Consider the following 55,544-nt stretch of genomic DNA (forward strand, 5'->3'; position numbering starts at 1 on the left):
CCGCTGTTTTCCCGCCTAGGCAACTATTCTTCCGAACTGCTCGACCAGGCCGCCTGGAGCCAGGGACGGCGACGCACCCTGTTCGAATACTGGGGCCATGAAGCCTCGCTGCTGCCGATGTCGCTGTATCCGCTGATGCGCTGGCGCATGCAGCGGGCCTCCCGTGGCGAGGGCATTTATCAACAAATGGCACGCTTCGGCCGTGAGCAGCAGGCGACCATTCGCCGGGTCCTGACGCTGGTCGAGGAGCGCGGCGCGCTGGGGGCGGGCAGTCTGTCGAGTCGTGAGGAAAAGGCCGGGCCCTGGTGGGACTGGAGCGCCGAGAAGCATGCGCTGGAGTGGTTGTTCGCCGCCGGTGAGGTGACGGTGGCCGGGCGCCGTGGCTTCGAACGGCTCTACGATCTGCCGGAGCGGGTGATTCCGTCGGCGGTGCTCGGGCAGCCGCTGCTGGATGAGGCCGAGGCCCAGCGCTGCCTGTTGCGCCAGGCAGCGGTGGCCCTCGGGGTGGCGACGGAGAAGGATCTGCGCGATTACTTTCGGTTGGACCCGGCCGACAGTCGTGCGCGTCTGGCGGAGTTGGTCGAGGCCGGTGAATTGCTGACAGGCGAGGTGCAGGGCTGGCGCCAGCCGGTGTATTGCCTGCCGGATATCAAGGTGCCGCGCAAGGTCTGGGCCAGTGCCTTGCTGTCGCCGTTCGATTCGTTGATCTGGGAGCGCAGTCGTACCGAGCGCTTGTTCGACTTCCGTTATCGCCTGGAAATCTATACGCCGCAGCACAAGCGGGTGTATGGCTACTACGTGCTGCCGTTCCTGCATGGTGAACGCATCGCCGCACGGGTCGACCTGCGCGCGGAGCGGGCGCTCGGGCGCCTGGCGGTGCATGCCGTGCATGAGGAAGAGCAGGGGCTGGATGAGGCGGGGATCGCCGCGCTGGCGGTCAGTTTGCGGCAGCTGGCCGATTGGCTGGGGTTGCCGGATATCCAGCTCAATTGCCAGCGGGTCAGTGCGCAACGGTTGCGTAAGATGCTGTAAGGCGCAGCGGTTACACGGTCTTCTGTGGCGAGCGGGCAAGCCCGCTCGCCACAAGGGATGTTGTTGGATCAGCGCCGCACCTGCTTCAACGTCTCGGCAATCAGGAACGCCAGCTCCAGCGACTGATCGGCATTCATCCGCGGGTCGCAATGGGTGTGATAGCGGTCCGACAGGCCATCTTCGGTGATCGGACGCGCGCCGCCGATGCACTCGGTGACGTTCTGCCCGGTCATCTCGATATGAATTCCGCCGGCATAACTGCCTTCGGCCTGGTGCACCTGGAAGAACTGCTTGACCTCGCTGAGGATCTGCGCGAAGTCGCGGGTCTTGTAGCCGCTGCTGGCCTTGATCGTATTGCCGTGCATCGGATCGGAGCTCCACAGCACCTTCTTGCCTTCGCTTTCCACCGCACGGATCAACTGTGGCAGGTGATCGCCGACCTTGTTCGCGCCCATGCGCACGATCAGGTTCAGGCGGCCGGGGTCGTTGTCCGGGTTGAGGATGTCGATCAGGCGGATCAGGTCGTCGGTGTTCATGCTCGGGCCGACCTTGACCCCGATCGGATTGTTCACCCCGCGCAGGAATTCGACATGGGCGCCGTCGAGCTGACGGGTACGGTCGCCGATCCACAGCATATGGGCCGAGCAGTCGTAGTAGTCGTTGGTCAGGCTGTCGCGACGCACGAAGGCTTCTTCGTAGTTCAGCAGCAGCGCCTCATGGGCGGTGAAGAAGCTGGTTTCGCGCAGTTGCGGCGAGCTGTCCATGCCGCAGGCGCGCATGAAGGCCAGGGTTTCATCGATGCGGTCGGCCAGTTGGCTGTACTTCTCGGCCAGGGCCGAGTTGGCGATAAAGTCCAGGTTCCATTTGTGCACCTGGTGCAGGTCGGCGAAACCGCCCTGGGCAAAGGCGCGCAGCAGGTTCAGGGTGGCGGTGGCCTGGTGATAGGACTGCAGCAGGCGGTCCGGGTCCGGCACGCGGCTTTTTTCATCGAAACCGATACCGTTGACGATATCGCCACGGTAGGCCGGCAGGGTCACGCCGTTGATGGTTTCGTCGTTGGCCGAGCGCGGCTTGGCGAACTGGCCGGCCATGCGCCCGACCTTGACCACCGGGCAACCGGCGGCGAAGGTCATGACAATGGCCATCTGCAGCAACACCTTGAAGGTATCGCGGATCTTGGCTGCCGAGAACTCGGCGAAACTTTCCGCGCAGTCGCCGCCCTGGAGCAGGAAGGCCCGGCCCTGGGTCACTTCGGCGAACTGCCGGCGCAGCTCGCGGGCTTCGCCGGCGAACACCAGTGGCGGGTAGCTGGCCAGGCTTTGCTCGACGCGCAGCAGGTGGGCGGCGTCCGGGTAGTGAGGTTGCTGCTGGATCGGCAGGGCGCGCCAGCTGTCAGGGCTCCAGGGTTGGCTCATCATGAACTCTAGTGTCGACGATCGGAGTCCCATGTTAGCAGCAATTAGTACGTGACCTGCTCCCGTGGCTTGGCCGACAATCGGCGCTTTCCCGCTCGTTGCCGAGCGGCTTGATTCATCGCGACGGCAGGGGCCGTCCGCGGCAAGGAGATGAAATGTCTGAGGAGCGCGTCGAGCGTCTGCTGGCTGAAGTGCACGACGACTTCGGCATGATTCGCGTGCTGGAAGTGGACGATTACCGCTTTCTCGAATTTGGCGATGCGATCGAGCAGAGCTGCGTGTTCACCGCCGATCCCAGTTGGCTGGAATATGACTATACCCGGGCCATGCTGATCGGTGCGCTGTGCCACGAACAGCCGGAGAGTGCGCTGTTCCTCGGCCTGGGGGCCGGGACGCTGACCCAGGCGTGCCTGAAGTTCCTGCCGCTGGAGGATGTCGAGGCCATCGAACTGCGCCCGGACGTGCCGCGCCTGGCCATCGAGTACCTGGGACTGGACGATGATCCGCGGCTTTATATCCGTGTCGGCGATGCCCTGGAGTTGCTGGAGACGGCGGAGCCTTCGGACCTGATCTTCGTCGACCTCTATACCGATGTCGGTCCGGGTGTGGGGCATCTGGCCTGGACCTTCCTGGAAAACTGCCAGAAGAAACTCAATCCCGGCGGCTGGCTGGTGATCAACCAGTGGGCCACCGATGACGGCAAGCCCCTTGGTGCGGCGCTGCTGCGCGGGCTGTACCACCGGCATTATTGGGAACTGCCGGTGAAGGAGGGCAACGTCATCCTCATCGTTCCTGCGGACCTGGACCAGGAGCTGGACGGACAGGCATTGCTCAATCGTGCCGATGAACTGGCACCGCGCCTGGGGTATTCGTTGCGGTCGCTGATCAAGGATATCCGTCCTGCCACCTGAATATGCCTGATTGATCGTTCCCACGCGCAGCACAGGAATGCAGCCGTGACGCCCCGCGTCACAGAAGCGGCCGCAGAGCGTCCAGTGAGGCATTCCCACGCTGGAGCGTGGGAACGATCAGGGACACGGCAGCAGCTCAGCGACCCTTGAATTCGCCGGGGCGTTTTTCCAGCATGGCGCGCACGCCTTCCGCGGCGTCCTCGCTGGTCAGCAGTTTCTTGACCAGCGCCGGCAGGCTCGCCGCCGCGGCCGTTTCCCCTTCGTAACGGGCCTGGCGCGCCGAGGTCAAGGTTGCCTGGACGCCGAGCGGCGCCTGTCGCGCGATGCGTTCGGCCAACTGCAGGGCACGTGGCAGCAGATCCTCGCTGGCCATGACTTCCTGCACCAGCCCCAGGCGCAATGCTTCGTGGGCATCGAACTCATCGCCGGTCAGCAGCCAGCGCATCGCATTGCCCCAGCCGGCCATCTGCTGGAAACGCAGGGTCGCCCCACCGAAGGGAAAAATCCCGCGTTGTACTTCCATCTGGGCAAAGCGGGTGTTGCTGGCGCACAGGTTGATATCCGCGGCGAGCATCAGCTCGATACCGATGGTCAGGCAATAACCCTGTGCCGCGACGATCACCGGCTTGCTGACCCTGGGGCCGGCAAATACGCCCCAGGGATCACAACCGCCGGTCGGTATCTTCCAGCCTTCGGCCATGGTCGCGCCGACTTTGGCCAGGTCGAGGCCGGCGGTAAAGTGTTCGCCATGGCCGAAGACCACGGCGACCCGCGACTGTTCGTCGCGCTCGAACTCGCCATAGGCCAGGCTCAGTGCCTCGAGCAGGTCGAGGTCGAAGGCGTTGCGCTTGGCCACCCGGTCCAGGCCGAGCAGCAGGACATGACCACGTTGTTCACGGCTGACACGACTGGCGGCGGGCTGATTCATGGGGCAGTTCCTGGAGTAGGAGAGCAAGGCTGCGGGGCGCTGACGCCGAGCCGATGGGTGAACCGTTTAAGCACCAAAGCACGCCCGTAGAAAATAGCGCTTTGGCCGTCGATCCGCAAAGCCTGAAACAGACGGGCGTCGACCGGCTTTTGCCGATAAATAAATCTCCCTTTTTTCGCCAATTCCGGTATAGTGCGCGCCGGCCTTTAACCGGGCCGCGTTTAGGTAATGCAATTCCCCGAAGCCAGCTTCGGCTGCTGTTCGCCCTGCGGACTATCCTTGACGATTCTTTCATTCAATCGTTTTCGCAAATCCCCGCCGACAAAGCTGCCAGGGTGACTCTCAGAGTCTTACACGGCATGTGCAGCTTTGGAGCATGGGTCTTTGCGGATGCACTTAGAGGCAGACCCATGACCCAGGAAATCGGCGGCTTCGCCGCTCTTGAACTTCATCCCAATATTGTCGCTGCAGTAGTCGCTACCGGCTATGAAGAGCCTTCGGCCATTCAGCAGCAGTCAATTCCGATCATCCTTGCCGGTCACGACATGATTGGTCAGGCACAAACCGGTACCGGTAAAACGGCCGCTTTCGCCCTGCCTATCCTTCACCGCATCGATCCGTCCAAGCGCGAGCCGCAAGCTCTGATCCTGGCCCCAACCCGTGAGTTGGCGCTGCAAGTTGCAACCGCTTTCGAAACCTACGCCAAGCAGATGCCGGGCGTGACTGTTGTGGCTGTCTACGGCGGCGCGCCGATGGGCCCACAATTGAAAGCAATCCGGAACGGCGCACAGATCGTTGTCGCTACCCCGGGCCGTCTGTGCGACCACCTGCGTCGCGACGAAAAAGTCCTGGCGACCGTGAACCACCTGGTTCTCGACGAAGCTGACGAAATGCTCAAGCTCGGCTTCATGGATGACCTGGAAGTCATCTTCAAGGCCATGCCGGAAAGCCGCCAGACCGTACTGTTCTCGGCCACTCTGCCACAATCGATCCGTGCCATCGCCGAGCGTCACCTGCGCGATCCGAAGCACGTGAAGATCCAGAGCAAGACCCAGACCGTTACCGCGATCGAACAGGCTCACCTGTTGGTTCACGCTGACCAGAAGACTTCTGCCGTTCTCAGCTTGCTGGAAGTGGAAGATTTCGACGCCCTGATCATGTTCGTGCGCACCAAGCAAGCGACCCTGGACCTGGCCAGCGCCCTGGAAGCCAAAGGCTACAAGGCCGCCGCGCTGAACGGCGACATTGCCCAGAACCAGCGTGAGCGTGTGATCGATTCCCTCAAGGATGGCCGTCTGGACATCGTTGTGGCAACCGACGTCGCAGCCCGTGGCCTGGACGTTCCGCGCATCACCCACGTATTCAACGTGGACATGCCGTACGATCCCGAGTCCTACGTTCACCGTATCGGCCGTACCGGTCGTGCCGGTCGCGAAGGTCGTGCACTGCTGCTGGTGACTCCACGCGAGCGCCGCATGCTGCAGGTGATCGAGCGTGTAACCGGTCAGAAAGTTGCCGAAGTCCGCCTGCCGGATGCCCAGGCCGTTCTCGATGCGCGCATCAAGAAGCTGACCAACAGCCTGTCGCCGCTGGTGGCCGATGCCGAATCGACCCACGGTGATCTGCTCGATCGCCTGACCGCCGATATCGGTTGCAGCCCGCGTGCCCTGGCCGCAGCCCTGCTGCGCAAGGCAACCAACGGTCAAGCGCTGAACCTGGCCGCTATCGAGAAAGAGCGTCCACTGGTGCCGAACAATGCACCACGTGGCGATCGTCCTGAGCGTAGCGATCGTGAGCGTCGTGCCCCGATCCCACTGGCTGAAGGCCGTGCTCGCTGCCGTACCGCGCTGGGCGCGCGTGACGGTATCGCCGCCAAGAACCTGCTGGGCGCCATCCTCAACGAAGGTGGTCTGGCACGTGAAGCCATCGGTCGCATCCAGGTGCGTGACAGCTTCAGCCTGGTGGAACTGCCGGAAGATGGTCTGGAGCGTCTGCTGACCAAACTGAAGGACACCCGCGTTGCCGGCAAGCAGCTCAAGCTGCGCCGCTATCGCGAGGATTGATCGACAGGCTTCGATAGAGGCCGCGTTGATTGATCGATAAAAAAATCCCCGACTGGTTCGGGGATTTTTTTTGCCTGCTCTTTTTTGGGGGGCATGCGCCGCGCCTCCAGGCTGGAGCGCAAGCCCTTGTAGGAGCCGGCTTGCCGGCGATGGCGCCCCTGAGATTCCGATCGTTCCCACGCTCCGCGTGGTAATGCCTCCATGGACGCTCTGCGTCCGCTTCTGTGACGCAGAGCGTCACGGGCTGCATTCCCACGCTGGAGCGTGGGAACGATCAAAGTCTTGCATCCTCGCGGACGCCATCGCCGGCAAGCCGGCGCCTGCAGGGATCGTGTAGTTATCCGAAGGTATAGATATCCATGCCCAGCGCGCCCATGGTGAAGCCCTTGTGGGCGATGGCGACCCGGTCGCCGGCACCGCGGGCGAAGTACAGCGGCAGCAGGTGTTCGTCGCTGGGATGGCTGCGCACGGCGTAAGGCGCCTGTTTACGGTAGTCGTGCAGGGCGGCTTCGTCATCGGCGGCGAGTTTGTCCACCATCCAGTCACGAAACGCCTTGGCCCAGGGCTCGATGGTTTCCGGGCCGGCATGCCAATCCAGTTCGCCGAGGTTGTGGGTGATGCTGCCGGAGCCGATCAGCAGGATACCCTGGTCCCGCAGGCTGCGCAGGGCCTTTCCGACCCGGGTCTGCAACGCCGGGCCCTGGCGGCTGGGCAGCGAGACCTGGACCACCGGGATATCGGCGTCGGGATACATCAGCGACAGCGGCACCCAGACGCCGTGGTCGAAGGGGCGGTTGTTGTCCAGGCGCGCTGGCAGCCCGCTGACGGTCAGCAGTTCGGCGACATCGGCGGCCAGTTCGGGCTCGCCGGGGGCGGGGTATTGCACGGCAAACAGTTCCCGTGGGAAACCGCCGAAGTCGTGCCAGGTTTCCGGGTGCGGATTGCTGCTGACCAGCAGCTCCTGGCTTTCCCAGTGGGCCGAGACGATCACGATGGCTTTCGGACGTGGCAGTTCGGCCGCCAGGCGGGCCAGGGCCGGGCCGCTGGCGCCGGGTTGCAGCGCCAGCATCGGCGAGCCGTGTGAGATAAACAGGCTGGGGAGCATAATGAAGGTCCTGAGCGTTAAGATGGGACCATCTTCGGTCAGATCATTGATCTAAATCTAATATAAGTTTTGGTGGATTTTAATCGAATTTCTTGAGGTTAATCATGCAGCCCGAGTTTTGGCATAAACGCTGGGAGTTCAACCAGATCGGCTTTCATCTGGATCAGGTCAATCCCTGCCTGCAACGCTTCTGGCCTGACCTGACACTGGCTCCCGAGGCGCGGGTACTGGTGCCGCTCTGTGGCAAGAGCCTCGATCTCGCCTGGCTGGCGGCCCAGGGCTTGCGGGTGCTGGGGGTGGAGTTGTCGGAGAAGGCCGTGGAGGCTTTTTTTGCCGAGCAGCAGCTCAAGCCGCAAGTGCATGAGCAGGGTGCCTTGCGCATCTACGAGGCGGGGCCGCTGGAGTTGTGGTGCGGGGATTTCTTTGCCTTGACCGCTGCGGATGTCGCCGACTGCACGGCGCTTTATGATCGCGCGGCGCTGATCGCCTTGCCGCCGCAGATGCGCGAGCGGTATGCGGCGCATCTGACGCGGATCCTGCCAGGTGGCTGCCAGGGTTTGCTGATTACCCTCGATTACGCTCAGGCGCAGATCGACGGCCCGCCGTTCGCGGTACTCGATGGTGAGGTCCGGCGCTTGCTGGAGCCGCACTGGCAATTGCGCATGGAGGAGGAGCGGGATGTGCTCGGCGAGAGTTGGAAGTTTCTCCAGGCGGGTGTCACACGGCTGGAAGAGCGGGTGTACCGGCTGGAAAAGAACCCCTGAAAACAACAAAGGGCGACCAATGGTCGCCCTTTGTGTGTTGCCTCGCTGTCAGCCGAGACGACGCAGGGCGTCGATACGCTCTTCCAGCGGCGGGTGGCTCATGAACATCTTCGCCAGGCCCTGCTTCAGGCCGCCGTTGATGCCGAAGGCGTTCAGGGTGTCGGGCATGTGCACCGGCAGGCCCTGTTCGGAACGCAGGCGCTGCAGGGCGCTGATCATCGCGGCGGTACCGGCCAGGCTGGCACCGGCTTCGTCGGCGCGGAATTCACGTTTGCGCGAGAACCACATGACGATGGCGCTGGCGAGGAAGCCCAGGACCAGTTCGGCGAAGATGGTTGCCACGTAGTAGGCGATACCCTGGCCTTCTTCGTTCTTGAAGATGACCTTGTCGACGAAGTTGCCGATGATCCGCGCGAAGAACATCACGAAGGTGTTCACCACGCCTTGCACCAGTGCCAGGGTGACCATGTCGCCATTGGCCACGTGGCCGATCTCGTGGGCCAGCACGGCCTTCACTTCATCGGGCGAGAAGCGCTCCAACAGGCCCTGGCTCACGGCCACCAGGGCGTCGTTCTTGTTCCAGCCGGTGGCGAAGGCGTTCGCCTCGTAGGCGGGGAAGATACCGACTTCGGGCATCTTGATCCCGGCTTCGCGAGACAGTTGCTCGACGGTCTGCAGCAGCCATTGTTCGTGGCGGGTGCGTGGCTGGGTGATGATTTGGGTACTGGTGCTCATCTTCGCCATCCACTTGGAGATGAACAGCGAGAACAGCGAGCCGGCGAAACCAAAGACCGCACAGAAGATCAGCAGCTGATTGAGGTTGAGATCAACCCCGTTGGCCGCCATGAACCCGTTGAAGCCGAAAAGGCTCAGGGTGATGCTGGCAATCAGCACGACCGCCAGGTTAGTGGCCAAGAACAGCAGGATGCGCATCATGGTTGAAAGTTTCTCCTCATCTAAAGATGTAGCGTCATGCGGGGTATATAAGGTGCCGCTACCGCCTATTCAACCGGGTGACTATTTCAAACTGTGTCCTACAGCTCGATTCTAGAATCCTGCCAGTCATTTCCGAAGCGCGGAAGCCGGTTTTTTCTTGCGACGGCGTCTGCGGTCACTTCGAAAACCTTGCCGTAGAGCCTTTGACAGCTCTCTGCGGAACAGTTCGATGAGTGACGCACGCGCATACAAAAAACAGCCGATGAGAGAGAGCCGCGCTGCGACCCTTTCCTGGAGTCGCAGCGGGTTGTAGGAGATTACTGGCGGTAGGATTTCAGGAAGTTGCCGATGCGTCCGATGGCCTGTTCCAGATCGTCGACCCGCGGCAGGGTGACGACGCGGAAGTGGTCCGGCCATGGCCAGTTGAACGCGGTGCCCTGGACGATCAGCAGCTTTTCCGAGAGCAACAGGTCCAGTACGAATTTCTCGTCGTTGTGGATCGGGCAGACCTTCGGATCGATCCGCGGGAAGGCATACAACGCGCCCATGGGTTTCACGCAACTGACACCGGGAATGTCGTTGAGCAGTTCCCAGGTACGGTTGCGCTGTTCCAGCAGGCGGCCGGGCGGCAGTACCAGGTCGTTGATGCTCTGGTAGCCACCGAGGGCGGTCTGGATCGCGTGCTGGCTGGGCACGTTGGCACACAGGCGCATGTTGGCCAGCATGTCGATGCCTTCGATGTAGCTCTGGGCATTGTGCTTGGGACCGGAAATCGCCACCCAGCCGGAGCGGAAGCCCGCGACCCGGTAGGACTTCGACAGGCCGTTGAAGGTCAGGCACAGCAGGTCCGGGGCCAGCGAGGCGGTGCAGATGTGCACGGCATCGTCGTAGAGGATCTTGTCGTAGATCTCGTCGGAAAACACCACCAGGTTGTGCTGGCGGGCCAGTTCCAGCATGCCCAGCAGCACTTCCTTCGAATACACCGCGCCGGTCGGGTTGTTCGGGTTGATGATCACCAGGGCCTTGGTGTTCGGGGTGATCTTGGCCTTGATGTCGGCCAGGTCGGGCCACCAGTTGGCCTGTTCGTCGCACAGGTAGTGCACCGGGTTGCCGCCGGAAAGGGTCACCGCGGCGGTCCACAGCGGGTAGTCCGGTGCCGGGACCAGCACTTCGTCGCCGTTGTTGAGCAGCGCCTGCATCGACATCACGATCAGTTCGGAGACGCCGTTGCCCAGGTAGATGTCCTCGATGCCGACACCTTCGACCTGCTTCTGCTGGTAATACTGCATGACCGCCTTGCGGGCGCTGAACAGGCCCTTGGAGTCGCTATAGCCCTGTGCGGTCGGCAGGTTGCGGATCACGTCCTGGAGAATCTCGTCCGGCGCTTCGAAACCAAAGGGCGCCGGGTTGCCGATGTTCAGCTTGAGGATGCGATGGCCTTCCTCTTCCAGGCGTTTGGCGTGCTTGAGCACCGGGCCGCGAATGTCATAACAGACGTTGGCGAGCTTGTTCGATTTGCTGACCTGCATGGCGATTTGATCCCGAAAATGGACGATCCGGGCGACTCGCTGAGCGCCCTGGCAATACTGCGTTTTCAGCGCGTCCCGTGGTCCCTCGCCAGCGCTCGGAAAATCCGATTTGAATGCGCTTGGCGCGGGTGCCAGACTGGCGTTCAACGAGGCGCAATCATACGTGCCACCCGATCCGCGGAAAAGATACAGATCGGGGTTTTTCAGTCGCCGAGGTGTAACGATGGAAAAGCTTGAGAAAACCCTGGAAGAGTGGCGCGCCATGCTCGATCCGGAGCAGTACAACGTCTGTCGCCTGAAGGGCACGGAGCGGCCGTTTTCGGGCAAGTACAATGACAGCAAGGTCGATGGCGTCTATCACTGCATCTGCTGCAACGAGCCGCTGTTCGACTCGAAGGCGAAATTCGATTCGGGTTGTGGCTGGCCGAGCTTCTACCAGCCGATCGGTGAGAGCGCCATGGTCGAGATCCGTGATATCAGCCACGGCATGATTCGTACCGAAGTGGTCTGCGCCAAGTGCGATGCGCACCTGGGCCATGTGTTCCCGGACGGTCCGCCGCCGACCGGCCTGCGTTACTGCATCAACTCCGTGTGCCTGGACCTGGTGCCACGGGGCTGATTTGATCTGTAGGAGCCGGCTTGCCGGCGATGAGGCCCTTGAGGCTTGCGTTGATCTTGCGGACGCCATCGCCGGCAAGCCAGCTCCAACAAGGTTCGCGTTTGTTGTAGCGATTGATATTCAGGCTTGATATGGCGTGGCATAAGTCCGGGCAATTGAATTGTGTGCAATTCAATTGTTCGCTATTTTGTTTGGCATTCAATGGAGGAACTGTCATGAGCGCAAACCTGCTGAACATCCCGTGCACCACCATCAAGGGTGAGCAAAAGACCCTCGGCGATTTCGCCGGCAAGGCCGTGCTGGTGGTCAATACCGCCAGCAAATGCGGTTTCACCCCGCAATACAAGGGCCTTGAACAGCTCTGGCAGGACTACAAGGATCAGGGCCTGGTGGTTCTCGGGTTTCCCTGCAACCAGTTCGGCAAGCAGGAACCGGGCAACGAGGGGGCGATTTCCGAGTTCTGCGAGTTGAACTACGGTGTCAGCTTCCCGCTGTTCAAGAAGATCGAGGTCAACGGCGACGGCGCGCACCCCTTGTTCGTGCAGTTGAAGAAAGAGGCTCCAGGCCTGTTGGGTTCCGAGCGTATCAAATGGAACTTCACCAAGTTCCTGATCGGCAAGGACGGCAAGCTGGTGAAACGTTTTGCCCCGCTGACCAAGCCCGAGGACCTGACCCGCGAGATCGAAGCCCTGCTCAAATGAATGACCTGTCCCTCGACTCGCTGCGTCTCGACCGCCAGTTGTGCTTCAAGCTGTACGCGGCCTCGCGGGCGGTTATCCGGGGCTACAAGCCGATGCTTGAGCAGTTGGGCCTGACTTATCCACAGTACCTGGTGATGCTGGTGCTGTGGGAGTGGCACGAGGCTGCGCCGGAGCAGCCCACGGTCAAGGCCCTGGGCGAGCGCCTGCTGCTCGATTCGGGAACGCTCACACCGTTGCTCAAGCGCCTGGAGCAAGTGCAATTCGTGCAGCGCCAGCGTTCGCCCCGCGATGAACGTGAAGTGCACCTGAGCCTGACGGCGACGGGGTGGGCGTTGCGTGAACAGGTTGCGCCGCTCAAGGCCCGCTTGCTCTGCGACAGCGGTGTCGACCTGGGCCGGCTCGATGAGTTGCGTGACGGCCTGGACCAGTTGCTGGCCTACATCAAGGAGCCGTAGGCGGGACCCAGAGTTCCAGCAGCGCCATCAATTCCTCGCGACGAAATGGCTTTGCCAGGTAGTCATTCATGCCCGCCGCGCGGCAGCGTTCGCGCTCTTCGGGCATGGCGTTGGCGGTCAGCGCGACAATCGGCAGATGCGGCCAGCGTCCGCTGCGACGTATCTGCCGGCTGGCCTCGTAGCCGTCCATGACCGGCATGTTGCAGTCCATCAGCACCATGTCGAAATCTTTCTGCTCCAACTGGCTCAGCGCCTCGCCGCCGTGGGCGGCGACGGTCACTTCGCAGCCGAGCTTGCCGAGCATGCCCTTGGCCACCAGCTGATTGACCGGATTGTCCTCCACCAGCAGGATGCGCCCGCGACGTTGTGGCTGGTTGACGTGGGCCTGGATTGCCTGGTCCGCCGGATCGTCCGCTTGCAGGGTGCGCTGCAGGATCTGATACAGCGCATTGCGTGCCAGGGGTCGGGCCTGCTGTTGCAGCGGGGCCAGGGCGGCGGCCTGTTCGCTGGGCATGAAATTGCCGTAGGCGGTCACCAGCAGGATCGGTGCGGTGATGGCCGGACGAAGTCCGAACAGGCATTCCGGGCAATCGGTAATCAGCAGGTCGGCCTGCAGGCCGGCGAGGCTGTCATCCAGTCCATAGCGTCGGTAGTCCAGGCCCCAGGCCGGCAACTGGCTGCCGAGCAGTTCGCTCAGGCCGCTGGCCGGTGAACTGACGGCGATGATCTTGCCCTTGAGCGGCTTCGGCGCAGCGGCCGGTGTGTGCCCGGGCAGCGGCAGTTCGGCACAGAACTGACTGCCGAAACCGACCTCGGAATTGATGGTCAGGCGGCCCTTCATCGCTTCACAGAGGTTGTGGGTCAAGGTCAGTCCGAGCCCGGTGCCACCGTACTGGCGGGTAATACCGGCGCCGGCCTGGGTGAAAGGCTGGAAAATCTTCGCCTGGGCTTCCTGGGCGATACCGATGCCGGTGTCGCAGACCTCGATTCGTACTCCACCGTCACGGGCGCTCAGGCGCACATCGACGCGACCGAAGCGGGTGAACTTCAGGGCGTTGGACAGCAGGTTGCTGACGATCTGCCGCACCCGCGTCGGGTCGCCCAGCACCAGGGCCGGGAATTGCGGATCGATCAGGCAGGCCAGTTCGACGCTCGGCGCGGCATTTTGCGAGAGCAGGTTGGCGGTGTCCTCGACCAGGGCGCCGAGGTCGAAGGGGATTCTCTCCAGTTCCAGTTGCCCGGCGTCGAACTTCGACAGGTCGAGGATATCGTTGAGCAGTTCCACCAGGACTTTTCCGGAGTCATGGGCAATCGACAGTTGCTGGCGTTGCTCGGCGTTCAGCGAACTGTCGAGAGACAGTGCGATCATGCCCAGCAGGCCGTTCAAGGGGGTACGGATCTCGTGGCTCATGTTGGCGAGGAACGCCGAGCGTGCCTGCGCCATGTTGAGGGCGGTGCTGCGAGCGACTTCCAGTTCTTCGTTGGACTGGCTCAGGCGGGCGTTGATCGCCTTGAGCTCGGTGGTGCGGGCCGAGACAATGTTTTCCAGCTGTCCGAGGTAATCGGTCAGACGGTTCTCGGCATTGCGCCGTTGCTGGATTTCGGTGGCCATCGTCTCGAACTGCTGGTTGGCGACCTTGACCAGGACGCCGATCTCATCGTTCTCATGGCCGGGGGGAAACTCCAGCCGCGATTGCCGGGCGATGCCCGGCTGAGTGTTGCTCAGGGCGCGGATGACCCGTACCAGCGGCTTGGTCAGCATCACGTAGAACAGCCCGAGGAGGATCCCGGTGAGGATCAGGCTACGGGCAAAGCCGTTGAGCAGGGTGACTTCGGCACGCTTGAGGAAGCGGATACCGAAGGTGTAGGTGTCGACATCCAGGTGCAGGGTGCCGAGGGATTCGTTCGGCAGATGGCTGAGAAACAACCGGTCCTCGAATTGCCGGTCGGCGCCGAACAGGTAATCGCTGATCATCCGGTAATTGCCGCTCTGGCGTGGGCGCTCGACGCTGGCCAGTACCGATTTGTTGTTGTCGATCAACTGTGCCCGCAGTACGGCCGGCGAACGCAACAGGCCCAGGGTCAGTTCCTGGGCCAGTTCGGCATCGATGTTGTAGGCGATCCGGGAGGCCGGATTGTGGCTGATTTCCAGCAGCGAAAGGATTTCACGATTGATGGAGGCGTTTTCGCTGGCATAATCGAGGCCGATCTGTACCAGGCTGAGCAGTGTTCCCAGGATAAACCCGACCAGCACGGTCAACCGGGCCTGCTTGTAGGACAAGCGCTGGGTGAATTTTATATCCATGGGGTGGTGTACCACTTTCGTTTCCCTTCGCCGGGCAAGCATAGCTGATCCTTCGAGGGCACCGGCAGGTGATGATGAGGCCCCGATAACGTTGTCGACAAAGATTGCTGGTTGTTTTTCACGCGCCCAAGGGCGCCAACGCGACATCATGAGTGTGAACTTGTCCGAGGAAAAGTCGTGGATGCTCGATTGAATGCATTTCTGGAACGCGCCGATGCGTTTCTCTCCCGCCTGGAGCCCCTGTTGCCCGCCACACGCCAGGTGATCGACTGGGATCGTTGCCTGGCGGCCCGCTGGCAGCGTGAAGGCCGCACCGGCTACCTGTTGCCGCTGGAGGTCAGCCTGGACATGCGCCTGTCCGACCTGATCGGTGTTGACAAGCAACGTGAGCAACTGGCCCGCAATACCCGCCAGTTCATCGACGGCCTGCCGGCCAATCATGCGCTGCTCTGGGGCTCGCGCGGTACCGGCAAGTCCTCGCTGGTTCGCGCCCTGCTGGCGGAACATGCCGGGGCCGGCTTGCGCCTGATCGAGATCGAGCGCGATCACCTGGCGGACCTGCCGCGGGTGGTGGAGCAACTGATGAAGTTGCCGCAGCGTTTCGTGCTGTTTTGCGACGACCTCTCGTTCGAATCCGGCGAAGGTGACTACCGGGTGCTCAAGAGCGTGCTCGACGGCTCGCTGGAGCAAGCCCCGGACAATGTCCTGCTGTACGCGACATCGAACCGCCGGCACCTGGTTCCGGAGAAGGAAAGCGACAACGAGAACTGGAAGCGGGTCGACGGCGAACTGCATCCCAGCGAAGCGGTCGAGGACAAGATTGCGCTCTCCGACCGGTTCGGCCTGTGGCTGTCGTTCTATCCGTTCACCCAGGAGCACTTCCTCAGTGTGGTCGAGCACTGGATCGGCGAGTTGGCACTCAAGGCCGGACTGAAGTGGCAGCGTGATGAAGAGTTGGACATCCAGGCGGTGCGCTGGGCCACCGGGCGCGGCAACCGCAACGGTCGCTGTGCCTATCAGTTTGCGCGTTACTGGGTCGGCTTGAAATTGTTGGAGCAGGCGCCATGATCGATTTGCAGAAGGCCGGCACGGGTCTGGACGGCTATGGGCTGCTCTGTGCACAACTGGAGTCGTTGCTGGCGGACGAGCGTGATTTCATCGCCAATGCGGCGCAGTTTTCGGCCTTCCTGTTCAGCCAGCTGGACCACCTGAACTGGGCTGGTTTTTACCTCAACCGCAATGAGGAGCTGGTGCTCGGACCGTTCCAGGGACAGATCGCCTGTGTGCGGATTCCCTTCGGCCGCGGCGTCTGCGGCGCGGCGGCGGCCAGCCTGCAGACCCAGCGGGTCGAGGATGTGCACGCGTTCCCCGGGCATATCGCCTGTGACAGCGCGTCCAACAGTGAACTGGTGGTGCCGCTGGTCAAGGACGGCAAGCTGGTCGGCGTGCTCGATCTCGACAGCCCGAGCCTGGCCCGCTTCACCCTGGAGGATCAGGCGGGCATCGAGCAACTGGCGGCGATTTTCCTGCGCCTGACCGACTGCTGAGTCGCACCTACGTCGTGAGCCCGGCCTTGGCGAGCAACCCCGGCACGTCGATCGCATCGATCTGCTGGGGCTGCAGGTAGCGGTTGGCGTACTGCAGATAGATTTCCTCGCGCATGAACAGCTCGAACAGTTCCGGATCGATATGGGCATCGCGGCACATGCCGGCCATGATGCCCAGCGCCTCGCTCAGCGGCTTGGCCTTCTTGTAGGGACGGTCCGCCGCGGTCAGTGCCTCGAAGATATCGGCAATCGCCATGACTCTCGCCGGCAGGCTCATCTGCTCGCGCTTCAAGCGTTTCGGATAGCCGGTGCCGTCCATTTTCTCGTGATGGCCGCCGGCGATTTCCGCGACCGTGGACAGGTGGCGGGGGAAGGGCAGGTGGCTGAGCATCATGATGGTCTGCACCATGTGATGGTTGACGATATAGCGCTCTTCACGGGTCAGGGTGCCCCGGGGGATACTCAGGTTGTACAGCTCGCCGCGGTTGAACTTGTAGGTCGGTACATCCAGTTGGAAACCCCAGGGGTTGTCGACGGGCATCTGCTCGGCCTCGCTGCGTGCGAACAAGTGCTCGGGCTTGTCGGCCAGCAGGTATTCGGTGACCGGCAAGGTCGCGACGGGGCTGTTTTCCTGGCGCCGGTTTTCCTCCCAGGACACGCCGAGGCGATCGTCCAGGGTCCGCGTCCAGGTGCGTCGGGCGATAGTGCGCAGGCGTTCGAGATCGGTTTCGGCCATGGCCTCGCCACCCAGGTTGCTGCGGGCGACAAAGGCAAAGTCAGCGTCCAGGCTGCCCAGGTTGGCGTCCCGGGCGGCTGCAAGGACCTGTTCATCGCCGCCGGCTGCCCGCGCCTGCCAGTAGTCGATCCAGGCATCGCGCTTGAGCACTTCGAAGCGGGTGCGTATTTCGTGGATGCGGTCGTAGAGGGTTTCCAGCTTGGTCGCCTTGTCGACCACGTATTCCGGTGTGGTGACCTTGCCGCAGTCGTGCAGCCAGGACGCCACATGCAGCGCTTCCCACTCGTCCGCCGAGGGCTGGTAGTCCTTGAACGGCGGCTGTTCACTGGCGGCGGCGGCTTCGGCCAGCATCAGGGTCAGGACCGGAACGCGCTGGCAGTGCCCGCCGGTGTAGGGACTCTTGGCGTCGATGGCACCCGCGAGCAATTGGATGAAGGCGTCGAGCAGCTGTTTCTGCCGGACTTGCAGGTGCTGGCTCTCGATACAGGCCGCCGCCGCGCCCGATACCGCGCTGATAAAGGCGATCCGGTCAGGCTTGAGGTTTTCCAGGTCGGCCTCGGTGCCGCTGTCGGGCAGCAGCAGGGCCAGGACCCCGACGGTTTCACCGTGGCGATTGTGCAGGCGCACGCCAATCAGGTGGACGCTCGGTGTTTCCAGGGCGAGCATCACCTTCTGCAGGTCCGCGGCCTGCTCGAAGCCCAGGGTCGCGACCGTGTTGTCCTGGGTATCGAGCTGGCTCAGCCAGGCCTCGCGCCGGGTGTCCGCCACGGCATCGCTGCGAATGGCGAAGTGCTGCGGATCATGCTGCACGCCATCGATACTCAGGCCCTGGGGCTCGAGTCGTCGATTCTCCGCGTTGAACAGGTACAACAGGCCCGCGCGGGCCTGGCCGATCTTCATTGTTTCGTTGAGCACACGCTGTAGTAACTGTTCGAAGCGGGTTTCCGCCGAGAGGCTGGCGGATATTTCGAAGAAACTGGCCAGGGTGCCTTTCATGCGTGTCATCGACACCGTCAGTTGATCGACTTCCAGGACCGGCGAGTTCGGGGTGGCGGGATAGTTGAAGTCGAAGCTGCGGATCGCATCGGCCTCCCGTACCAGTGCCCGCAGGGGCTTGACCAGGATCCTCGACGTCAACCAACCCAGCGGCAGGCACAGCAGGAGCGTGGCCAGGGTCAGCAACGCACCTTGCCAGCGGATCCGGTAGGCATCTTCGAGCAACTGGTCCTCCGGGACCAGCAGGGCCAGGTGCAGGCCGCTGGGGCCGCCCTCCGAGAGGTTGCTGCGAGCCACGATCCATTGCCGATCCAGAGTATTGAAGTGATTACCGGACGGGACCGCCGGGTCCATGAAGCTGCGCAGTACCGGGCTCAGATCAGCGACTTTCGCCAATTGGCTGCCGCCTTGGTGAGTCAGTTTGTTGTAGTCGGGATAAGCCACTGCATTGCCCTGGTCATCGAACAGGACGATTTCGGTATCGGGGGTGACCTTGTGCTTGCCCAGGGTCGAGGACAGTTCCGCCAGCGTCAGGTCAGCGGCCACCACCACGGTCGGGGCGCTGCGCCGGGCGAGGGTGGTACCGACGTTGTGCGTCGAGAAAAACACATAGGGTTCGGTGGTGATCTGGCCTTCGCCGCCCAGGGCCGTGTCGAACCAGGAACGGGTACGGGGATCGTAGATTTCCTCGGGATTTTCCTGGCGGCTGATCAGGGCGAGGTCGGCGTCGTAGAACAGCGATTGCGATTGCAGGCTACCGTCGGCGGCATCGCGTTCGATGCTCCAGACCTGGAAGGCCGCCGTGTCCGGGGCCTTGACGTAGGCGCGCAGGAGCGGGTCGCGTAATGGCCGGACCATGAAAAAGTCGCCGCTGGTGTAACCCAGGTACAGCGAAGCGAGGTCCGGATTGTCATTGAGAGCCTGGGTGAAGGGCTTGAGCAAGGCCAGGCGCTGCTGCAGGTCAGGCGCCTGGTTGCGGCTGTCGATGGCCAGCAGGCTCAGCAGGTGGCGAATCGGCTGGTAGGTGTTTTGCAGGTCCAGCTGGACGTCTTCCTGGATCCTGCCGAAGAGTTTGTCGCTGCTGGAAAGGATGATGCGTGTGGTTTGCTGGTAGTTGAACACCCCCAGGAGAGCGCCGGTCAGCAACAGCAGGCAGGTGAACAGGATACTGATGTGGATGTGCAGGGGGTACCGGCGCTTGGGAACGGGCATTGAACCGGGCATCGCAACTGTCTCCTTGGTGATGCGGTGCACTTGCTCAGCGTCCAGGGGCAACGGTTCGCCGAAGATCGGGCGGTGTCGTTTGCCGTGAGTCCTGCCGAGATGGGGGGACTGTGCACGGACAATGCTCCGCCCAGGGTGTTTTTACTCCATTTGAGAGGGCTTTGTCTGGTGGTGGGCAGCATCCTGGCCGGGATTTTTTTCCGCCAGTTGGGCCAGATGTTGTTGCAGCGCACCTTCCAGGGCTGACATGGCTTCGAGGATCGCCTCCCTGGCTCTGTCGATCACCGCTGCCGAAACGTTCTGCTCGCAGGCGTTTTCCATGTTTTCGCACCGCTCGACCAGGGCCTTGGCCTGGATGATCCGGGCCGCGCCCCTGATCTTGTGGGCCATATCCGTGAACGCGCCAGGGCCGGACTGCAACGGCAGTGCGCTCAGTTCGTCGCGGTCGGCACGGCAACTGTTGAGCAACTCGTCCATCAGCCGTCGTACCAGCAATGGTTCCCCGCCGGTCAGGGCGTTCAGACCCTCGATGCTGAAGGGTGGATCGGCGGGTGGATCAAAGTGCAGTGGACGCAGGTCGGCCAGCTTCTGGTTCAGTGCGGTCAGGCTGATCGGCTTGAACAGGCAATCATCCATCCCGGCCTGCAGGCAGCGGGCGCGTTCTTCCGGCTGGGCATTGGCGGTGAAGCCGAGCACCGTGCAACGTGGCAGGGACTGTGCGGCTTCATGTTCACGCAAACGGCTAGTCAGCTCATAACCATTCATGACGGGCATGTTGCAGTCGACGATGACCAGGTCGAAGTGTCCGTCCTTCCAGGCCTGCAAGCCGGTCGCACCGTTTTGCTCGGTGCTGAATCGATGCCCGAGATAGCCCAGTTGCTGGCACATCAACAAGCGATTGGCCGGATGATCGTCGACCACCAGCACATTCAACTCATGCCGGGCAGGGAGGATCTCCGGTTCGCGTTCGACCACGCCCTGTACTGGCTCCAGGCAGCCGAGCCGCAGCGACACGGTGACCTGGGTACCCTGGCCGGGTACGCTGGAGAGGGTCAGGGTGCCGCCCATCATTTCACAGAGGCTGCGACAGATCACCAGGCCCAGCCCGGCACCGCTGCGGCCCAGGTGACCGGAGTTGTCGGCCTGGGCAAACGGCTGGAACAGGCGCACCTGATCGGCATGGCTGATGCCGATGCCGGTGTCCTCGACCCGCAGTTGCACGTCGACCTGTTGCGGGTCCGCGCCGGGCTGGATGCTCAGGCCGATCCTGACCTGTCCCTGCTCGGTGAACTTGATCGCGTTGCTGATCAGGTTGGACAGTATCTGTTTGAAACGCAGCGGATCGACCAGCACGTCGCACGGGCGGTGTTGCGTTGCTGGCAGCAGCACCAGGCTCAGGCTTTTCTGCCGGGCCAGGCCATCGAAGACACGGGCGACCGAGTCCACCAGTTCGGTCAGGTTGACCCGTTCCGGGGACAGGCTGAGGCGACCGGATTCGATACGGGCGATATCCAGGATGTCGCCGATCAGCTCCAGCAGGTCCTTGGCCGAAGTGTAGGCAACCTCGATGGCGGGGCGGTCCAGGTGTCCCTGGTCCGCGCGCTTGAGGGTCAGTTCCAGCATGCCGATCACCGCGTTCATCGGGGTGCGGATCTCATGGCTCATGGTTGCCAGGAAGGTGCTCTTGGCCCGATTGGCGTCATCGGCCTGTTCCTTGGCCGAGCGCAGTTCCTCGACCAACTGGCGTCGTTCACTGATATCGATCCAGCCGCCGATGATGCCCTGCACGTCGCCCAGGGAGTTCCGGTAGGGCAGTATCCAGTGGTAGATGGCCAGTTCCCGTCCGCCGATATGCAGGGTGCGATCGCAGATCAGCGGCGTGCCCTCGGCGATGACCCGCAGGTAGTCGGCCTGGTACTCGTCGGCTTCCTGTTCGTTGCCGAGGGCCCGTGCCCCGTCCTGCACGCTTTTGCCGACGACATCCTCCAGCTTCGCCGAGAAGGCCTCCAGGTAGCTGTCGTTGCAGGTCTGCAACAGGCCCTGGCGGTCGCGCACGTAGATCGGGTGCGGGGTACCGTTGACCAGGGCACGCATGAATTCGAACTGGTCGCTCAAGGCACGTTCCGCCAACTGGCGTTGGCGGATCTGGCGGCGCATGTAGGCATTCCAGGTGAGCGACAACAGCAACAGAACGCTGGCGCCGATGACGACCTGGATGATCAGGCGGTGATAGTTGCGCCAGTAGCTGTCGGAAACCGGTGTGTAGCCGCGCCAGCGGCTGTTGACGATACCCAGTTCGTCGGGGGCGATGCTCAGCAGCGCCTTGTCCAGGATCGAGCCGAGTTCGGTGGCGCCGCGGGCGGTGGCCAGGGCGAAGACCGCCTGCTGGGTGCCGATGGTGGCGCTGATCTGCAGCTTGTCATCGAACACCTGCGAGGCAATCAGGTAATTGGCGATCACCAGCGAGCCCACCGCGCCTTCCACCTGGCCCTGGGCGAGCAACTCGACCGCCTTGAGGCTGTCATCGGTTTCCACCAGGCGGATCTGCGCAAAGTCGTTGCGCAGATAGTCGGTCAGCGGATTGCCGCGGGTGATGGCCAGGCGCTTGCCTTGCATCTGATCCAGGTTGGCGGCGCTGTCCTTGCCTTTCGCCGTGAGCAGGACGAAGGAGTTCTCCATGTACGGGCGGCTGAAATGCAGGAGATTTTCCCGCTTATGGGTCGGACTGATGGCGGCAATGACGTCGGCCTTGCCGCTGCCGATGCGGCCGATCATGTCGTCCAGGCTGCGCGACTTCTGTACTTCGAAGCGCAAGCCGGTGCGCAGGCGGATCAGTTCCAGCAGGTCGGCCGTTACCCCGCGAAAATTGCCGTCCGAATCGAAGAAGGTAATGGGCGCCAGGGCTTCGTTGACCACCACCCGCACCACGGGATTGGCCTTGAGCCACTGTTCCTCGCGGTTGGTCAACTGCAGCTTGTGATCGGTCAGCAGGATGTCGCTGCCGGCGCTCCAGCGCTGGGCGATGCTCTCGCGCTCGCCGGTGGGAATGGCCTGTAGAGTGCTGTTGAGGATGCCCAGCAACAGGGGGTTGTCGCCACGTACGGCAAAGCTGAAACCGTAGGCTTCATGCTTGCCGAAATTGGCCATTTTCACATTGCGCAGATAACCCTTGTTGATCAGGTAGTGGGTGGAAATGGTATCGCCCAGGAACACATCGGCCTGATCGAAGGCGACCGCATTGATGGCATTCAGGTAGGAGGGGTAGAACTGAATGATCGCGTCGGGATACAGCGTCTTGATTTCATCCAGCGGCAGGTAGTGGTAGACCATGCTCAGGCGCATGCCGGCCAGGCCGTCGGTCAATGAACGGGTTTCTCCCTCCCGGGTGACCAGTACCGGCTGGTCGACGGCATAAGGTATGGACAGCGCGATGTTCTTGTTGACGGCTTCGAAGCCGTTGGCACTTCCGAGCAGATCGATCTGCCCGTCTTCGAGGGCCTGGATGGCCGCCTCGCGGGTGGCAAAGCTCTGTACCTTGACCTGCAGGCCCATGGCCCTGGCGAGAATACCCGCGTAGTCCGCGGTGATACCCTCGTAATCACGCCCGCTGATAGTCATGTCGAACGGTGGGTAGTCCGGAGCGGAGGTGCCCAGCACCAGCGTGCGCCGGTCCTGTATCCAGCGGCGCTGTTCCTTGTCGAAGCGTACCTCCAGATGGCCGCTGCTCGAACGGCTGAGCAGGGCGAAGTTGCTGACATCGCCGGGTTCTGCAAGCGCTGACAGACACAGGAACATTCCCGTGATGATTGTCAGATAATCCTTTAAGCGCGTGGGCATCCGTTTTCTCACACTACCGCGTTGCGTTTGGCCATTTCGATCAGCTCTACCAGGGATCTGGCTTTCAGTTTTTGCATCAGGCGTTTCTTGTAGGTACTGACAGTCTTGTTACTGAGGAACATGCCCTTGGCGATTTCCTTGTTCGTGCGACCCTGGGCGAACAGTTGCAATACCATCAGCTCCCGGTCATTCACCAGTTTGAAAAGTTCCATTTCCGGATTTGTCGACTCATCTTTCCGTCCGCTGATCAATGCCTGGCTCGGGAAGTAATTGTAGCCGGATAATACCGCCTTGACCGCGCTCATTAATTCGCTCAAGTCTTCCGTTTTGCAGACATACCCGGCAGCGCCCGATTGCATGCAGCGAATGGCAAAGAGCGAAGGCGACTGTCCGGTCAATACCAGCGTCTTCAGCGACAGGTTCATTCCGTCCAGGCGGGCCAGTACTTCCAGCCCATCCAGCTTGGGAATGCTGACATCGAGAATGACCAGATCCGGCATGCATTCGCGAACCATCTGCATTGCATCGACGCCATTATCCGTTTCACCCACTATTTCATAACAATCTTCCTGTTCCAGCAATATCCGGATGGCAAGACGGACAACGGGATGGTCGTCGACGATAAAAACCGAGTTCATAATAAAATCCCATACGAGCTTCGTAGAAAGCGCGCACATTAGCTCAGTTGCACCCCGAGGCGCATGAATAGAGCTGCCTACAGAAGCTGTATAGGAATATTCCTACTTTAATTAGGCTGTTGACTGACGCTCTCGGCAAGCCAAAGGTGGAAGTGTGCGGTTTTTTAGATTTTTTGGTTATGAATGCTCGTTTAATATTTGTGGTTTTTTATAGACTCTTAGGAAGTTTCCTACGGATTGTTGGGGTGGTATTTGTAATATTTATATACGTGGATGGCGTGCCCGATACAGTGGCTGAAGTATTTTCCTCACAATGAATGATTTTTCGCCATCCGCTGTCTTTCAAACGCCAATAGGCTTTTCAGGGCCTGGCCATTCAACGGTTTGGTCAGGCAGCCCAGCAGTGGAATACGTCGCGACACGGCCGTATCGCTGAGTACCTGGAGTTCTTCGAGACTGAGGCTGCTGAGCAGGATCGCCTGTTTGATCTTGCCTCGCCGGTTGGCGGTTTCGATCAATTCGAGTCCCGGTATGTCGGGCAGGCACTGGTCGCAGAGCATGAGGTCGAAGGGTGCCGGTGAGGCCTCCATGGCCTTGAGTGCTTCGGTTGCGTTTGAGGCGGGGGTGAGGAGGTGGTAGCCATAGCTGTTGAGCAGGCTCTGTGTCGCGGCCAGTTGAAAGGGATGATCCTCCACCAGCAATACGCGCAGATTTTGTTTGGGCATGCGATTTTCCAGGCGAACTACCTACTTCGAACAAGGCTTCAGGAGCAGGCATGGAACAGCGGGTTGGGCCTGAAATCGGGCGCTTGTTGAGCGAGGGGTCGGATTGAGTCCGGGTGGCAGACTAAGAAGGAATGGATTATTTCAGTGGGTCGAACATAGGCTCCATCAGGTGATTCCGGGGGAAATGTAGGTTTTCTCCGTGTGGGGCGCGGGGCATCGCTGTTCGCTCAGGGCCCCACCTGCATGTCGCAGACGGGGCCACGAAATCACTGGGGACTGGAGCGGCCGGTCATTTCCCGGGCCATCTCACTGGCGTAGCTGTCGGTCATCCCGGCGATGAAGTCGATCATGCGCAGGAACGAGGTGTGCAGCGGCCAGTCGGGGTGAGGCGCATTGTTGCCGAGCAGGTCGAGGATGCGCCGATGCTTGAACGACGGTGTACGGCCGCCATGCTGTTCCAGCGCGGCCCCGCAGAACGCGTTCAAGAGGATTTCCAGCGTTGTGTAGGCGCCGATCTCGTGGAGTGTCTTGCGCTTGTCCTGGAAGATCTTCTTGCGGGCGATATCCTTCGCGTTGAGCACGCAGCGCTTGGCCGGCCCGTGCATGTGCTCCACCAGGTCGCCTGACAGGGTGCCGGCCAGCAAGGCATCCTGCTGTTCGACAAAGGCCCTGGCGGCGGCATTGGTCAGGTGTTCGATGGCCTTGCCGCGCAGGATCGCCAGCTTGCGTCGCCGCGAGTCCTGCGGGCCCAGTTGCCGGTAGGTTTCCGGCAGGTCGTCGCCTACCAGCCCGAGCAGCAGCGACTCGACTTCCGCGTAGCTCAGCAACTCCATCTCCAGGCCGTCTTCGAGGTCGATCAGGGCGTAGCAGATGTCATCGGCGGCTTCCATCAGGTAGACCAGCGGATGCCGTGCCCAGCGCTGTTCTTCCAGTTGGGGCAGGCCGAGCTTCTGGGCGATCTGTTCGAGGATCGGCAGTTCGCTCTGGTAGCAGCCGAACTTGTGCTTCTTGTACCCCAGCGAATCGGCGTGGCGGGCGGTCCAGGGGTACTTGAGATAGGTGCCGAGGGTCGCGTAGGTCAGGCGGGTACCACCGTCGAACTGGTGATATTCCAGCTGGGTCAGGACCCGGAAACCCTGGGCGTTGCCTTCGAAATTGAGGAAGTCGGCGCGCTCGGCGACGCTCATGTCATCCAGCCAGCCACGTCCGGCGGCTTGCTGGAACCAGTGGCGGATCGCGTCCTCGCCGGAATGACCGAAGGGCGGGTTGCCGATGTCATGGGCCAGGCAGGCCGATTGCACGACCATGCCCAGGTCGCTCGGCTCGCACCAGTCGGGCAGGGCGTTGCGCAGGGTCTCGCCGACACGCATGCCGAGGGAACGGCCGACACAGCTGACTTCCAGCGAGTGGGTCAGGCGGGTGTGGATATGGTCGTTGCTCGACACCGGGTGGACCTGGGTCTTGCGTCCCAGGCGCCGGAAGGCTCCGGAGAAGATGATACGGTCATGGTCTTTGTGGAAAGGGCTGCGACCCAGCTCTTGCGGGCTGTGCAGGGGCTTTCCCAGGCGTTCGCGGTTGAGCAGGGTTTGCCAATCCAAGGCGCGTTCTCTCCGTCGGGTGATTGAACCACCAGCTTCCCGGTTAGGCGGCGCGCCTGCAAGCAAAAACTACAAGCCGGCGGCGTCGATATCGATCAGCAGGAGACGTTGGCCATTGTCGAAGAACTGCCCGGCGGTCAGGCAGTACTGGTTGCTGGTGGCATCGCGGTAGGTGCTGGACAGGGTCAGGCGGCGTTCGTCCCAGCCTTCGGCCAGCAGGTGATAGAAATACGGGCGCCATGACCAGTTGTGGCCCAGGTAGCTGCTGTCGGCGTGCCAGGCATTGTTGCGCCATTCCAGGTTCGGCGTCAGTTGCGTGCCATGCCGGTCGCATTGATAAAAGCGCAGCAGCCAGGGGTAGCTGTCGAGTTGCGGCAGTTGGCTGACCGGTGCCTGGGCCTGTGCCCAGGCCTGGAGTATGCCCATGAGCTCGCCCAGTTGCAGGCGCAGGCTCATCAGCCGGGCCCGCTCGGCGAGTTTTTTCTGTACATAGCGTTCACGCAATTCGGCGAACCGCGCGACGAAGGCATCGCTGGGAAAAAAGTCCAGTTCGGCCCTGGCAAACAGATAACCCTGCACGTAGCGCGAACCACATTCCAGGGCAAAATTCAGTTCGGCCTCGGTCTCCACCCCTTCGGCGATGATCCAGCAGCCGGTCTTTTCCGCCATCTGCGCCAGGGCCTTGACCACTTCGCTGCTCGGCCCGCCGCGGGCGGCCGCCTGGAACAGGCGCATATCGAGCTTGAGAATATCCGGCTGCAGGGCCAGGACCCGATCCAGTTGCGAATACCCGGCACCGAAATCATCGATGGCGATCCGCGCGCCGGCTTCGCGATAGCGGCTGACCACTTCCGCGAGCCGCGTACTGTCACCGCTCAGTTCGGTGATTTCGAAGACGATGCGCCGTGGATCGACGCCGTGCTGGTGCAATTGTTTCAGGCTCGGCAGGGCCTGGCCGCTGCTCAGGCGGCTGATCCAGCGGGGCGACATGTTGAGACTCAGGAACCACTCCGCCGGGGCTTCGTGCAGGCGGCTCAGGGCGTTGTCGCGGATTTGCCGGTCGAGGCGACGCAAGGCCGCGGACGGCGTACGCGGATCGGCGAACAGCGGTCCTACGGAAGTCAGTTGCCCATCGGCCTGGCGCAGTCGGCCAAGTGCCTCGACACCGGCGATACGTCCGGTGGCGGTATCGATAAAGGGCTGAAAGCAGGCGAGCGGTTGCCCGTCGATCACGGAGCCTCCTTGGTCGGTGTTGTAGGGCTGGCTAGCACACGGGCAGGATGGAATGACGCGAACCACGGAAAACCGTCGTCGGTTCGCGTTCGATCCGTTGCTATTGCAAGAATGCAGCCAGATTCACCGGGTCAGCGTTTGCCGGATGAGCCTTGCAGCGCGAGCTTGATCAGCGGGAGCAGGCTGGTGCCCAGGCGTATCAGGCGGGACAGGCCACCCAGACCGTTGCCCTTGGCACCTTTGCCGCCGAGAAAGCCCAGCAGGGTGACCACGCCGATTCCCCACAGCGGGGCGTGCTTGATGCCGAGGTTTTCCTGCCAGTTCTGGCCCAGGCCGCGCATGCGTTGCAGCGGTTGCAGCAACTGCGCGGATTCATGGCGGATTTCCTGGCGGTGCATTTCCATGCGCAGGCGGATCAACGCTTTGCGCATCTCCCGGCGCGAGCTGTTCGGTTTCAGTTCGGGGGCACTCATGGCAGCAATCGCTCGCGGTCGTTGGCCAGCTCTTCGAGCGTGGCGTTGAAGGGAGAGGACTCATCGAAGATCGCCGACTTCAGACGCAGGCCGCAGAACAGCGCGGCCAGGGTATAGAAGGCGCACAAGCCGATGATGCCGGTCAGGCGATAGGTGTCCCAGACCAGAATCAGCACCAGCGCCGAGAGGCCGATCAGCAGCAGCAGGGCGAAGACCAGCGCCAGTCCGGCGAACAGCAACAGGCTGACGGTACGGGCCTTCTGTTCCTGCAGCTCGATGCCGAACAACTCGACATGGCTGTGCAGCAGGCCGAGGAAGGCGGCACCCAGGCGCCGCGTGGAGGAGCGGGTGCTGCCCGCTTCATCGCTCGCCATGATCAGCGCCGCGTGGCCAGCAGGCCGATCAGGAAGCCGATCCCGGCGGCGATGCCGACGGACTGCCATGGATTGGCCTGGACATAGTCCTCGGTCGCCACCACGGCTGCCTGGCCGCGCTCGCGCAGGGACGCCTCGGTCAGTTGCAGGGTTTCGCGGGCCTTCAGCAGGCTGTCGTGAATCTGTGCGCGCAATTCGTCAGCCTGGTCGCCCGCCAGGGTCGCGGTGTGTTCGAGCAGACGCTCCGTGTCGCTGACCAGGGTCTGAAAATCCGCCATCAGTATTTCCTGCGCAGTCTTTGCCGTTTTGCTGGCCATGGTGCTTATCTCCTTGAGAGGCGTCGTGAAAGGCGTGTGACAGGTTCGAGTGCAGGCCTTGTGTGAAGGTTCACTGCGATCGCCTGGTACAGGTTTTGCTATGTGCTGGTGCGTGGTCGCCGGCGCGTGCGCCGTATCTGGGCGTCGCTCGGTGGGAACCTGCGAAAACCTTACCCTAAATAATCAAAATACGCGGAAAAAACCGAAGTGGCCGTTGGCCCTGTTCTTCGCCCTGCGCCAAAGCGGTTCGCCGCCAGTCGCTGATTGCGCCAATAGAGTGCAAAAAGTGTGCGCGTTGAACAGATTTGGTGCTTTTCCCTGACTTCAGGTCTGCCGTCTCCATGGAAAACTTGCAAAGCGCTGTGGACAGTCTGGTCCATGGTTCCAACACCCTGTTCATCCTGATTGGCGCGGTCATGGTCCTGGCCATGCACGCCGGCTTTGCGTTCCTCGAAGTCGGTACCGTACGCCAGAAAAACCAGGTGAATGCGCTGTCGAAGATCCTCAGCGACTTCGCCATCTCGACCCTGGCCTATTTCTTCATCGGCTACTGGATTTCCTACGGCGTGAGCTTTCTGCACCCGGCGGCGCAGATCAGTGGCGATCATGGTTACGGGCTGGTGAAGTTCTTTTTCCTGCTGACCTTCGCCGCGGCCATTCCCGCGATCATTTCCGGCGGGATCGCCGAGCGTGCCAGGTTTGCCCCGCAATTGTGCGCCACGGCGCTGATCGTGGCGCTCGTCTACCCGTTCTTCGAGGGCGTGGTCTGGAATGGCAATTTCGGTCTGCAGGCCTGGTTGCTGGAGCGCTTTGGTGCGAGCTTCCATGACTTCGCAGGCTCAGTGGTGGTGCACGCCATGGGTGGTTGGCTGGCGTTGGCGGCGGTCCTGCTGCTGGGGCCGCGCCAGGGGCGTTACCGTGATGGGCGCCTGGTGGCGTTCGCGCCGTCGAGCATTCCGTTCCTGGCCCTGGGCTCGTGGATCCTGATCGTCGGCTGGTTCGGCTTCAACGTGATGAGTGCACAGACCCTGCAAGGCGTCAGCGGCCTGGTGGCGGTCAATTCGTTGATGGCGATGGTCGGCGGCACGGTGGCGGCGCTGATCATCGGCCGCAATGACCCGGGCTTCCTGCACAACGGGCCGCTGGCCGGGCTGGTGGCGATCTGTGCCGGTTCCGACCTGATGCATCCGGTCGGTGCGCTGGTGACGGGGGCGGTGGCCGGGGGCTTGTTTGTCTGGTGCTTTATCGCCACCCAGAGCAAGTGGAAGATCGACGATGTCCTCGGTGTCTGGCCGCTGCACGGCCTGTGTGGTGTGTGGGGCGGCGTGGCCTGCGGGATCTTCGGCCAGCAGGCGCTGGGCGGGCTGGGCGGCGTCAGTCTGGCGAGCCAGTTGATCGGCACGCTGTCGGGCGTGGTCGTCGCCCTGGCCGGCGGCTTTGCCGTATATGGCGTGATCAAGGCGGTGTACGGCCTGCGCCTGAGCCAGGAAGAAGAGTATTACGGCGCCGACCTGTCGATACACAAGATCGGCGCGGTCAGCCAGGACTGACTCAGCCCCCCAACAACCGTGCCTCGCAGGCTTCGATGGCGGCCAGTGTCCCGGACATCAGCACCGTATCCCCCGCGTGCAATGCGGTATCGCCGTCCACCTCGAGTTCCTGGCCGGCACGTTGCAGGCCTTGTACCTCGACACCCAGCTGTTCGAGTTCCAGGGTATTGATCGACTGGCCGCAGGCATGGGCGTCGACGGCCAGGTTCACCGCATGCATCAGCACCTTGGGCTGGCCCTGGGTGCCGAGCAGGTTGGTCTGCGCGCCGTGGTAGAAACCGCGCAGCAGCTTGTAGCGGGTGTGCCGCACTTCATTGACCCGCGCCTGCACCTGCGGTTCGCCAACCCCGAGCATGATCAGCGCATGGGAAGCGAGCATCAGGCTCGACTCCAGCAGTTCCGGGACCACCTCGTTGGCACCGGCTGCCTTCAGTTCGGCGAGCTGGCTGTCGTCGCGGGTCCTGACCAGGATCGGTACCGTTGCATTGCGACGTCGGGCTTCCTTGAGGACCAGCATGGCGATATCGGTCTTGTCCACGGCGATCACCAGCAGTCGCGCCCGTTCGAGGCCGACGGCGCTCAGCAGATCGCCACGGCGTGAGTCGCCGTAATGCACGCAGCTTTCGCCGGCCGCCGCCTCGCGTACCCGTACCGGGTCATCGTCGAGGGCGACAAAGCGTTGCTGTTCCCGGCGCAGGAAACGCCCGATGGACTGGCCGACGCGGCCGTAGCCGCAGATCACCACGTGCCCGTGCAGTTCGGCGTTCAGCGCACTGATCTCCTCGAGCTGCGCCTCCTGGTTCGGCTTGCGATGCAGCCTGGCGGCGATGCGCGGGGCGGCTCGCAGCAACAGCGGGGTGAGGACCATGGAGCAGAAGGTCGCGGCCAGCAGCAGGCCGCTGATATCGGCCGGCATCAGCTGGTTCTGCTGCATCTGGGCCATCAGCGCAAAACAGAACTCGCCGCCCTGGGCCAGGGCCAGGCCGCTGCGCCAGGCGGTTTCCGCATCGCTGCCGCGCAGCTTGACCAGAATCGCCACGACCGCACCCTTGATCAGCAGCAAGGCCAGGGTCAGGCCGAGAATCAGCAGGCCGTGGTCGGCGAACAACTGCAGGTCGATCAGCATGCCGATGCTGACAAAGAACACCCCCAGGAGGATGTCGCGGAACGGTCGGATATCGGCCTCGATCTGGTGCCGGTAGTGGCTTTCCCCCAGCAACATGCCGGCGAGAAAGGCGCCCAGGGCCGGTGACAGTCCCAGCAGGTGGGTCAGCCAGGCGGTCAGCAGCACGATCACCAGCGCGAGCAGGACAAACAGTTCCGCCGAGTGTGACGCGGCGACCTCATGGAACAGCCGTGGCAGCAACCAGCGGCTGGCCAGCAACAGGCCGACGAACAGCACCACGGTTTTTCCCAGGGTGATCGGCAATGCCCAGTACCAGGCCTGGTCGCTGCTGCCGGCGAACACCGGCACCAGGGTCAGCAGCAGGACCGCGACAACATCCTGGAACAACAGCACGCCGATCGCGTTCTGGCCGTGGCTGCTGAAGATCTCGCCGAGGCTGCTCAGTTCCTTGCTGACGATCGCCGTCGAGGACAGGGCAAGGCCGGCACCGAGCATCAGCGCCGCCACCAGCGGCATGCCGAAGAACACCAGCAGGCTGCCCAGCGCCGCGCCGGTACAGGCCACCTGCAGGCTGCCGAGACCGAACACCACGCGGCGCAGGGCGAGCATTTTCGACAGGGAGAACTCCAGCCCGAGGGAAAACAGCAGGAACACTACGCCCAGCTCGGCCAGGTCCGGCAGGTTCTCATTGTCGTTGACCCAGCCGAAGGCGGTCGGACCGACCAGCAGGCCGACACACAGATAGCCCAGCACCGGTGGCAGTTGCAGGCGCCGGAACAGCGCAATCACCACCAGTGACGAGGCGAGAATGATCAACAGATTGGCAAACACGAGCATCTCCGGTCAGGACCGACAAAAAAGCCGCCAGCATCATGCAGGCGGGCAGGGCATCGATTGATGACGGTCATCGTTTGACGGCAATGTCTCATATTTGGCACGGTTCGCTATGCTCAACCTCGGAATGCCACGGGGAGGCGTCCTTCCAGCGAGTAGACGACGGAGAGGAGTATGGAGCGTCTGTATTCTCTGCAGGGCCTGAGAGGCGCGGCGGTATTGGGGGTGGTGCTGTTTCACATGGCGGCGGTGGAGCTCAAGTACTCCGGCGGTGATGCGCTGCTGCCGTCGCTGGTGGATTTCTTCCAGTTGGGCGTCGACCTGTTTTTTGTCATCAGCGGCTTCGTCATGGTGATCGTCACCCGCGGACGCTTTCAGGACAAGGTCCAGGCCCAGCGTTTCCTGTTCAACCGGGTATCGCGGATCTACCCCAATTACTGGCTGTATTTCTTTATCACCCTGGTGGTCTACCTGTTGTCGCCGACGCTGGTCAACAGCTCCCATGGCGGCTCGAACCTGCTGATGTCGTTCCTGCTGCTGCCCAACGAGCGGGTGCTGCTGGTGATGGTGGCCTGGTCGCTGGTGTTCGAATTGTGGTTCTACCTGGTGTTCAGCCTGCTGCTGGCTTTTCGCGAGCGCTGGCTGCCCGCCTTGCTGGCGATCTGGGCGCTGGCCCTGGTGCTGTTCAACCTGCTGGACTCCTGGCAGGACTACTCGCCGGCCCTGAAGATCGTGCTGCACCCCTATGCGCTGGAGTTCATCGTCGGCAGCGCGCTGGCCCTGTTCTTCTATGGCCGGCACAGCGCGAAGGTGCCGACGCGGCTGGTCTGGCTGATGTTCGCGGCAAGCCTGCTGGTGGGCTTCCCGCTGATCTACCACTACCAGCTGTTTTTCAGCGAAGGACTGGCGCGGATGCTCTCGGTCGGCCTGGTGTTCGGTGCCTTGACCCTGTCGCTGGTGCTGCTCGAACGACGCCAGTTGATCCGTTTTCCCCAGCCTCTGGTGTTCACCGGCGACATGTCCTACACGATCTATCTGTCGCATTTGCTGGTGCTCGGGGTGATCGGCCGCGCCTGGCTGGTGATCGGCAACTGGCCGGGCAGTCTGCTGGACAACCTGCTGTTCCTGGTGCTGATGATGGTCGCGGTGTTGTGTTACGGCTGGGTCGGCTACTCGTTCTTCGAGAAACCGGTGCTCGACCGCGCGACCCGCTACTGCAAGCGCCGGTTTCGCAGCGCCACGTCGCGCAAGCGGACCGATCCGCTGCAGGACGGCAGGTGAGCGACGATGGCTAAAGTCCTCAACGGCAACCTGGATGCGCTGAAAGTCCTGCTGGCGGTATTCGTCGTGGTGTTGCACGGTCATTTCATGGGCGGCAACTACACGGCGGTGGGTTATGTGCTGTGCAACGGCCTGTTCCGGGTGGCGGTGCCGACCTTTTTTGTCATCAACGGTTATTACCTGTGGCAGACCCTCGCCGCCGGGCACTCGTTCGCGCTCTGGTTCAAGCGCGGCCTGCTGCTCTACCTGTTCTGGATGCTGGTCTACAGCCCGATCTACGCGAGTTTCGCCGCCCTGGGCAGTGTCGGCGGGGGGCTGGCGATCCTCAAACAGTTGGTGATCGGTTATTTCCATCTCTGGTACCTGGTGGGCATGCTCGGTGGCGGCCTGATCCTCTACCTGCTACGCAAACGGCCCACCAGTGTGCTGGTCCTGCTGGCGCTGGGGGCATTTGCGGTGGGCCTGGTGCTGCAATATGCGCGGGTCTATTTCGAGCTGCCCAACGCCTTTCTCCAGCACTTCAACCAGAACGACTATACCGCCCGCAACTTCCTGTTCATGGGCTTTCCGTTCATGGCCCTGGGGTTTCTGCTGGCCCGCCACGGTGTGCCGGAAAAGGTCACGCGAGGGCAAGTCTGCGGGGCATTTGCGTTCGGCCTGGCGTTGGTGCTGGGCGAAGCCTGGCTGAATTATTCTCATCAGGCCGATGCCCGGCAGAATTTCGATTTCCTGCTGTCGTTGCTGCTGATCACGCCAGCGCTGTTCCTGCTGCCGTTCGTGTTTTTCCGCGCAGCCACCAGTACTTTCAACGCCAAGCTTTCTTCGGCGCTCTACTACGTACACCCTTTGTTTCTCTACGGGGCATTGTCGGTGGGGCTGCAGTATGGCAATACCCTGACCGCCGTGGTCCTGGTGCTGGCCCTGCTCGCGGCGCCGCTGCTGGTTTTCGCCAGCCGGCGCGTGCGTTTCATTCTCTGAGGCCGGCTCGACTGCCCCGGGCAGCGGGCCTAGAATGAGTCTTTATCTTGTCCCGGACCCTTTGCCATGCTTCCTGAATGCCAGCTGTTCGGCACCCTGGGTTGCCATCTCTGTGAAATCGCCGAAAACATCCTGATGGAGTTTGTCGAGCACGGCCTGATGGTCGAACTGGTGGATATCGCTGACGATGAAGCCCTGTTCGAGACCTACAGCCTGCGGATTCCGGTGCTGCGCCGGGCGGATACCGGTGCGGAGCTCGGTTGGCCTTTCGATGCCGGGCAGGTCGTGGCCTTTGTACGCTGAATCCTGCCCCTGAATCCCCGCTGTCAACGCCGTCCCGACCCTTCTGTTTCATCAAATTGCCTGAGCTTGCACCCGGAAAATGGCTGTGCTTACGTCGCGTCATGACGTTTTGATGCAGCGCGTTCAGTGGTGCAGGGAGGAAGTGAAATGAAAGGGAGGCAAGTGTTGCTGGTCAACCAATTGGGCGGACGCAAATTTCTCGCCACGTTGGTGGTAGGTGTAAGCACCGCGACCTTGACATGGTATGGAAAGATTGATGGTGCAACCTATGCCATGGTGATCCTCGGCACGGTGGGTTCGTTCATCGGCGGTAACGTCTATGGCAAGGTCCATCCCAGGGAATCATGACCGCAGTGTGCGGCCGGTAATCCGTTGGCGGATTACGAAAAATTAAGTTACTGTATATTCATACAGTTTTCGTCTCGGTGTTGGGACAGGATGTCCACCATGACATGCGCACCCAGGGACGAAACCAGGAAAGATCAAGAGGGTAAAAGCATGGTCAATGTCGAACAATTGAAAGCCAGCGTTAACCGAATGTCTGCGGACGTGGTGCGCGAAGCGGTGCTGGAGCTGCGCCTCGACGGGCTGGTGACGGAAGGCAAGACGCCGTTCAACAAGCTGCATTTCAACACCTGTTTCGCGGAAATCGAGGCGTTGTTCCAGCGCGCGGGCTATCACCGCCAGTTGGATGTGGTGGGTTACCAGGGTTTGCTCTATGCACTCTACGATCCGGGGCGCTGGGAGGCGGTGGATGTGTTGCGCTGGCTGAAGGACTACACCGAGGCGGCCGGTTCGACCCTGTTGAAGGATCAACTGGCGGCCGGCTGAGGCCTTGCGGCACGATTGATTGACGGGGCGCCGGGGTCTTGCCGGATAATGCCGGCCTAGCCAACCGTTCGAGCCCCGTCATGTCCGCTTCGCCTTTCAACGCCGCCGAAAACCAGGCCAGCACCCTGTACTTGCCACCGGGTGCCTGGCCCACTGTGCTGGAGTGCCTGTGCGAGCACTTCCAGGCCATCGGCCGCGAGCAGTGGCTTGACCGGATTGCCCGGGGCCGGGTGCTCGATGCCGAGGGCCGGCCGATCACGGCACAGTTGGCCTATCGCGAAGGCCTGAAGATTCATTATTTTCGCGAAGTGCCCAACGAGACACCGATTCCGGTCACGGAAACGATCCTCTATGCCGACGAACACCTGGTGGTGGCTGACAAGCCGCACTTCCTGCCGGTGACCCCAGCCGGTGAATATGTCGAGCAAACCCTGCTGCGCCGACTGATCCGTCGACTGGACAACCCCAACCTGGTGCCATTGCACCGGATCGACCGGCATACCGCCGGACTGGTGCTGTTTTCGGCCAATCCCGAGAGCCGTTCGGCTTATCAGTCATTGTTTCCGACCCGACAGATCGAGAAACGCTACGAGGCGATTGCCCGCGCCTTGCCTGAACTGTCCTTTCCGCGGATTCACAAGAGCCGCCTGGTGGAGGGCGAGCCGTTCTTTCGCATGCGCGAAGGCGAGGGTGCCAGCAACACCGAGACGGCCATGGAAGTGGTCGAGAAGCATGGCGAGCTCTGGCGCTATGCCCTGTATCCGGTGACCGGCAAGAAGCATCAGTTGCGGGTCCATATGGCTGCCCTGGGGGCGGGGATCTGCAACGACCCGTTTTATCCACAGGTGCTCAAGGACGCCGCGGACGACTACGCCAACCCGCTCAAGCTGCTGGCCCAGGGGCTGAGTTTCGTCGATCCGGTCAGTGGGGTGGAGCGTCGTTTCGCGAGCGAAATCATCCTGCACTGGTGAATCGGCAGTGATGAACCGGCCTCAGTCCGGCATGGCGTGGGCTGCGCCGACCACGGCGCGCAGGCCCAGCAGGTAGCTGTCGACGCCGAACCCGCAGATCTGCCCCACGGCCACCTCGGCCAGTACCGAGGGATGGTGCAGGGTCTCGCGGCCGTGGATATTCGACATGTGCAGCTCCACCACCGGCACCCTCAGGCGCGCCAGGGCATCGCGGATATCGTAGCTGCTGTGGGCCCAGGCCCCGGCATTGATCAGTACGGCGTCGACATGCTCGCTGGCGCCTCTCTCGATGCGGGCACACATCGCCCCTTCGTTGTTGGTCTGGTAGCTGGCGACGTCGACCTGCAGTTCCCTGGCCAGGTTCAGTAAACGGGCGTCGATCTGCTCCAGCGTGATCCCGCCATAGCGGATCGGTTCGCGTTTGCCGAACAGATTGTGGTTGATGCCGTGGAGCATGAGGACTTTCATGGTTCGCCTCCCGTAAGGGTACCCTTGCAAGGGTTTGAGGCCTGGGCAGGGTTCTCCATAGGATAGGCGTCGGCGCCGGGTTGCGCCTGCCGGCGGCCTTCTGGTCGTCGGAAACGACAAAGCCCGCACGGGGCGGGCTTTGCAGGGGGGCGTGCGTGAGGCTTACAGCTCTTTGACGGTACGCACCTGATCCTTGTTGATGCGGGTGTTCTTGCCGTCCAGTTGCTTGAACTCGTAGAAGCCCGATTCGGAATCATATTTAGGAGTGTCCACGGCCTGGATTTCACGCCCGTCGTTCAGGGTGATCACGGTCGGCGATGAACAGCCGGCGAGGGTCGCCAGGCCCATGGTCAGCATGAGTGCGGCGAGGGTCCGTTGAGTCATGGTGCTTCTCCAGAAAAAATTCGGATTGATTACTACTGAGACGACAGTATTTTCAGCAAGTTCCTCACCCGTGTCCATCCGGCAGGCTGTCGCAATGCTGAAGCAACTGCGGAGTATTCAGGTTGGCCAGCCGGGGATCGTCCGCCGGGCATTGCAGAGGCAGTGCGTGCAAGGGTAGCAGGACCTTGCGCGGGCTGCGTTCGCCACTCGCCCAGGCGCTGTCGAAAGCCCCGGCCAGGGCCACGGGAATCACGCACAGCAACGGCTCCCAGTGTTCACCCTGGCGCACCATCAGCGGCTGCCGCGGGTGCCGGCCGGCCGCTCCGATCATGGCCTGGAGCAGGTCGCGATCGACCTGTGGCACGTCGCAAGGCAATACCAGCAGGTGCGAGTGACGAGCCACCGCCAACCCGGCGCGAATCCCTGCCAGGGGCCCGGGAAAGTCGTCGCTGTCGTCCGTGACCAGGCGGTCGGCGTAGATCCCGTAGCGCTGCGGATTGCGATTGCAGGAAATGATCAGGTCGTCGGTCAGCGAGCGGACGCTGGCATGCAGGTGGGCGATCAGCGGTTGGCCCCGCCATTCCAGCAGGCCCTTGTCCTGGCCGCCCATGCGTTGGCCACGGCCGCCGGCCAGGAGCAGAATGGAGACATCGATCAGCGACATTGCGGGCCTCGACAGGGTCGGTAGCGGGGGCTGTGACAGCGGCCATGACGACCTTTATGAAAGACCGCGCTGTGATATAACACCGGCCTGTTTCTCCTATAACAACTGGACCAAGAAGCCTATGAAAGCCAAGGCTGATACACCCTTTGTACCGCTGAACATCGCGGTCTTGACTGTCAGTGACACCCGTACCTTTGAAACCGACACTTCCGGGCAGGTCTTCGTCGATCGCCTGACCGCGGCGGGCCATCGTCTCGCCGAGCGGGTGCTGCTCAAGGATGATCTGTACCGGATCCGCGCGCAAGTCGCCACCTGGATCGCCGAGGACGTGGTCCAGGTCGTGCTGATCACCGGCGGCACCGGCTTCACCGGTCGTGACAGTACCCCGGAAGCGGTCGCGTGCCTGCTGGACAAGCAGGTCGACGGTTTCGGCGAGCTGTTCCGGCAGATTTCCGTGGCCGATATCGGTACCTCCACCGTGCAGTCCCGGGCACTGGCCGGACTGGCCAATGGCACCCTGGTCTGCTGCCTGCCGGGCTCGACCAATGCGGTGCGTACCGGCTGGGACGGGATCCTCGCCGAGCAACTGGACTCGCGTCATCGCCCGTGCAATTTCGTTCCTCACCTGAAACAGGCGGCCCCTTGTGAATCCCGCGGGTAAGCCGGGCAAGAGCGGCGCCCTGATCCCGGTCGAGATCGCCCTGGCGCGGCTACTGGCGCTGGCCGAGGCGGCGCCGATCCGTGAGACCCAGCGCCTGCCGCTGGCCGAGACGGAAGGTCGGGTGCTGGCCGAAGACCTGCTTTCCAGTCTCGACCTGCCACCGTGGCCCAACAGCGCCATGGACGGTTACGCCTTGCGCCTGGCCGACTGGCAGGGCGAGCCGTTGCCGGTCAGCCAGCGGATTTTCGCCGGACAGGCGCCGGCGCCGCTGTTGCCCGGAACCTGCGCGCGGATCTTTACCGGAGCACCGGTACCGGCGGGCGCCGACTGCGTGGAAATGCAGGAAAACGCCGAGGTCCAGGCCGATCAGCGCGTGCGTTTTACCGAGCCTCTGGTGTTGCAACAGAACATCCGTCCCCAGGGGCAGGAAACCACGGTCGGCGAACAGGTGCTGGCCGCGGGTACCCGTCTGGGGCCGATCGAGCAAGGCCTGGCCGCATCCCTGGGGTGCGCCGAACTGACGGTGATTCGCCAGGTCCGGGTTGCGGTGCTGTCGACCGGCGATGAGCTGATCGAGCCGGGCCGGAAGCTGGGGCCGGGGCAGATCTACAACAGCAACCGTGTCCTGCTGTGCAGCTGGCTCAAGCGCCTGGGCTGCGAAGTGGTGGATGCCGGCATCCTGCCGGATGACCTGCCGACCACTCGCCAGCGCCTGGCGGAACTGGGCGATGTCGACCTGATTCTGTCCACTGGCGGAGTGTCGGTCGGTGAAGCGGACTTCCTCGGTATCGCCCTGCGTGAAGAAGGTGAGCTGGATCTCTGGAAGCTGGCGATCAAACCTGGAAAACCACTGACCTTCGGGCACTTTCGCGGTGTGCCGGTGATCGGCCTGCCGGGCAATCCGGCGTCGACCCTGGTGACCTTTGCGTTGTTGGCCCGGCCTTACCTGCTGCGTCGCCTCGGCGTCCAGGAAGTCCAGCCGCTGCAGTTCAGGGTGCCGGCCGGGTTTGTCTGGCCGAAACCGGGTAATCGCCGGGAATACCTGCGCGGGCGCCTGGAAAACGGCCGGGCGATCATCTACCGCAACCAGAGCTCCGGCGTGCTGCGCAGCGCGGCCTGGGCCGAGGGCCTGGTGGAAGTGCTGGAAGACACCACGCTGGGGGAAGGGGATTGGGTGAACTTCATCCCCCTGAGTGAAGTGTTGGGTTGAAAAGCCATACCATCGATCGTTCCCACGCGCAGCAAAGGCATCGATCGTTCCCACGCTCCGGCGTGGGAATGCCTCACTGGACGCTCTGCGTCCGCTCTTGTGACGCGGAGCGTCACGGGCTGCATGCCCATGCGGAGTGTGGGAACGATCGGTAGCTGTAGGAGCCCAGTTCCTAAAAGGCTCGGTGTCGTTTCTCAGATAAGAGTTGAAAACCAAGCAAGCGCTAGGTAAGTTTCCTGGAGTCTTCTCAGGGAGCTTGCCGATGTCTGCCTTTCAGGAATACTTCGATCCCAGCCACCAACGGGTGCGTGACAGCGTCAGGCGTTTTGTCGAGCGCGAGATCCTTGCGCACATCGAGCAATGGGAGGAGGCCGAAGGTTTTCCCCGTGAGCTCTATCTCAAGGCCGGTGCGGCGGGCATTCTCGGTATCGGTTATCCCGAAGCGCTGGGCGGCAGTCACGAAGGCGACCTGTTCGCCAAGGTGGCGGCCAGCGAGGAACTGATGCGTTGCGGCTCCGGCGGCCTGGTGGCGGGGCTCGGTTCCCTGGATATCGGCCTGCCGCCGATTGTCAGATGGGCGCGTCCCGAGGTTCGCGAACGAGTGGTGCCGGCCGTGCTGGCCGGAGAAAAGATCAGCGCCCTGGCGGTGACCGAACCCGGCGGCGGTTCGGATGTCGCCAATCTGCAGACCCGCGCCGTGCGCGACGGCGACTGCTACCGGGTCAGCGGCAGCAAGACCTTCATTACCAGCGGCATTCGTGCCGACTACTACACCGTGGCGGTACGCACCGGCGCGCCAGGCTTTGGCGGCATCAGCCTGTTGCTGATCGAGAAAGGCACGCCCGGGTTCACGGTTGGCCGACAGCTGAAGAAAATGGGCTGGTGGGCCTCGGATACCGCCGAACTGTTTTTCGATGATTGCCGGGTCCCGGCCGGCAACCTGATCGGTGCCGAGAACATGGGCTTTGCCTGCATCATGGGCAATTTCCAGAGTGAGCGCCTGGCCTTGGCGATCATGGCCAACATGACTGCGCAACTGGCACTGGAAGAAAGCCTGAAATGGGCCGGACAGCGCGAGGCCTTCGGCAAACCCATCGGCAAGTTCCAGGTGATCAGACATCGCTTGGCGGAGATGGCGACCGCGCTGGAGGTTTCCCGGGAGTTCACCTACCGCCAGGCGGCGAAGATGGCCGCGGGGCAGAGCGTGATCAAGGAGGTGTCGATGGCGAAGAATTTCGCCACCGACACCGCTGACCGCATCACCCACGATGCGGTGCAGATCCTCGGCGGCCTGGGCTATATGCGCGAAAGCCTGGTGGAGCGGTTGTACCGCGACAACCGCATCCTCTCCATCGGCGGCGGCACCCGCGAAGTGATGAACGAAATCATCAGCAAGCAGATGGGGCTTTGAGCCGTCGGTGAAGGGTTATTTTTCCGACAGGGAGAATTGGGTCAGGCAGTAGGTCGCAATGCCCATGTCGTTCAGGCGCTGGGAACCGCCGAGCTCCGGCAGGTCGATGATGGCCGCGGCCTCGAGGACCTTGGCGCCCATGCGCCGTACCAGGTTGGCGGCGGCGATCAGCGTGCCGCCGGTGGCGATCAGGTCATCGAAGATCAGTACCGAGTCGCCTTCGCACAGGCTGTCGGCATGGACTTCGAGGAAGGCTTCGCCGTATTCGGTCTGATAACCCTCGGACAACACATCCGCCGGCAACTTGCCCTGCTTGCGGAACAGGATCAGTGGCTTGTTCAACTGATAGGCGATGATCGAGCCGATCAGGAAACCGCGGGCATCCATGGCGCCGATATGGGTGAAATCGGTTTCGACATAACGGTGGATAAAGGTATCGGCCACCAGCCGGACCGCCCTCGGCGACTGAAACAGCGGCGTGATGTCGCGGAAGATCACTCCCGGTTTTGGAAAGTCGATAACCGGGCGGATCAGGGATTTGATGTCGAAGCTGTCGAAGGCCATCGTCGCGTTGTCCTGGGGGCTATAGGCGCCCAGTATACCCGCGACGGGTGTCTGGATCAGCCTTCCAGCGAGCCGCCGGCGAGCGCGCAGAGCTGGATCGGGTCGAGGATGTGCACTTCCTTGCCTTCGGCGGCGATCAGTTCACTGGCCTGGAAGCGGGTGAACACCCGGGACACGGTTTCCACCGCCAGCCCCAGGTAGTTGCCGATCTCGTTGCGCGACATGCTCAGGCGAAACTGGTTGGCGGAGAAACCACGGGCACGGAAACGCGCCGAGAGGTTGACCAGGAAGGTGGCGATCCGTTCGTCGGCGGTCTTTTTCGACAACAGCAGCATCATCTGCTGGTCGTCGCGGATTTCCCGGCTCATCACCCGCATCAACTGGCGACGCAGTTGTGGCAGTTGCAGGGCCAGTTCATCCAGACGCTCGAAAGGAATCTCGCAGACCGAGGTGGTCTCCAGGGCCTGGGCCGATACCGGGTAGGTCTCGGTGTCCATGCCGGACAACCCGACCAGCTCGCTCGGCAAGTGGAAGCCGGTGATCTGTTCTTCGCCGCTGTCGCTCAGGCTGAAGGTCTTCAAGGCCCCGGAACGTACGGCATAGACGGAGCCGAAGGTGTCGCCCTGGCGAAACAGGAACTCGCCTTTTTTCAGCGGACGCCCGCGTTTTACGATTTCGTCCAGCGCATCCATGTCTTCCAGATTCAGTGAAAGTGGCAGGCAGAGAGGAGCCAGGCTGCAATCCTTGCAATGGGCCTGGCTGTGGGCGCGCAATTTCACGGGCTCAGACATTTCTTAAATCCTTGTGGGAAAACACACATAAGACGTAAGGGTACCCCAGTGAGGGCCATTGAGGCCAGCCTGCGCCAAAATGGCGCACCCTCGTTAAGGTTTTTCGTATCAGGGCCGATACAAAGCTGAACTCGTCATCGCATGGAGCATCCCCTATGACTGCCATCGGCAATTCCCTTCCCATGTTTGCCATCACCGAAGTCCCCCGTAACTTCGACACCATGGACGACGCCTCCGCCGCTGCGATCAAGGCGAGCCGTGAGCAGATTCTGCGCAATACCGGCAGGGCTGATGAAATCGACCAGGACCAATCGGCGGCACCCGAAGGGGTCAAGGTCAACCTGTCCGAAGCGGGCAAGCAGCAAGCGGTCAAGGGCTCCGGCTCGGAAGAATACGCCGATATCGAAGACAGTGACCTGCCGTCCAGGACCCAGTCCGCGTTGAAAAACATTCGCGACCTGCAACGGAAACTGGCGCAGTTGCGGGCCGAGCTGGACAAGATCCATAACGACAAGGACCTGGATCCGCAGATCGCCCAGATCAAGATCTCCAACCTGACCTCGGCCATGAGTGGCATCAATGCCGCGCTGATGAAGGCCAATGATGTCCTGGGCAAGGCCATGGAAGCGGATGGCCTGAACAGCGACCGGATGAGGCAGGCGCAAGAGCTGGCAAGCCCACCGAGATAATCCACCGGAGCCTAGATCACCCGGGAAAACCGCTGGCGATTCTGCTGCTCCAGGTAGGCGTCGAATACCATGCACACCGACCGGACCAGCAGGCGCCCCGCGGGCAGGACGGTGAGTTGCTCGTTGTCCAGCTCGATCAGGCCATCCTCGGCCATGGCCGTCAGTTGCGGCCAGAGCGCGGCGAAATAGCCCCTGAAGTCGATAGTGAACTGCTCTTCGATACGGGCGAACTCCAGGCTGAAATTACAGATGATCTGCTGGATCACTTCCCGGCGCAGGCGGTCGTCGGCGTTGCACAGCAGACCACGACTGGTGGCCAGTTGGGCGCTGGCGAGGGTGTTCTGGTACTGGTTCAGGTCGCTGCTGTTCTGGCAGTACAGATCGCCGATCTGGCTGATGGCCGAAACGCCGAGGCCGATCAGGTCGCAATGGCCGTGGGTGGTGTAGCCCTGGAAATTGCGTTGCAGGGTTGATTCCTCCTGGGCAATCGCCAGTTCGTCGTCCGGCAGGGCGAAATGGTCCATGCCGATATAGCGGTAGCCGGCAGCGGTGAGTTGCTCGATGGTGCGATGGAGCATTTCCAGCTTGTCGGCCGGGACCGGCAGTTCATGGCTGTTGATCCGCCGCTGGGGCAGGAAACGCTCGGGCAGGTGGGCATAGTTGAAGACCGACAGCCGGTCCGGCTGCAGGTTGATCACTTCGTCGACCGTGCGCGCAAAGTGTTCCGGCGTCTGCTTGGGCAAGCCGTAGATCAGGTCGATATTGATCGAACGGAATTGCAGGGTCCGCGCGGCCTCGATCACTGCCCGGGTCTCCTCCAGGCTTTGCAGACGGTTGACCGCCCGCTGCACGTTCGGGTCGAGGTCCTGCAGGCCGATACTGACCCGGTTGAAACCCAGTTCGCGAAGCAGGCCCATGGTCGACCAGTCGGCTTCCCGCGGATCGATCTCGATGCCGTAGTCGCCGGAATCGTCGTCCAGCAGGTTGAAGTGCTGGCGCAGGCTGGCCATCAGCTGGCGCAGTTCGTCGTGGCTGAGAAAGGTCGGCGTGCCGCCACCGAAATGCAACTGCTCGACTTTCTGGTTCGGGTCCAGGTGACAGGCCACCAGCTGGATTTCCTGTTCCAGGCGCTGCAGATAGGGCAGGGCCCGGCCGCGGTCCTTGGTGATGACCTTGTTGCAGGCGCAGTAGTAGCAGATGTTCGCGCAGAACGGCACATGCACATATAGCGACAGGGGCCGCAGGGCCTTGCGACTGTCGCGCAGGGCATGCAGCAGGTCGAAGGTGCCGACCTGGCTGTTGAACTGCACGGCGGTGGGATAGGAGGTGTAGCGCGGTCCCGCGAGGTCGTAGCGGTGGATCAGATCAGAGTCCCAACGAATGGCGTCGAGCATGCGGGCGTTCCCCCGGATTGGCTGCAATGCCCGGAGTCTAGGAGGAGGACCGAGGAGGCATGTTGATTTGCATCAACGGCGGCCTATGGCTGGCGCAACCGAACCGTGTAGGAGCCGGCTTGCCGGCGATGAGGCCCTTGAGTCTTGTGGTGAACGCTCTGGCGCCATCGCCGGCAAGCCGGCTCCTGCAGGTTCGGAAGGCGATCAGTGCCCCATCAGCCAGTGCTGGTGCGGGCCGGGTAGGGTCCAGAGGCCGAACAGCATCACCAGCACTCCGCCGCCCAGGCGTACGCTGCGCTTGCGCAGCACGGCGGTGACCCGCTCCGCCGCCAGCCCGGTGGCCAGCAGGATCGGCCAGGTCCCGAGGCCGAAGGCCAGCATCAACAGCGCGCTGTCGACGGCATTGCCCTGGCTCGCCGCCCACAGCAACGTGCTGTAGACCAGGCCGCAGGGCAGCCAGCCCCACAGGGCTCCGAGCAGCAGGGCCCGGGGCAGGCTCGACACCGGCAGGAGGCGGCTGGCGACGGGCTGGATATGCCGCCACAGGCCGCGTCCGAGGCTTTCCACGCGGGTCAGGCCGCTCCACCAGCCGGCCAGGTACAGGCCCATGGCGATCAGCAGCAGGCCGGCCAGCACCCGCAACAGCATCGCCGCCGGGCTGCTCGCCACGGCCCAGCCGGCGAGGCCGATCAACAGGCCGGCGGTGGCATAGCTGAGCACCCGCCCGAGGTTATAGGCCAGCAGCAGGCGCAGGCGCCGTGCCCGTTGTTCCTTGGGGATCGCCAGGGTCAGGGCGCCCATCAGGCCGCCGCACATGCCCAGGCAATGGCCGCCGCCGAGCAAGCCGAGAATCACCGCCGAGACCAGCAGAGGCGCCAGTTCAAGCATGGGGCGGGGCCTGTTGGTCGTGGTCGCGGGGAGCCCCGTCGGCCTCGTCGATGGCGGCCTTGTGGTTCGGGTCCTGGTCATCGAACAGGATGCTGTGGGCCGGACCGTCGAGGTCGTCGTATTGGCCGCTGTCCACCGCCCAGAAGAAGATGTAGACGGCGATGGCGACGATCAGCAGTGCCGCCGGGATCATCACGTAGAGAGCTGGCATCTTTGCTCCAGGCCCGCGCGGCTCAGGCCGGCAGCGGGCGGCTATCGGGTAGGTCGTGGCTGGCCGGCGTACTCGGCAGGCGAGTCAGGCGCAGGGCATTCAGCACCACCGTCAACGAACTGATGGACATACCGACCGCGGCCCACACCGGCGTGATCCAGCCGAGGGCGGCGAACGGTAACATGAGGCCATTGTACAGCGCCGCCCAGACCAGGTTCTCGATGATTACCCGACGGGTACGGCGGGCCAGGCCGAAGGCCTGCACCAGGGCGCCCAGGCGATTGGACAGCAACACCGCATCGGCGCTGGTTTTCGCCAGGTCCGTGGCCGAGCCCATGGCGACGCTGATATCGGCGGCGGCCAGCACCGGTACGTCGTTGACGCCGTCGCCGAGCATCAGCACCTTGTGGCCCTGTTGCTGCAGCTGTTTCAGGATCTGCAGCTTGGCATCCGGATGCAGTCCGCCACGGGCCTCGTCGATGTCCAGTTCGACGGCGACGCTGGCGACCATCGGTGAGCTGTCGCCGGACAGCAGCAGTGTCCGCCAGCCCCGTGCGCGACAGGCGGCGAGCAAGGCCGGGGCATCGCTGCGCAGGCGGTCATCGAGGACAAACCAGGCCAGCGCGCCGTGGCTGTCGCCCAGCAGCAGCCACTGCCCGGCGGCATCCGGTGGCGCCGGGATCGCGCAGCCGCTGAGGGCGCAGACGAACGCCGCCTGGCCGATACGCAGTTGCTGTTCGCCGACCCGACCTTCCAGGCCGCGTCCGGGCGTGCTGAGGACATCTTCGGCAGCTTGCGGGGCGCGGCCGAAAGCCTTGGCGATCGGATGTTCGGAGCGGTTTTCCAGGGCGGCGGCCAGGGCCAGGCAGCGCTCGCTGTCCAGCTCCCGCAGCGGGCGGATGGTGCGCAAGGCCAGGCGGCCTTCGGTCAGGGTGCCGGTCTTGTCGAAAATCACCGTGTCGATCTGGTTCAGGCCTTCGAGGACATGGCCACGGGTCAGCAGCAAGCCGAGTTTGTGCAGGGTGCCGGTGGCGGCGGTCAGCGCTGTCGGGGTGGCCAGCGACAGCGCGCATGGGCAGGTCGCCACCAGCATCGCCAGGACGATCCAGAACGCCCGGTCCGGGTCGAGGTGCCACCAGAGCAGGCCGATGGCCGCCGCCGCGATCAGCGACAGCAGCAGGAACCACTGCGAGGCGCGGTCGGCGATTTCCGCCAGGCGTGGTTTCTCGCTCTGGGCGCGCTCCAGCAGGCGGACGATGGCGGACAGCCGGGTATCCTGGCCGAGGGCCAGGACCCCGACCGTCAATGCGCCTTCGACGTTCAGTGTACCGGCGGTGACGGCATCCCCCGGCGTGCGTGGTTGCGGCAGGTATTCCCCGGTCAGCAGCGACTCATCGATGCTCGACTGGCCTTCGAGAATCCTGCCGTCCGCCGGCAGGACCGCGCCGGGATGCACCAGCACATGATCGCCCAGGCGCAGTTCGCCGAGCAGGATCCGTTCGCTCTGGCCGTCCGCCAGCAGGCGCAGGCAGGAGGCCGGCAACAGGTTGACCAGTTGTGCGGTGGCCGCCGCCGTGCGCTCGCGGGCGCGACGCTCCAGGTAACGACCGGTGAGCAGGAACAGCGCGAACATGCCGACGGCATCGAAATACAGCTCGCCGACACCGCTGATCGAGGTCCAGATCCCCGCGCAATAGGCGCTGCCGATGGCCAGCGAGACCGAGACGTCCATGGTCAGGTGGCGGGTCCGCAGGTCACGCAGGGCACCACGAAAGAACGGTGCGCAGCTGTAGAACACGATCGGGGTGGTGAGGAACAGCGCGACCCAGCGCAGGATGGTGTGCAGCTCGGGACTCAGGTCGATATTGAATTCCGGCCAGGTGGCCATGGTCGCCATCATTGCCTGGAACCACAGCAGGCCGGCCAGGCCCAACTGGCGCAAGGACTTGCGGTTTTCACTGGCCAGCTGTTCGCTGGCGCGGTCGGGTTGATAAGGGTGGGCGGCGTAGCCGATCTGGCGCAACTCGGCGAGCAGCGTGCTCAGGGCCAGTTGGCTGTCGATCCAGCGCACCTGCAGTCGATGATTGGACAGGTTCAGCCGCGCCTCGGCCACGGCCGGCAGGTTGCGCAGGTGTTTTTCGATCAGCCAGCCACAGGCCGCGCAACTGATCCCTTCCATCAACAGGGTGGCTTCGACGAGCTCGCCATCGTGGTGGACGAAGGGTTGCTGCACATCGGCGCGGTCGTACAACGCCAGTTCGTCCGGCAGTTGCACCGGCAGCACGTCGGGATTGGAGGAGGCTTCGCTGCGGTGGCTGTAGTAATGCTCCAGGCCACCGGCGACGATGGCTTCGGCCACGGCCTGGCAGCCGGGGCAGCAGAATTCGCGGGTTTCCCCGAGGACGGTCGCGGTGAAACGACTGCCGGCGGGGACGGGCAGGGCGCAGTGGTAGCAGGGGGTAGGCGTGGTCATAGGCACTGTCGATGACCTGTAGGAGCCGGCTTGCCGGCGATGGCGTCCTGAGCTGCCAGGCAAGGCTCAAGATCTATCGCCGGCAAGCCGGCTCCCACAGAGGGCAATTTTTATTTGTCGAGGTCTTCGGCGCCTTGCAGCGGCTCATCGCCCAATAGCAGGTCCTTGTCGTGGCTGACCTGTTCTTCCTCGAACATACGCCAGGTCTTGTCGTCCTGCACGCCCAGCAGTTCGACGAAACGCCGGCCTTCGACCTTGTCGCTCAACTGGCCGATGTAACGTCCCTGTTCCGTCTCGCTGCGGTTCAGGGTGATGCGTCGATCCTTCTGCGGCTGGGTCGGCGAGATCAGGTTCAGTTCCAGCGTCGCCGGTTGGCTGGCGCCGCTCAGGCGCAGGTCGACTTCGCCGGTGACTTCGTCGAGGTGCACGTTGGCGCGCATCTTCAGGGTCTGGGCCAGCAGCTCGCGGTCCAGTGAGCGGTTGATGCCCTTGCCGGCCTCGTAGTAGTTGTCGTTGACCAGGTTGTCCGGGTTCTTCACCGCGATGGTCACCATCGACAGGGTCAGGGTCACCGAACAGGCCAGGATGCCGATGATGATCCAGGGCCAGAGGTGCTTGTACCAGGGGCTGGTGGCGGTTGCGACGGACATTGTGGGTTCCCTTAGCGAATTTGCGGGCCGATGAATCGGCTCTTGGCTTCAATATGGACGCTGTCGTCATCGGCATCGCGGAGGATGAATTTCACCTCGTTGGTACTTGACGGCAGTTGTTCCGGGGCACTGGACAGTTCGAACGGCATGCTGAAGATTTCCCCGGCCGGTACCTTGATCTCGCGTCGTCCTTGCAGTTTCAGGTCCGGCAGGCCGCTGGCATCGAGGACGTAGGTGTGGTCGCGCTGGTCCTTGTTCATGATCTTCAGACTGTAGACGTTCTCGATCCGGCCCTCGGCATTCTCGCGGTAGAGCACACGGTCCTTGCTGACATCGAAGCCCACCAGCGAACGCATGAAGAAGGCCGTCACCAGCAGGCTGATCATCGCCAGCAGCACCAGCGCATAACCGATCAGGCGCGGACGCAGCTTTTGGGTTTTCTGCCCGGAGAGGTTGTGCTCGGTGGTGTAGCTGATCAGGCCGCGCGGGTATTCCATCTTGTCCATGATGCTGTCGCAGGCGTCGATGCAGGCGGCACAGCCGATGCACTCGATCTGCAGGCCGTCGCGGATGTCGATGCCGGTGGGGCAGACCTGCACGCACATCGTGCAGTCGATGCAGTCGCCGAGGCCCTGGGCCTTGTAGTCGGCGCCTTTCTTGCGTGGACCACGGCCTTCGCCACGACGCGGGTCGTAGGAGACGATCAACGTGTCCTTGTCGAACATCACGCTCTGGAACCGCGCATAGGGGCACATGTAGATGCACACCTGTTCGCGCAGCCAGCCGGCGTTGCCGTAGGTGGCGAGGGTGAAGAAACCGACCCAGAAATACGACCAGCCATCGGCCTGGCCGGTGAAGAAGTCGACGACCAGTTCGCGGATCGGCGAGAAGTAGCCGACAAAGGTCATGCCGGTGACGAAGCCGATCAGCAGCCAGAGGCTGTGCTTGCCGAACTTGCGCAGGAACTTGTTGGCGCTCATGGGCGCCTTGTCCAGCTTGATGCGCTGGTTGCGGTCGCCTTCGGTGACCTTTTCGCACCACATGAAGATCCAGGTCCAGACGCTTTGCGGGCAGGTGTAACCGCACCACACGCGTCCGGCGTAGACGGTGATGAAGAACAGGCCGAAGGCGGCGATGATCAGCATGCCCGAGAGCAGGATGAAGTCCTGGGGCCAGAAGGTCGCGCCGAAGATGAAGAACTTGCGTTCGGGCAGGTTCCACCAGACCGCCTGGTGGCCGCCCCAGTCCAGCCACACGGTGCCGAAATACAGCAGGAACAGTGCGGCGCCGCCGGTCATCCGCAGGTTGCGGAACAGGCCGGTGAAGGCCCGGGTGTAGATTTTTTCGCGTGAGGCGTAGAGATCGACGGTGTCGTTCGAGTGCTTGGCAGGCGGAGTAACGTCGTGTACCGGAATCTGGTTGCTCATCATTGCATCCCACGGCTGGGGGAAAATGCCTCGGTCAGTACATGCCGACCGCGATCAGAAAGGGTAGTGCAGTGGCGCAATGATACGCCTGTCACCCCGGCTCAAGGGTGCGACCTTTGGTCGCGTTGGGGGAATGGCCTGGATGGTGTAGCAAATGTAACAAAGCATGATGCAGGTCAATTGACTATAGATGAAACCGCGTGGCGCGACGGGCCGATTGCTGCCGTGGCAGAGCGCCCGCGGATGAAAAAGGCCCCGCCAGTCTGCACGGGCGGGGCCTCGGGTGTCGCGGCAAGCCGGGTATTTATTCCGCGGGCTTGTTGTCGCCGTGGGACAGGCTGTAGACGTAGGCGGCCAGCAAGTGGACCTTGTCGTTGCCCTGGGTCTGTTCCTGGGCAGGCATCTGGCCCTGGCGGCCGTAACGGATGGTCTGCTGCAGTTGCGCGAAGCTCGAACCGTAGATGAACGCAGCCGGGTGCGTCAGGTTCGGAGCGCCCATGGCCGGGGTGCCCTTGCCTTCCGGACCGTGGCAGGCCACGCAGTTGGCGGCGAAGAGCTTCTGCCCGTTGGCCGGGTCGGCCTTGGCGCCTTCCGGCAGCTTGCGGCCGTCGAGATTGGTCAGCACGAACGCGGCGACATCGGCCACGCCCTGCTCGCCGATCACATCGGCCCAGGCCGGCATCACCGCGTGGCGACCGCCCATGATGGTGGTCTTGATGGTTTGCGGGTCACCGCCCCAGCGCCAGTCTTCGTCGGTCAGGTTGGGGAAGCCATAGGCGCCCTTGGCGTCGGAACCATGGCAGACCGAGCAGTTGGAGGCGAACAGGCGCCCGCCCATTTTCAGGGCTTGCGGGTCCTTGGCCACTTCCTCGATCGGCATGGCCGCGTACTTGGCGAAGATCGGTCCGAACCTGGCGTCCGAACGGGCCATTTCCTTCTCCCACTCGTGCACGCCGGTCCAGCCGGTCTGGCCGTTGGCGAAGGGGGTCTGCTTCTCGTTGTCGAGGTAACCATAACCTGGCAGCAGGCCTTTCCAGTTGCCCAGGCCGGGGTACAGTGCCAGGTAGCCGAGGGCGAAGATGATGGTGCCGACGAACAGCATGAACCACCACTTCGGCAACGGATTGTCGTACTCCTCGATCCCGTCGAAGGAGTGGCCGACCGTCTCGTCGGTCTGCTCGGCGCGCTGGCCCTTGCGGGTCGACAGCAGCAGCCAGGTCAGGGCGAAGATGGTACCCAGACTGAGGACTGTGACGTACAGACTCCAGAACGTAGTCATTCTTTGTTACTCCTAGAAGCTTGCTCGACGTGCTTGATGGCTTCGGGATCATCCGCGAAAGGCAGCAAGGTCGCGTCTTCAAACTCCGACTTGCGCTTGGGGCTGAATACCCACAACGCCAGGCCGATAAAGGCCACCATCACCACGACGGTGCCCAGGCCACGAATCATCCCGATATCCATCCAGATCACCGTTTGCTTTTGATGATGGTGCCCAGGCCTTGCAAGTAGGCCACCAGCGCGTCCATTTCGGTCTTGCCCTTCACGGCGTCTTTCGCACCGGCGATGTCTTCGTCGGTGTAAGGTACGCCGAGGGAGCGCAGGACCTCCATTTTCTTCGCGGTGTCCTTGCCGTCGAGCTTGTTTTCCACGAGGAACGGGTACGCCGGCATTTTCGACTCGGGCACCACGTTGCGCGGGTTGTACAGGTGCGCGCGGTGCCAGTCATCGGAGTAACGACCGCCGACACGGGCCAGGTCCGGGCCGGTACGCTTGGAACCCCACAGGAACGGGTGGTCCCAGACGCTTTCACCGGCAACCGAATAGTGCCCGTAGCGTTCGGTCTCAGCGCGGAACGGCCGGATCATCTGCGAGTGGCAGCCGACACAACCGTTGGCGATGTAGATGTCACGGCCTTCCAGTTCCAGTGCCGAGCGCGGCTTCATGCCTTCGACCGGCTTGTTGGTGACGTCCTGGAAGAACAGCGGAACGATCTGGGTCAGGCCGCCGATACTGACGGCGATGACCATGAAGAAGGCCAGCAGGCCGATATTCTTCTCGACTACTTCGTGCTTCATCAGTGAGCTCCAACGACAGCGATCTGAGCGGCGGCTTCAGCTTCAGCCGGGTTCGAGGCACGAACGGTGCGGTACACGTTGTAGGCCATGAACAGCATGCCGCTGGCGAAGAACGCACCGCCCAGGGCGCGAACGATGTAGCCGGGGTGGCTGGCCTGCAGCGCTTCGACGAACGAATAGGTCAGGGTGCCGTCGTCGTTGATTGCCCGCCACATCAGGCCCTGGGTGATGCCGTTGACCCACATCGAGGCGATGTAGAGCACGGTACCGATGGTCGCGAGCCAGAAGTGGGTGTTGATCAGGCCGACGCTGTGCATCTGCGCACGCCCGAACAGCTTGGGAATCATGTGGTAGATCGCGCCGATGGAAATCATCGCCACCCAGCCCAGGGCACCGGCGTGAACGTGGCCGATGGTCCAGTCGGTGTAGTGGGACAGCGAGTTGACGGTCTTGATCGCCATCATCGGCCCTTCGAAGGTCGACATGCCGTAGAACGCCAGGGATACCACCAGGAAGCGCAGGATCGGATCGGTGCGCAGCTTATGCCAGGCGCCCGAGAGGGTCATCATGCCGTTGATCATGCCGCCCCAGCTCGGTGCCAGGAGGATGATCGACATGGCCATGCCCAGCGACTGCGCCCAGTCCGGCAGGGCGGTGTAGTGCAGGTGGTGCGGGCCGGCCCAGATATACAGGGTGATCAGTGCCCAGAAGTGGACGATGGACAGGCGATAGGAGTAGATCGGGCGCTCGGCCTGTTTCGGCACGAAGTAGTACATCATCCCGAGGAAACCTGTGGTCAGGAAGAAGCCCACCGCGTTGTGCCCGTACCACCACTGGATCATCGCATCCGTCGCCCCGGCGTAGGCCGAATAGGACTTGAAGAAACTCACCGGCAGGGAGGCGTGGTTGACGATGTGCAGCATGGCGGTGACGACGATGAAGGCGCCGTAGAACCAGTTGCCGACATAGATGTGCTTGGTCTTGCGCTTGACGATGGTGCCGAAGAACACCAGCGCGTAGACCACCCAGACGATCGCCAGGAGGATAGCCAGCGGCCATTCCAGTTCGGCGTATTCCTTGGTGGTGGTGTAACCCAGTGGCAGGGTCACGATGGCGCCGATGATCACCGCCTGCCAACCCCAGAAGTGGAAGGCCGCGAGGCTGTCGGAGATCAGTCGCACCTGGCAGGTACGCTGCACCACGTAGTAGGAGGTGGCAAACAATGCACAACCACCGAAGGCGAAGATCACCAGGTTGGTGTGCAACGGGCGCAGGCGTCCAAAACTCGTCCACGGCAGACCGAAATTCAGCTCCGGCCAGACCAATTGAGAGGCGATGAATACTCCGAGCCCCATGCCAAGGATCCCCCAGACCACCGTCATGATGGCGAACTGGCGGACTACCTTATAGTTATAAGCAGTCGGACTGATTGCTGTGCTCATTCTAAGGTTCCACGGTTTGGGTATAGTTATTAGGGGTGAAAATCGGCCGCAAGTATGGATAAAGTGTAGGGTCATTGCAACGCGCCATGACCTGGGTCAATACGTTACGACGCTGATTCTGCGGCCTTTCCATGCTCGGTGTAAGGTCAAAACGCGCACTCGCGGATACCCGGACTGACCGGCAGGCGAGGGGTTGCGGATTGATCGAGGTTTGCAAAGCTTAGTACCGATTCCCGGGAGTGGGTAGGCGGACTAAAAGAGAGGTGCGACACTTGGTCGCGTACAGGCAGGGAACTGCCGCATCCTGATCGATGCGGCAGGAAATATCCGGTATTTATTGAGCCTTATCTTCTCCTTGACTGCCGTGAGAGAGACTGAATACGTACGCCGCCAACAGTTGCACCTTGTCGTTGCCGAGCAGTTCGTTCTGGGCCGGCATATGGCCCTGGCGCCCGTGGCGGATGGTCTGCTGCAACTGCACCAGGCTGCTGCCGTAGATAAAGCCGGCGGGCTGGGTCAGGTCCGGAGCCCCCATGATCGGGCTGCCCTGGCCGGTGGCACCATGGCAGGCGATGCAGGTGGTGCTGAACGATTGCCGGCCCGCCGCCAGGTCCGCCGTGGAGTCCTGTGGCAGCGGCAGCTTGGCCAGGTCATGACGGACGTAGGCGGCGACGTTCTTCACCCCGTCTTCACCGAGGATTTCGCCCCAGGCCGGCATGGCCGCGACGCGCCCGCCCATGATGGTGGTCTTGATCGTCTCGGCGCTGCCGCCCCAGCGCCAGATGTTGTCGGCGAGGTTGGGGAAGCCGTAGGCGCCCTTGGCGTCCGAGCCATGGCAGACCGCGCAGTTGGAGGCGAACAGGCGACCGCCCATTTTCAGCGCCTGCGGGTCCTTGGCCACTTCCTCCACCGGCATGGCGGCGAATCTGGCGAAGATCGGCCCGAACTTGGCGTCGGCCTTGTCCATCTCCTTTTCCCACTCGTGCACGCCGGTCCAGCCGTTCTCATAGCCGGGCAGGATGCCTTTCCAGTTGCCCAGGCCGGGGTAGAGGATCAGGTAGCCGACGGCAAACACCAGGGTCCCGGCGAACAGCATGAACCACCACTGCGGCAACGGGTTGTCGTACTCCTCGATGCCGTCGAAGCTGTGGCCCATGGTCTGGTCGACGCTGCCCTTGGTTTCGCCCTTGCGGGTGCCGAGCAACAGCCAGGTCAGGCCGATCAAGCTGCCGATGGTCAGTACGCAGATGTACGTACTCCAGAAGGTGGTCATGGCCGGTTGCTCCTTGTAGCAGGGTCTTGTTCGGGTGTTTCGGGCAAGGGCTCGTCGGCGAACGGCAGCATGCGCGCCTGGGCGAACTCCGGATTGCGCTTGGCGTTGAACACCCAGATGGCGAGGCCGACGAAGGCAATCATCACCACCAGGGTGCCGAGGCCGCGGATCATTCCGCTACTCATCTCCATGGCTCACCTCTTGCTCTTGATCGCAGTGCCGAGCACTTGCAGGTAGGCGACCAGCGCGTCCATCTCGGTCTTGCCCTTGAGGCTGGCGACCGCGCCGCTGATGTCGTCGTCGGTGTAGGGCACGCCGAGGGTACGCATGGCCCGCAGCTTGGTTTCGGTGTGGCTGCTGTCCAGGGCGTTGGCCACCAGCCAGGGGTAGGCCGGCATCTTCGACTCCGGGACCACGTTGCGCGGGTTGTACAGGTGCGCGCGGTGCCAGTCTTCCGAGTAGCGGCCGCCGACCCGTGCCAGGTCCGGCCCGGTGCGCTTGGAACCCCACAGGAACGGATGGTCCCAGACGCTT

At 62.6% G+C, this 55,544-nt stretch carries 54 protein-coding genes (2 of these 54 running past the window's edge); 20 read left to right on the forward strand and 34 right to left on the reverse strand.

Annotation, left to right across the window (positions count from 1 at the left end; translation table 11 throughout):
- Positions 1 to 1,032, forward strand: the 3' portion of a protein-coding gene (locus HX851_RS35695; protein WP_177064298.1) for a winged helix-turn-helix domain-containing protein. It extends 180 nt beyond the left edge of the window; 1,032 of the gene's 1,212 nt are visible here — the last part of the coding sequence; its start codon lies off the left edge, out of view; it ends in the stop codon at positions 1,030 to 1,032.
- 68 nt (positions 1,033 to 1,100) lie between these two features.
- On the opposite strand, the gene HX851_RS35700 is transcribed toward HX851_RS35695, so the two are convergent.
- On the reverse strand, positions 1,101 to 2,447 hold the full coding sequence (locus tag HX851_RS35700; protein ID WP_177057411.1) for a class II 3-deoxy-7-phosphoheptulonate synthase: 1,347 nt from the start codon (positions 2,445 to 2,447) through the stop codon (positions 1,101 to 1,103).
- A 155-nt stretch (positions 2,448 to 2,602) separates the two neighbouring features.
- Between HX851_RS35700 and HX851_RS35705 the strand changes: the two genes are divergently transcribed.
- Positions 2,603 to 3,358 (forward strand): spermidine synthase, encoded by a 756-nt coding sequence (locus HX851_RS35705; RefSeq protein ID WP_177057410.1) that lies wholly within the window; start codon positions 2,603 to 2,605, stop codon positions 3,356 to 3,358.
- Positions 3,359 to 3,494: 136 nt separating this feature from the next.
- On the opposite strand, the gene HX851_RS35710 is transcribed toward HX851_RS35705, so the two are convergent.
- Positions 3,495 to 4,286: a crotonase/enoyl-CoA hydratase family protein gene (locus tag HX851_RS35710; RefSeq protein ID WP_177064299.1), complete on the reverse strand. Its 792-nt coding sequence runs from the start codon at positions 4,284 to 4,286 to the stop codon at positions 3,495 to 3,497.
- 410 nt (positions 4,287 to 4,696) lie between these two features.
- Between HX851_RS35710 and HX851_RS35715 the strand changes: the two genes are divergently transcribed.
- Complete coding sequence (locus tag HX851_RS35715; RefSeq protein ID WP_177064300.1) at positions 4,697 to 6,349, forward strand: DEAD/DEAH box helicase; 1,653 nt, start codon at positions 4,697 to 4,699, stop codon at positions 6,347 to 6,349.
- A gap of 337 nt (positions 6,350 to 6,686) precedes the next feature.
- Here the strand turns inward: HX851_RS35715 and HX851_RS35720 are convergent, their stop codons facing one another.
- Entirely contained in the window at positions 6,687 to 7,454 is a 768-nt protein-coding gene (locus tag HX851_RS35720; RefSeq protein WP_177064301.1) for a DODA-type extradiol aromatic ring-opening family dioxygenase, read from the reverse strand.
- A 104-nt stretch (positions 7,455 to 7,558) separates the two neighbouring features.
- Between HX851_RS35720 and HX851_RS35725 the strand changes: the two genes are divergently transcribed.
- Entirely contained in the window at positions 7,559 to 8,218 is a 660-nt protein-coding gene (locus tag HX851_RS35725) for a thiopurine S-methyltransferase (protein ID WP_177057407.1), read from the forward strand.
- A gap of 48 nt (positions 8,219 to 8,266) precedes the next feature.
- Here HX851_RS35725 and htpX read toward each other — a convergent pair whose 3' ends face one another.
- Together htpX and HX851_RS35735 are read right to left on the reverse strand one after the other, a co-directional pair.
- Complete coding sequence (gene htpX / locus HX851_RS35730; RefSeq protein WP_177064302.1) at positions 8,267 to 9,154, reverse strand: protease HtpX; 888 nt, start codon at positions 9,152 to 9,154, stop codon at positions 8,267 to 8,269.
- Between the two features lie 317 nt (positions 9,155 to 9,471).
- The gene (locus HX851_RS35735) at positions 9,472 to 10,683 is read right to left on the reverse strand and encodes a pyridoxal phosphate-dependent aminotransferase (RefSeq protein WP_017125876.1); all 1,212 of its coding nucleotides are present in this window, start codon (positions 10,681 to 10,683) and stop codon (positions 9,472 to 9,474) included.
- 223 nt (positions 10,684 to 10,906) lie between these two features.
- Here HX851_RS35735 and msrB point away from each other — a divergent pair, with 223 nt between their 5' ends.
- The 3 genes from msrB (at position 10,907) to HX851_RS35750 (ending at position 12,458) form a co-directional block, all read left to right on the forward strand.
- The gene (gene msrB, locus HX851_RS35740; RefSeq protein ID WP_177057406.1) at positions 10,907 to 11,302 is read left to right on the forward strand and encodes a peptide-methionine (R)-S-oxide reductase MsrB; all 396 of its coding nucleotides are present in this window, start codon (positions 10,907 to 10,909) and stop codon (positions 11,300 to 11,302) included.
- Positions 11,303 to 11,517: 215 nt separating this feature from the next.
- A complete protein-coding gene (locus HX851_RS35745) occupies positions 11,518 to 12,003 on the forward strand; it encodes a glutathione peroxidase (protein ID WP_177057405.1) in 486 nt (161 codons plus the stop codon).
- Positions 12,000 to 12,458 carry a MarR family winged helix-turn-helix transcriptional regulator gene (locus tag HX851_RS35750; protein ID WP_177057404.1) on the forward strand — a complete coding sequence of 153 codons (459 nt, stop codon included), beginning with the start codon at positions 12,000 to 12,002 and terminating at the stop codon, positions 12,456 to 12,458. The genes HX851_RS35745 and HX851_RS35750 overlap by 4 nt, the downstream gene beginning before the upstream one ends.
- Here the strand turns inward: HX851_RS35750 and HX851_RS35755 are convergent.
- Complete coding sequence (locus tag HX851_RS35755) at positions 12,445 to 14,805, reverse strand: hybrid sensor histidine kinase/response regulator (RefSeq protein ID WP_177057403.1); 2,361 nt, start codon at positions 14,803 to 14,805, stop codon at positions 12,445 to 12,447. The two genes, HX851_RS35750 and HX851_RS35755, sit on opposite strands and share 14 nt — an antisense overlap.
- A 135-nt stretch (positions 14,806 to 14,940) precedes the next feature.
- Between HX851_RS35755 and HX851_RS35760 the strand changes: the two genes are divergently transcribed.
- Together HX851_RS35760 and msrC are read left to right on the forward strand one after the other, a co-directional pair.
- Positions 14,941 to 15,831, forward strand: coding sequence for an ATP-binding protein (locus HX851_RS35760; RefSeq protein ID WP_042935253.1), 891 nt, complete (start codon positions 14,941 to 14,943; stop codon positions 15,829 to 15,831).
- Positions 15,828 to 16,310, forward strand: a complete 483-nt coding sequence (msrC, locus tag HX851_RS35765; RefSeq protein WP_177057402.1) for a free L-methionine (R)-S-oxide reductase MsrC — start codon at positions 15,828 to 15,830, stop codon at positions 16,308 to 16,310. The genes HX851_RS35760 and msrC overlap by 4 nt, the downstream gene beginning before the upstream one ends.
- 7 nt (positions 16,311 to 16,317) lie before the next feature.
- Here msrC and HX851_RS35770 read toward each other — a convergent pair whose 3' ends face one another.
- From HX851_RS35770 to HX851_RS35810, 9 genes are all read right to left on the reverse strand, one after another.
- Positions 16,318 to 19,266, reverse strand: coding sequence for an HD domain-containing phosphohydrolase (locus HX851_RS35770; protein WP_177064303.1), 2,949 nt, complete (start codon positions 19,264 to 19,266; stop codon positions 16,318 to 16,320).
- Positions 19,267 to 19,407: 141 nt separating this feature from the next.
- Entirely contained in the window at positions 19,408 to 23,103 is a 3,696-nt protein-coding gene (locus HX851_RS35775; protein ID WP_177064304.1) for a transporter substrate-binding domain-containing protein, read from the reverse strand.
- 8 nt (positions 23,104 to 23,111) lie between these two features.
- Positions 23,112 to 23,741 carry a response regulator transcription factor gene (locus HX851_RS35780; protein ID WP_177057399.1) on the reverse strand — a complete coding sequence of 210 codons (630 nt, stop codon included), beginning with the start codon at positions 23,739 to 23,741 and terminating at the stop codon, positions 23,112 to 23,114.
- A gap of 308 nt (positions 23,742 to 24,049) precedes the next feature.
- Positions 24,050 to 24,466 (reverse strand): response regulator, encoded by a 417-nt coding sequence (locus HX851_RS35785; protein ID WP_177057398.1) that lies wholly within the window; start codon positions 24,464 to 24,466, stop codon positions 24,050 to 24,052.
- 266 nt (positions 24,467 to 24,732) lie between these two features.
- On the reverse strand, positions 24,733 to 26,064 hold the full coding sequence (locus HX851_RS35790; protein ID WP_177057397.1) for a deoxyguanosinetriphosphate triphosphohydrolase: 1,332 nt from the start codon (positions 26,062 to 26,064) through the stop codon (positions 24,733 to 24,735).
- A gap of 69 nt (positions 26,065 to 26,133) precedes the next feature.
- Positions 26,134 to 27,297: an EAL domain-containing protein gene (locus HX851_RS35795; RefSeq protein WP_177057396.1), complete on the reverse strand. Its 1,164-nt coding sequence runs from the start codon at positions 27,295 to 27,297 to the stop codon at positions 26,134 to 26,136.
- 131 nt (positions 27,298 to 27,428) lie between these two features.
- Entirely contained in the window at positions 27,429 to 27,770 is a 342-nt protein-coding gene (locus tag HX851_RS35800) for a hypothetical protein (RefSeq protein ID WP_177057395.1), read from the reverse strand.
- Complete coding sequence (locus tag HX851_RS35805) at positions 27,767 to 28,144, reverse strand: phage holin family protein (protein ID WP_177057394.1); 378 nt, start codon at positions 28,142 to 28,144, stop codon at positions 27,767 to 27,769. Before HX851_RS35805 ends, HX851_RS35800 begins: the two co-directional genes overlap by 4 nt.
- A gap of 2 nt (positions 28,145 to 28,146) precedes the next feature.
- Positions 28,147 to 28,461, reverse strand: coding sequence for an ElaB/YgaM/YqjD family protein (locus tag HX851_RS35810; protein ID WP_177057393.1), 315 nt, complete (start codon positions 28,459 to 28,461; stop codon positions 28,147 to 28,149).
- Positions 28,462 to 28,802: 341 nt separating this feature from the next.
- Between HX851_RS35810 and HX851_RS35815 the strand changes: the two genes are divergently transcribed.
- Positions 28,803 to 30,011, forward strand: coding sequence for an ammonium transporter (locus HX851_RS35815; RefSeq protein WP_177064305.1), 1,209 nt, complete (start codon positions 28,803 to 28,805; stop codon positions 30,009 to 30,011).
- A 1-nt stretch (position 30,012) separates the two neighbouring features.
- On the opposite strand, the gene HX851_RS35820 is transcribed toward HX851_RS35815, so the two are convergent.
- Positions 30,013 to 31,968 (reverse strand): monovalent cation:proton antiporter family protein, encoded by a 1,956-nt coding sequence (locus HX851_RS35820; protein WP_177057391.1) that lies wholly within the window; start codon positions 31,966 to 31,968, stop codon positions 30,013 to 30,015.
- A gap of 177 nt (positions 31,969 to 32,145) precedes the next feature.
- Between HX851_RS35820 and HX851_RS35825 the strand changes: the two genes are divergently transcribed.
- From HX851_RS35825 to HX851_RS35850, 6 genes are all read left to right on the forward strand, one after another.
- A complete protein-coding gene (locus HX851_RS35825; RefSeq protein WP_177057390.1) occupies positions 32,146 to 33,252 on the forward strand; it encodes an acyltransferase family protein in 1,107 nt (368 codons plus the stop codon).
- A gap of 6 nt (positions 33,253 to 33,258) precedes the next feature.
- Entirely contained in the window at positions 33,259 to 34,230 is a 972-nt protein-coding gene (locus tag HX851_RS35830; RefSeq protein WP_177064306.1) for an acyltransferase family protein, read from the forward strand.
- Positions 34,231 to 34,296: 66 nt separating this feature from the next.
- A complete protein-coding gene (locus HX851_RS35835) occupies positions 34,297 to 34,533 on the forward strand; it encodes a glutaredoxin family protein (protein WP_177057388.1) in 237 nt (78 codons plus the stop codon).
- Between the two features lie 147 nt (positions 34,534 to 34,680).
- Complete coding sequence (locus HX851_RS35840; protein WP_017125897.1) at positions 34,681 to 34,881, forward strand: hypothetical protein; 201 nt, start codon at positions 34,681 to 34,683, stop codon at positions 34,879 to 34,881.
- 150 nt (positions 34,882 to 35,031) lie between these two features.
- The gene (locus HX851_RS35845; RefSeq protein ID WP_177057692.1) at positions 35,032 to 35,364 is read left to right on the forward strand and encodes a transcriptional regulator; all 333 of its coding nucleotides are present in this window, start codon (positions 35,032 to 35,034) and stop codon (positions 35,362 to 35,364) included.
- Between the two features lie 80 nt (positions 35,365 to 35,444).
- Positions 35,445 to 36,335, forward strand: coding sequence for a pseudouridine synthase (locus HX851_RS35850; RefSeq protein WP_177064307.1), 891 nt, complete (start codon positions 35,445 to 35,447; stop codon positions 36,333 to 36,335).
- A 21-nt stretch (positions 36,336 to 36,356) separates the two neighbouring features.
- On the opposite strand, the gene HX851_RS35855 is transcribed toward HX851_RS35850, so the two are convergent.
- From HX851_RS35855 to mobA, 3 genes are all read right to left on the reverse strand, one after another.
- Positions 36,357 to 36,803: a type II 3-dehydroquinate dehydratase gene (locus HX851_RS35855; RefSeq protein WP_177064308.1), complete on the reverse strand. Its 447-nt coding sequence runs from the start codon at positions 36,801 to 36,803 to the stop codon at positions 36,357 to 36,359.
- 162 nt (positions 36,804 to 36,965) lie between these two features.
- Positions 36,966 to 37,187 carry a YgdI/YgdR family lipoprotein gene (locus tag HX851_RS35860; protein ID WP_017125901.1) on the reverse strand — a complete coding sequence of 74 codons (222 nt, stop codon included), beginning with the start codon at positions 37,185 to 37,187 and terminating at the stop codon, positions 36,966 to 36,968.
- Between the two features lie 64 nt (positions 37,188 to 37,251).
- Entirely contained in the window at positions 37,252 to 37,851 is a 600-nt protein-coding gene (mobA, locus tag HX851_RS35865; protein WP_177057384.1) for a molybdenum cofactor guanylyltransferase MobA, read from the reverse strand.
- Between the two features lie 121 nt (positions 37,852 to 37,972).
- Between mobA and moaB the strand changes: the two genes are divergently transcribed.
- The 3 genes from moaB to HX851_RS35880 all read left to right on the forward strand — a co-directional run bounded on the left by moaB (position 37,973) and on the right by HX851_RS35880 (position 41,133).
- Positions 37,973 to 38,512 carry a molybdenum cofactor biosynthesis protein B gene (moaB, locus tag HX851_RS35870; protein ID WP_017125903.1) on the forward strand — a complete coding sequence of 180 codons (540 nt, stop codon included), beginning with the start codon at positions 37,973 to 37,975 and terminating at the stop codon, positions 38,510 to 38,512.
- Entirely contained in the window at positions 38,496 to 39,722 is a 1,227-nt protein-coding gene (locus tag HX851_RS35875; RefSeq protein ID WP_177064309.1) for a molybdopterin molybdotransferase MoeA, read from the forward strand. The genes moaB and HX851_RS35875 overlap by 17 nt, the downstream gene beginning before the upstream one ends.
- A 262-nt stretch (positions 39,723 to 39,984) precedes the next feature.
- On the forward strand, positions 39,985 to 41,133 hold the full coding sequence (locus tag HX851_RS35880; protein ID WP_177057382.1) for an acyl-CoA dehydrogenase family protein: 1,149 nt from the start codon (positions 39,985 to 39,987) through the stop codon (positions 41,131 to 41,133).
- A 15-nt stretch (positions 41,134 to 41,148) separates the two neighbouring features.
- Here HX851_RS35880 and HX851_RS35885 read toward each other — a convergent pair whose 3' ends face one another.
- Positions 41,149 to 41,697 (reverse strand): adenine phosphoribosyltransferase, encoded by a 549-nt coding sequence (locus tag HX851_RS35885; RefSeq protein WP_177064310.1) that lies wholly within the window; start codon positions 41,695 to 41,697, stop codon positions 41,149 to 41,151.
- A gap of 56 nt (positions 41,698 to 41,753) precedes the next feature.
- Positions 41,754 to 42,488 carry a fumarate/nitrate reduction transcriptional regulator Fnr gene (fnr, locus tag HX851_RS35890; RefSeq protein ID WP_177057380.1) on the reverse strand — a complete coding sequence of 245 codons (735 nt, stop codon included), beginning with the start codon at positions 42,486 to 42,488 and terminating at the stop codon, positions 41,754 to 41,756.
- A 155-nt stretch (positions 42,489 to 42,643) separates the two neighbouring features.
- On the opposite strand from fnr, the gene HX851_RS35895 reads away from it, so the two are divergent.
- Positions 42,644 to 43,177: a hypothetical protein gene (locus tag HX851_RS35895; protein ID WP_177057379.1), complete on the forward strand. Its 534-nt coding sequence runs from the start codon at positions 42,644 to 42,646 to the stop codon at positions 43,175 to 43,177.
- Positions 43,178 to 43,188: 11 nt separating this feature from the next.
- Here HX851_RS35895 and hemN read toward each other — a convergent pair whose 3' ends face one another.
- From hemN to ccoO (HX851_RS35960), 13 genes are all read right to left on the reverse strand, one after another.
- Positions 43,189 to 44,571, reverse strand: coding sequence for an oxygen-independent coproporphyrinogen III oxidase (gene hemN, locus HX851_RS35900; protein WP_177057378.1), 1,383 nt, complete (start codon positions 44,569 to 44,571; stop codon positions 43,189 to 43,191).
- Positions 44,572 to 44,775: 204 nt separating this feature from the next.
- Positions 44,776 to 45,459, reverse strand: coding sequence for a sulfite exporter TauE/SafE family protein (locus tag HX851_RS35905; protein WP_177057377.1), 684 nt, complete (start codon positions 45,457 to 45,459; stop codon positions 44,776 to 44,778).
- Positions 45,452 to 45,670 (reverse strand): cbb3-type cytochrome oxidase assembly protein CcoS, encoded by a 219-nt coding sequence (ccoS, locus tag HX851_RS35910; protein WP_177057376.1) that lies wholly within the window; start codon positions 45,668 to 45,670, stop codon positions 45,452 to 45,454. The genes HX851_RS35905 and ccoS overlap by 8 nt, the downstream gene beginning before the upstream one ends.
- Before the next feature lie 22 nt (positions 45,671 to 45,692).
- Positions 45,693 to 48,143, reverse strand: coding sequence for a heavy metal translocating P-type ATPase (locus tag HX851_RS35915; protein WP_177064311.1), 2,451 nt, complete (start codon positions 48,141 to 48,143; stop codon positions 45,693 to 45,695).
- Positions 48,144 to 48,253: 110 nt separating this feature from the next.
- Complete coding sequence (locus HX851_RS35920; RefSeq protein WP_177057374.1) at positions 48,254 to 48,793, reverse strand: FixH family protein; 540 nt, start codon at positions 48,791 to 48,793, stop codon at positions 48,254 to 48,256.
- An 11-nt stretch (positions 48,794 to 48,804) separates the two neighbouring features.
- Positions 48,805 to 50,220: a cytochrome c oxidase accessory protein CcoG gene (gene ccoG, locus HX851_RS35925; RefSeq protein WP_177064312.1), complete on the reverse strand. Its 1,416-nt coding sequence runs from the start codon at positions 50,218 to 50,220 to the stop codon at positions 48,805 to 48,807.
- A gap of 304 nt (positions 50,221 to 50,524) precedes the next feature.
- On the reverse strand, positions 50,525 to 51,499 hold the full coding sequence (gene ccoP, locus HX851_RS35930; RefSeq protein WP_177064313.1) for a cytochrome-c oxidase, cbb3-type subunit III: 975 nt from the start codon (positions 51,497 to 51,499) through the stop codon (positions 50,525 to 50,527).
- The gene (locus HX851_RS35935; RefSeq protein ID WP_003175465.1) at positions 51,496 to 51,681 is read right to left on the reverse strand and encodes a CcoQ/FixQ family Cbb3-type cytochrome c oxidase assembly chaperone; all 186 of its coding nucleotides are present in this window, start codon (positions 51,679 to 51,681) and stop codon (positions 51,496 to 51,498) included. Before HX851_RS35935 ends, ccoP (HX851_RS35930) begins: the two co-directional genes overlap by 4 nt.
- Positions 51,682 to 51,686: 5 nt before the next feature.
- Entirely contained in the window at positions 51,687 to 52,295 is a 609-nt protein-coding gene (gene ccoO, locus HX851_RS35940; protein WP_177057371.1) for a cytochrome-c oxidase, cbb3-type subunit II, read from the reverse strand.
- Positions 52,295 to 53,737, reverse strand: a complete 1,443-nt coding sequence (gene ccoN, locus HX851_RS35945; protein ID WP_177057370.1) for a cytochrome-c oxidase, cbb3-type subunit I — start codon at positions 53,735 to 53,737, stop codon at positions 52,295 to 52,297. Before ccoN ends, ccoO (HX851_RS35940) begins: the two co-directional genes overlap by 1 nt.
- A 334-nt stretch (positions 53,738 to 54,071) precedes the next feature.
- Entirely contained in the window at positions 54,072 to 55,010 is a 939-nt protein-coding gene (ccoP, locus tag HX851_RS35950) for a cytochrome-c oxidase, cbb3-type subunit III (RefSeq protein WP_177064314.1), read from the reverse strand.
- Positions 55,007 to 55,201 (reverse strand): cbb3-type cytochrome oxidase subunit 3, encoded by a 195-nt coding sequence (locus tag HX851_RS35955; protein WP_275936901.1) that lies wholly within the window; start codon positions 55,199 to 55,201, stop codon positions 55,007 to 55,009. The genes ccoP (HX851_RS35950) and HX851_RS35955 overlap by 4 nt, the downstream gene beginning before the upstream one ends.
- Positions 55,202 to 55,204: 3 nt before the next feature.
- Positions 55,205 to 55,544 carry the 3' portion of a cytochrome-c oxidase, cbb3-type subunit II gene (gene ccoO, locus HX851_RS35960; RefSeq protein WP_103032484.1) on the reverse strand. Its footprint extends 269 nt past the window's final position, so the window shows 340 of its 609 coding nt (coding positions 270–609); the start codon falls outside the window, past its right edge; it ends in the stop codon at positions 55,205 to 55,207.

This window comes from Pseudomonas gingeri (assembly GCF_013385635.1).
Lineage (GTDB): Bacteria > Pseudomonadota > Gammaproteobacteria > Pseudomonadales > Pseudomonadaceae > Aquipseudomonas > Aquipseudomonas gingeri_A.

Excerpts from the sequence above, each read along its gene's own strand:
- htpX (WP_177064302.1), bottom strand. The coding sequence starts at position 9,154 with ATGATGCGCATCCTGCTGTTCTTGGCCACTAACCTGGCGGTCGTGCTG.
- fnr (WP_177057380.1), bottom strand. The coding sequence starts at position 42,488 with ATGTCTGAGCCCGTGAAATTGCGCGCCCACAGCCAGGCCCATTGCAAG.
- HX851_RS35770 (WP_177064303.1), bottom strand. The coding sequence starts at position 19,266 with ATGCCCGGTTCAATGCCCGTTCCCAAGCGCCGGTACCCCCTGCACATC.
- HX851_RS35845 (WP_177057692.1), top strand. The coding sequence starts at position 35,032 with ATGGTCAATGTCGAACAATTGAAAGCCAGCGTTAACCGAATGTCTGCG.
- HX851_RS35825 (WP_177057390.1), top strand. The coding sequence starts at position 32,146 with ATGGAGCGTCTGTATTCTCTGCAGGGCCTGAGAGGCGCGGCGGTATTG.
- HX851_RS35855 (WP_177064308.1), bottom strand. The coding sequence starts at position 36,803 with ATGAAAGTCCTCATGCTCCACGGCATCAACCACAATCTGTTCGGCAAA.
- ccoP (WP_177064313.1), bottom strand. The coding sequence starts at position 51,499 with ATGACTACGTTCTGGAGTCTGTACGTCACAGTCCTCAGTCTGGGTACC.
- HX851_RS35840 (WP_017125897.1), top strand. The coding sequence starts at position 34,681 with ATGAAAGGGAGGCAAGTGTTGCTGGTCAACCAATTGGGCGGACGCAAA.
- HX851_RS35710 (WP_177064299.1), bottom strand. The coding sequence starts at position 4,286 with ATGAATCAGCCCGCCGCCAGTCGTGTCAGCCGTGAACAACGTGGTCAT.
- HX851_RS35720 (WP_177064301.1), bottom strand. The coding sequence starts at position 7,454 with ATGCTCCCCAGCCTGTTTATCTCACACGGCTCGCCGATGCTGGCGCTG.
- HX851_RS35705 (WP_177057410.1), top strand. The coding sequence starts at position 2,603 with ATGTCTGAGGAGCGCGTCGAGCGTCTGCTGGCTGAAGTGCACGACGAC.
- HX851_RS35780 (WP_177057399.1), bottom strand. The coding sequence starts at position 23,741 with ATGAACTCGGTTTTTATCGTCGACGACCATCCCGTTGTCCGTCTTGCC.
- ccoG (WP_177064312.1), bottom strand. The coding sequence starts at position 50,220 with ATGAGCAACCAGATTCCGGTACACGACGTTACTCCGCCTGCCAAGCAC.
- HX851_RS35915 (WP_177064311.1), bottom strand. The coding sequence starts at position 48,143 with ATGACCACGCCTACCCCCTGCTACCACTGCGCCCTGCCCGTCCCCGCC.
- HX851_RS35785 (WP_177057398.1), bottom strand. The coding sequence starts at position 24,466 with ATGCCCAAACAAAATCTGCGCGTATTGCTGGTGGAGGATCATCCCTTT.
- HX851_RS35815 (WP_177064305.1), top strand. The coding sequence starts at position 28,803 with ATGGAAAACTTGCAAAGCGCTGTGGACAGTCTGGTCCATGGTTCCAAC.
- msrB (WP_177057406.1), top strand. The coding sequence starts at position 10,907 with ATGGAAAAGCTTGAGAAAACCCTGGAAGAGTGGCGCGCCATGCTCGAT.
- HX851_RS35700 (WP_177057411.1), bottom strand. The coding sequence starts at position 2,447 with ATGAGCCAACCCTGGAGCCCTGACAGCTGGCGCGCCCTGCCGATCCAG.
- HX851_RS35805 (WP_177057394.1), bottom strand. The coding sequence starts at position 28,144 with ATGGCGAGCGATGAAGCGGGCAGCACCCGCTCCTCCACGCGGCGCCTG.
- HX851_RS35735 (WP_017125876.1), bottom strand. The coding sequence starts at position 10,683 with ATGCAGGTCAGCAAATCGAACAAGCTCGCCAACGTCTGTTATGACATT.
- ccoS (WP_177057376.1), bottom strand. The coding sequence starts at position 45,670 with ATGCCAGCTCTCTACGTGATGATCCCGGCGGCACTGCTGATCGTCGCC.
- HX851_RS35775 (WP_177064304.1), bottom strand. The coding sequence starts at position 23,103 with ATGCCCACGCGCTTAAAGGATTATCTGACAATCATCACGGGAATGTTC.
- HX851_RS35755 (WP_177057403.1), bottom strand. The coding sequence starts at position 14,805 with ATGCTTGCCCGGCGAAGGGAAACGAAAGTGGTACACCACCCCATGGAT.
- HX851_RS35905 (WP_177057377.1), bottom strand. The coding sequence starts at position 45,459 with ATGCTTGAACTGGCGCCTCTGCTGGTCTCGGCGGTGATTCTCGGCTTG.
- HX851_RS35850 (WP_177064307.1), top strand. The coding sequence starts at position 35,445 with ATGTCCGCTTCGCCTTTCAACGCCGCCGAAAACCAGGCCAGCACCCTG.
- mobA (WP_177057384.1), bottom strand. The coding sequence starts at position 37,851 with ATGTCGCTGATCGATGTCTCCATTCTGCTCCTGGCCGGCGGCCGTGGC.
- HX851_RS35895 (WP_177057379.1), top strand. The coding sequence starts at position 42,644 with ATGACTGCCATCGGCAATTCCCTTCCCATGTTTGCCATCACCGAAGTC.
- HX851_RS35885 (WP_177064310.1), bottom strand. The coding sequence starts at position 41,697 with ATGGCCTTCGACAGCTTCGACATCAAATCCCTGATCCGCCCGGTTATC.
- moaB (WP_017125903.1), top strand. The coding sequence starts at position 37,973 with ATGAAAGCCAAGGCTGATACACCCTTTGTACCGCTGAACATCGCGGTC.
- HX851_RS35745 (WP_177057405.1), top strand. The coding sequence starts at position 11,518 with ATGAGCGCAAACCTGCTGAACATCCCGTGCACCACCATCAAGGGTGAG.
- HX851_RS35935 (WP_003175465.1), bottom strand. The coding sequence starts at position 51,681 with ATGGATATCGGGATGATTCGTGGCCTGGGCACCGTCGTGGTGATGGTG.
- HX851_RS35860 (WP_017125901.1), bottom strand. The coding sequence starts at position 37,187 with ATGACTCAACGGACCCTCGCCGCACTCATGCTGACCATGGGCCTGGCG.
- ccoN (WP_177057370.1), bottom strand. The coding sequence starts at position 53,737 with ATGAGCACAGCAATCAGTCCGACTGCTTATAACTATAAGGTAGTCCGC.
- HX851_RS35830 (WP_177064306.1), top strand. The coding sequence starts at position 33,259 with ATGGCTAAAGTCCTCAACGGCAACCTGGATGCGCTGAAAGTCCTGCTG.
- HX851_RS35880 (WP_177057382.1), top strand. The coding sequence starts at position 39,985 with ATGTCTGCCTTTCAGGAATACTTCGATCCCAGCCACCAACGGGTGCGT.
- HX851_RS35725 (WP_177057407.1), top strand. The coding sequence starts at position 7,559 with ATGCAGCCCGAGTTTTGGCATAAACGCTGGGAGTTCAACCAGATCGGC.
- HX851_RS35810 (WP_177057393.1), bottom strand. The coding sequence starts at position 28,461 with ATGGCCAGCAAAACGGCAAAGACTGCGCAGGAAATACTGATGGCGGAT.
- ccoO (WP_177057371.1), bottom strand. The coding sequence starts at position 52,295 with ATGAAGCACGAAGTAGTCGAGAAGAATATCGGCCTGCTGGCCTTCTTC.
- ccoP (WP_177064314.1), bottom strand. The coding sequence starts at position 55,010 with ATGACCACCTTCTGGAGTACGTACATCTGCGTACTGACCATCGGCAGC.
- HX851_RS35920 (WP_177057374.1), bottom strand. The coding sequence starts at position 48,793 with ATGTCCGTCGCAACCGCCACCAGCCCCTGGTACAAGCACCTCTGGCCC.
- hemN (WP_177057378.1), bottom strand. The coding sequence starts at position 44,571 with ATGCTCGACGCCATTCGTTGGGACTCTGATCTGATCCACCGCTACGAC.
- HX851_RS35835 (WP_177057388.1), top strand. The coding sequence starts at position 34,297 with ATGCTTCCTGAATGCCAGCTGTTCGGCACCCTGGGTTGCCATCTCTGT.
- HX851_RS35715 (WP_177064300.1), top strand. The coding sequence starts at position 4,697 with ATGACCCAGGAAATCGGCGGCTTCGCCGCTCTTGAACTTCATCCCAAT.
- HX851_RS35955 (WP_275936901.1), bottom strand. The coding sequence starts at position 55,201 with ATGGAGATGAGTAGCGGAATGATCCGCGGCCTCGGCACCCTGGTGGTG.
- HX851_RS35750 (WP_177057404.1), top strand. The coding sequence starts at position 12,000 with ATGAATGACCTGTCCCTCGACTCGCTGCGTCTCGACCGCCAGTTGTGC.
- msrC (WP_177057402.1), top strand. The coding sequence starts at position 15,828 with ATGATCGATTTGCAGAAGGCCGGCACGGGTCTGGACGGCTATGGGCTG.
- HX851_RS35800 (WP_177057395.1), bottom strand. The coding sequence starts at position 27,770 with ATGAGTGCCCCCGAACTGAAACCGAACAGCTCGCGCCGGGAGATGCGC.